Here is a 48265-nt window from a genome sequence, read left to right on the forward strand (position 1 = left end):
CGCCAAAATCGTGCAACGCTTGGTGCATGGACTTGGAGGTATCGCCCGCGCTCACGATTCCCGCGTCGGAACTCGGCTGGCGGTTCTCGCGATCGTCCGGGCCGGGCGGCCAGCACGTCAACACTTCGGACAGCCGGGCCGAGCTCTCGTGGAACGTGGCCGGCTCGGCGGCGCTATCGGAGGGCCAGCGGCTGATGCTGCTCGCCCGCCTCGGACCACGCCTGATCGCAGGGGTGGTCACCGTGACCGCCTCGGAGCGGCGTTCCCAGCTGCGGAACCGCGAAATCGCCCTGGCCAAGCTCGCCGGCCTCGTGGCGGAGGGTCTTGCCCCCGAAGCTGCACCCCGCCGGCCTACCAAGCCCACCCGGGGCTCGAACCGCCGGCGCCTCGCCGCCAAGGAACAGCGGKCGGCGACGAAGCGGCAACGGCARCGGCCTATCGCCGAGTAGCGCCGCCCAGCAATTATCGTCACGGCACCACCAGGGCTTCGCTCCTCAGTGGCCCAGCCGGGCAGCGAAGCGGGCGATGGCGTCTTCCGGGGTTGGCACGGGACCGAAAACCTCTGCCTGGCGGCTCGTATTYGCCACGTAGCGTCCGGTATCGAACCAGGCCGCCATGGCTCCCATGTCGCTCATGAGCGKGGCGGACTTTCCCGCAACCTTGCCCACGGTGCGAAGCACTCCGGCGGGCATGGMCAGGACCCTGATCTTCTTGTCCGCCACTTTGGACGCCAGGGCGGCGCCTTCCCGCATGCTGATCGGGCGAGTCCAGCCGATATCGATGCGTTCCCCATCGGCGACGTGCGCGTCGACGGCCGCGGCGAGGTAGGCCGCAAGGTCGCTGGCCAGCACGAACGTCAGCGGGACGCTTTTRGAGCCGAGCCAGATGATGCGGCCCTTCTCGAACGGGTCACCGCCCATCAGGGCGACCTGGTCGAAAAATGCTCCCGGCCKCAGSGCGACGAAGGGGACCCCAAGTTCTTCGAGTTTGTCCTCGGTGAGCTTCTTGTGCCAGAAATGCGGCACGCCGGGTGTCTGGTCACTGGTRAGGATGCTGGTKAGMACGAAGCGTGGCACCCCGGCTTTGCTGGCGGCGAGGGCGAGATTGGTGTTGCCACGCGTGTCGATCTCRTGGGCGTTCTTGTTCTTCCCSGTGTAGCCGGCCGCCGTCGTGATGACCGCGGCGGTKCCGGTCATGGCGGAGACGAGCGAATCGAGGTCGAGCATGTCGCCGCGGGCTATCTCGACGCCCTTGGCCTGGAGTTTTCCTGCGTCCGAGGCCGGGCGGACGAGCGCGCGCACTTTCTTACCGTTGGCGAGAAGCCGGTCGACCACCTGGCCGCCGAGATGTCCCGTTGCGCCGACYACCAGGACAGGTTCCTGYWCAGACATTGGTGCTCCTAGCTGTTCTCTTCGCGGAAAGACCCAGTTAAGAGCAGGGTAGTCCGTGCCGTCGAAGAAGCTAGGGGGCAGCCTTTAGTCGGTGAGCACGGCGGGGCCGGCCACGCCGGTCCCGCCGTGCGAAGACAGTCCTAGTACTCGATCGGCTCGGACCGGCCCGTKYGCAGGGAGCGTGTGGCGGCCTCCGCGATGGCCTGKGCCTTGAGCCCGTCATCGAGCGACGGCGYCRGGGCAGTTCCGCCCGCYACCGCGGCAACGAAGTGGTCCAGGGCCGCCGCGTAGGTGGGCTGGACGCGCTCGAACCACCCGGGGTGCAGACCGTCGTCCACCACCTGSCCGGCGCTGTAGCGTGACACGGCTCCGGTGCGGCGGCGGCCGGCCTCGACCAGGCCGGYGGAACCCATGACCTCGATCCGCTCGTCGTAGCCGTAGCCCGTRCGCCGGGCGCTGTCGATCTGGACCAGCGCCCCGGTGGGCAGCCGCAGCGTGACCGCGGASGTGTCGACGTCGTCGTACTCGGYCAGGCGGGGATCGGCCAGGGCGGACCCCACCGCGAAGACTTCCACCGGGTCCAGTCCGGTGAGCCAGCGGGCGAGGTCGAAGAAGTGCACGGTCTGGTCCCGCATCTGGCCGCCGGAGGTGGCGATGTAGGACAGCGGCGGGATGGACGGYCCSCGGGTGGTGAGCTGGAGGAGTTCGACGTCGCCGATCCCGCCKGCGTCGATGATCCGCTTGAGTTCGGCATAGTCGCGGTCGAAGCGGCGGTTGAAGTCGACCATGACCGGCACGGCGCGCCCGGCGGCGTGGGCGGCCGCCTCCCGGGCCCGGTCAAGGTCCAGRTCAATCGGCTTTTCGCACAGCACGGCCAGGCCGGCGTCGGCGGCGCGGACCAGGTGCTGGGCGTGGGTGTCCGTTGAGGAGGCGATGAACACCGCGTCAATGTGTTCGGGATCGAACACCTCGTCCAGRTCCGCGGCGGCGCGGGCTCCGTGCGTGTAGGCCAGGGCYTTGGCCCGGTTCTGGTCGATGTCATAGACCMGGGARAAGTCGACGCCRGGATGGGCGGCGAGGTTGGCGGCGTGGACGGAGCCGATGAAACCGGCCCCCAGGAGGGCGAAGCGCAGCATGTCAGTGTCCTGTCTCGTGGAGTTCGTARAGGGCCGACTTCGGCGTGRTCCAGCCGGCGTCGTTGGTGTGCGATGCGGCCACCGCTTCGACGAACTGGACGCCGATCAGGCCGTCGCGGCCGGTGGGGAAGCTCAGTTCGCGGGYCGGGAKTYTTGTGCCGTCGCGGCGGGCGCGGAGCACCTCGGCGAGGTCGACGTAGAAGTTGGCGAAGGCCTCGAGGAAGCCCTCGGGGTGGCCCAGGCCCACCCGGGTGAGGCGKGTGGCGTCCTCGGAGAGCGTGCTGAGCCCCTGGGTGAGGATGGTGGTGGTGCCGTCGAGGTCCTGCAGCGTGAGGTGGTGCGGGTCCTCGTGCTGCCACTCGAGGCTGCCCTTTTCGCCGAAGACCCGGATGCGCAGGCCGTGGTTGTGTCCGGTGGCGGCCATGCTGGCCCACAGCCGTGCCGGCACGCCGCCSGTGAGGTCCATTTCCACCGTGGCGTGGTCGAAGACGCGGCGYYSSGGCACGAGGGTTTTCAGCCGTGCGGAGAGCCGCTCGGCGTCGAGCCCGGTGATGTAGCGCAGCAGGTGRTAGGCGTGGGTGCCRAGGTCGCCCACCACGCTGGGGAAGCCGGCGACGTCGGGRTCSGTGCGCCAGGASGCCTGCTTGTGCCCSAGCAGTTCCAGCGGYGTCGYGGCCCAGCCGGAGGCGTGTTCGACGTCGACAAACGTGACCGCGCCGAGCCRGCCGTCGCGCACCAGCCGGGCCGCGTGCCGGACCATGGCGTAGGCGGAGTAGCAGTGCGGGACGGCGAGCACGGCGTCGTGCTCAGCGGCGATCCGCACCAGTTCCGCGGCKGTGGCGGAATCYTGCGTCAGGGGTTTTTCGCAGACCACCGAGATCCCGGCTTCCAGRAAGGCGCGGGCGATCTCAAAGTGGCTGTCGTTGGGGGTGGCGACGGCCACGACGTCGACGCCGTCCSCGCGGGCKGCCTCGGCCYGCGCCATCTCGCCGTAGCTGGCGTAGGCRCGGTCWTCCGGGATGCCKAGTTCCGCGGCGAGGGCGGCCGAGCGGCCGCGGTCCCGGCCGAACACGCCGGCCAGGAGGTCGAACTGCCCGTCCAGCCGCATCGCGTACCGATGCGTCTTGCCGATGTCGGCGCCCGCGCCGCCGCCGACCATCCCGGCGATGAGCCGCCCGGACTGTGGTGCACTCATAACTATTCCTCACTGCTGGACATCTGCTTGGATGACTACTTGGACAAAYACTTGGACCGGTCCATAATGGACGGTGTSGGGATCMCTCGTCAACCCCTTATGCTGGGACGGCATCCACAGGAGGAGCGTCATGAACCACCCGCCGGCCCCCGGCCCACCGCCCCGCCGGCCCACAATCCGCGACGTCGCCGAGCGCGCCGGAGTGTCCAAGTCCCTCGTKTCCCTGGTGCTKGGCGGGTCCTCCAACGTCGGCGCCGGTCGCCGYCAGGCYGTCCTGGACGCGATGGCCGAACTCGACTACAAGCCCAACCAGCTGGCCCGCGGGCTGTCCAGCCCGCACAGCGGCACCGTCGGCGTGCTGCTGAACGACCTCCGGAATCCCTGGTTTGTCGAACTCCTCGAGGGCCTGAGCGCGACGCTGCACGCGGCCGGCGTCTCCCCCGTCCTCGTCGATTCCTACACCGACCACCGGGTGGGCCGCCGYTCCGTGGACACCCTGCTCGAGCAGCGCATCGACGGCCTCGTCGTCGTCGGCACCACCCCGGAAGAGGCGGCCCTGGAGGCMGCCATCGCCAGYGTGCCGGTGGTCCTGGCCGGYACCCGGGAGCCCGCGCTGCCCGGCGCGGACATCGTGGTGGACGACGACGTCTCCGGCGCCCGCCAGGCCGCCGAGCACCTCATTGSCCTTGGCCACCGGCGCGTCGCCCACCTTCAGGGTCCCGGCGAGATCGGCCGGCTGCGGCGCGAAGGCTACGAGGATGCGATGCGGAACGCCGGGCTTGCCCCATGGGTGGTGGCCGGCGGCATGAGCGAGGAAAGYGGGTACGACGCCGCGCGCCGCCTGCTCGCGGGACCGCAGCGGCCCACCGCGATCTTTGCCTTCAACGACCTCGCCTGCATCGGCGCGCTCTCGGCCGCCGCCGACCAGGGCCTGTCCGTGCCGGGCGATCTCTCACTGGTCGGCTACGACAACACGTATCTCGCCCGGATCCGCCACCTGTCCCTGACCTCAGTGGACAACGGCAACTTCGCCGTGGGCCTGCAGGCGGGCAGGTTCATCCTGGAACGGCGGGARCACCGGGATCTTCCGCAGCGCCTKCACCTCGTTCCGACGCAGCTGGTGGTGCGCGGCTCCAGCGGGCACGCCCCGGMCGGCGCYTAGCYGGMCGKCGCYTAACCCGTACCGTTCCAAAKCCGCCGCCACCAGGACTGCTTCGGTGCCGGCTCGGGCGRGGCAGCGGCGGCCGCGGCAGCCCGGCGCCCCCGCCAGCGGTCCAGTTCGACGTCGACGTCGCGCGTCTTGGTGACCACGGGCGGCCCGCCCTGGAGCTGCCGCCGGGCGTCGATGACCCGGGCGTTGAAGTCCGCCACGATCTCGCGCACCTGCTTTTCGCTGAACTGGGCGTCGAGCCGGGCATCCAGCTCGGCGTCCTCGGTGCGGAGCAGGATCGCTTTCGGGCCCAGGCCGGAGATGTTCTCCCGCTGGATCAGGCCCTTGACCCACCAGTCSGGGTCATACGCCTCGCCCAGGCCCGGAATGGGTTTGCCGGCGTACTTGAGGTTGTCGAACTTGCCCTGTGCCATGGCGTCGCGGATCAGGTAYTCGGCCTTGGCGGCRTCGTCGATCCGGGCGCGCTTTTGCCGGAGTTCCTCCTCKGCGGCATGGACCGCGTCATTCTCCTGGGTGGTGCTGCCCGAGGCCCGCACCGCCCGGAGTTCCGCGGCACGCTCCACCCGGCGCCGGAACGCACTGCTGGAACCACTCACGCCGCTGCTCATCAGCCACCACCGTCCTCGCCCGGAATCGCGGATCTGCCTTTCCAGTATGAGGAACGGCCCGGTGGTGGCAAAAGGCCTGCCCGGATTTCGTTCAGGGTTCCGCACTGGGTCCGGCGCCCAGGCTGGGCAGATCCTTACATTCCCGTAACTCGGTGTTAACCCACCCGTGCGAAGCTGGTGGCTTCGGATAAAACTAAGCATCCTTCCCATCCCTTCTGCACAGCAGGTCCCGAGGAGTTGCAGCCGTGAACAGCCAAAACCAGAGTGCGTCCGGAAGCCCCCAACCCACCAGCCGYRAGGAAGMGCCCCAGGATCAGGGCAGCACGCACGTCACGCATGTCCGCGAAGACGTGGCCATGGCGGGATGGTGCGGCAATGTCCACCTGCCCACCGGGCGCACMTGCACGTTGCCCGTSCGCCACCCTGGCTCGTGCAATTTCGTCGGGCCCGAGGAYGCGGAAAACGCCGCACTGCGCTAGGCMGCAGSGCACCGCAGCCGCAGGTTTGCGCAAGKATTCCGGCGGACCCCCGGCGTCTGGACGAGATGGCACTTCGCGGCAATGTTTGTCACGAACATTGCCGCGAAGTGCCCACTCGCGAAGTGTCCACTCGCGGGAGGCCCTGGCCGCCGGGTCGACTGGCCTGTTCAGTCCCCTTCGATGCAGAGGACGAAGCCGGGGAACACGTGCCGGCCGGGGCGGCCGCCCACCTCGTCGATRGCCCGGCGGATCTCCCGGAGTTGGTCCACTGTCATCTGCAGTGGTGGTTCCTCGGGMTGGTARGTGGTGAAGATCGGATAGTCGACGCCGGGCTCCCKCGACATTTCGATGTGGCAGCCCAGGACGTGCGTGACKGGGYGCATGCCACAGAACCGGATCAGCCGGTCGATGGWGCGGCTRAACGCGGACCAGTCCTGGATGTACAGCCGGCCGGGATAGACCGTGTCTCCRGTGAGCAGGAAMCCGGTGTGGGGATCGTAGAACGTGACCGCCGCGTTGTGGTGCCCCGGGCTGGGCCAGCATTCCAGGACGCGTCCGCCCAGATCCACGTGCGCCGTCTGAACGGCGGCGCCGCCGCCGTCGTCGCCGTCGGTGTCGGTGTCGCCGCTACTGCTGCCGTCGTCGTAGTCGCTGCCATCTGAGTCGCCGGAAAACCCGAAGAATTCCCATGCGCTCTCCCGGCCTGCGTCCACCAGAACGGTGTCGGGCCGGCCGGCGAACTGGGCGTCACCGGCAACATGGTCCYCGTGCGGRTGCGTATGGAGGACCAGGAGCCGGTATYCGTCGCGGGGATGAGCGGCCAGCCACCGGTCCACCAGGCCGTCGACAACGCTGCGCAGGGGGAAGAAGACCGCGGACGCGGTGGCGCCGGTGTCGATGAGCACGGCCCGGTCGTTGCCGAACAGCAGGAACATGAACGGCGCCTCGTAGTTGACGGCCATGTTCTGGCGCAGGATGAACGTGTGCTCGTCGCAGGCATGGACTTGGATGTCCGGGTCGGTGTTGTGCTTTGCGGACTCTGATCCGTGGATCCACGCCACGTCCAGATCGGCGRARCGTGGGCTTCCCGTCGTGAAGTCGATCAGCTCCGRGGGCGTSTCCATGCGTTCTCCTGTGTGCGGCGGCATYAGYGGGGGTGCGGCGGATGYCGGGTTCCGCAACGACGCACCAACACTCCATGATGACCGGTCCCGACGTCGGCGGGGCGCGCCACGCGCCGTACCCYGCCTAGGCCGCCATGCTCCGGGCGCGGTCCGGATCCGGAACGGCGGGCTTCAACCTCSGCGTCAGCAWKATGGCKGCCAGGGCCACGACGGCGAGCCCGGCGCAGGCCGCGAAGACTCCCTGGTATCCGAGCGTTGTCATCGATCCGAAGGCGATGATGGGGCCRGACACGATCGCKCCGACGCGCCGGGTGTTCACAAACAGGCCCGAGGCCAGCCCCGGCCGSGGAATGATCTGCTGGAACAGGGTCAGGCCTATCCCGGCGACAATCGCAAAGAACCACGCATTGAGGATCTGGAGGGCGATGAGGCCGATGGGGTCCGCGACGAAGGCCATGGCGGCGTAGTACGCAATCCCGGCWACACAGCCTGAGGTGATCAGCGCGTGGCTGGAGAAACGGGCGCTCAGCCTGCCAATCAGGAGCAGTGCGGGRATCTCCAGGGCCGCAGAGACGCCGAGGGCAACGCCGGCCCAGAGGACGTCGAGCCCGAGCCGGCCAGTCACGAAGAGCCCCATGATCGACACCGCGGCGCTGTTGCTTGCCTGCAGGGCGATGAAGGCGAGGACGACGGCGGCGACGCCCGCCCGGGACAGCGCCGGACCRTCGTCGTGGCTGGTCGCGGTTGGCGGGGCGCCGTCCGCCGRCGGTCTCMGGCGGAGCATGGCGGCCGTCGTGCCRATGTTGAGSAGGGCCACRGCGGCGAGGGCGAGCAGGATGGCCCGGTTKCCGAGCGTGCCCATGATRAGCGTCGCCAGCGGCGGCCCGGCMACCCAGGCGACCGAGACCACGGCACGGGTCTTCATGACGTCCGATTGGGGTGCACCTGAATGCTTGAGGTGCGCGAAGAGCAGCGACACACCGACTCCCGCCGGGCCTCCTAGGGCGACCAARCCGACGACGGCGACCGGCAGCGAGGTGGTTCCGGCGAGCACGCCGGCGAGGGCGAGGGTCAGGGCGGCGCAGACCAGGAGGGGCCGCAGATAGTTGTTCACGCGGTCGGCATAGGCCGGCACCAGCAGGGCCGCGACGAATCCGCCGGCGTTATACACGGCAAGAACCCACCCCACGTCTGCCGGGGTTGCGTCATAGAGCGCCACCAGCAGGAGCGCCAGCGCGGGGTTGAGGARRGCGAAYTGCAGCCCCCAGAGCAGGGCSGCCGACGATACCAGCAGGCGCGGCCGCCGCMSGGCCSGCGTTGYTTCCCTGGGWTGGCCGGCCGCGCTGGGAGCGCCCGTTCGCCGCTGACGCGTGTGCATGTAGTGGTCTCCTGTCAGGTCGCCGGTGCCGGAGGCGGTKCCCGTGCCGGTCCCGAAGTGCTAAATGCCCGCCCTCGGAGTCGCCGCACCGCAGGGGGCGGGCGCCGCCGCACCGCAGGCGTGGCGTCGGCGCCGGAGTGGGCGTGGGCGTCGGCCCACTGGCCACGCCCACGTCCTCTAGGCTAAGCGCGACCGCGACGGCCCGGGAGTGACTGCCAGTACCCCCTGTTGACCGGYACCGCCAAAACCCCATCGATTGSTCCATARGTGCCGTTCTGACCGGCCAAAACGGCACCTATGGAGCAATCGATGGRKTGGTGCTGGCGACTGTYCCGCCGCGGCGGCATAGGATGTGCTCACATCAGGTCGAGGTTGGGGGAACCACGATGGCACTCGGAAACAARCGYCGCCGCCTGTGGGCGGCGGTGCTCGCGCTGGGCCTGCTCACTGCGTGCGCTCCGTTCTCGCCTGCCGGTGGTCCCTTCGCACGGTCCATGCCGGCGTCGCCCGGGCCGGCCGCCGGTATTGAAGCCAGCCGGGACGCCGCGGCCCCGGACGGCGGCAGCCCACCGTCGGCTCCCGCGAAAGCGGCCCGCCTGTTCTCCCAGGCCGAGGTGGAGTCCCTGGCCGGCACCGACGCCGAGCCGGTGTTCGTCGCGGTGACGGCGGATCGTGATGCGGTGCTCGCGCTGGCGTTCTCCTCCGTGAGGAAACTGCCGGACTGTTCCCCCGCCAGACTGACGATGGAGAACGGTACGTTCACGGCGACCTACCAGCGGGCCTCGGCGTTTACCGAGGCTGACCAAAGCTACGCAGTGATCGCCACCATCTTCCTCAAGGGTCGACCCCCTGCCCACTTCCTCCGCGTGGCGGCCAAGAACGGGACGTTGTTTGTCCAGGCGACGATGCCCCTGGCCGACCCTGCCAACTACCGCGCCGAGGCGGACTTCCTCACCGTCTACATCAACCAGGTGGTCCGCGGCGAGCAGCAACTCCTGGACGGGGCCAGCCCCAGTCCCGGCCCCGGCCCGGAGCCCTGGCAGGAACCGCCCGGGGATATCGAAAGCTCCTGACCCCGGCAAAGACCCCATCGATTGCTCCGCAGACGCCCTTTTGAGGAGTCATWACGGMACTTATGGAGCAATGGATGGGGTTTCGTCCGYCRYCAGRGCCGCGGCGAACACGGTGACGTCGGCGGCCGCRGCGCTGTTGTCGAACTCAAGGCGCTGCTCGCCGCCACGTAGCGSGCACTTGAGGGCYGGCGYGCCTTGGTCCGCAGACCTAAAACGGKCCGCGTAACTTAGGAGCTTTTCCATATTTTTGGCGGTGGGCGCTGGATAGCATGGGGTGTCCGGACAGTGGAGTCCGGGCGGGTGCCGATGTCAGAAGGAAGCCCATGGCCGCAGCTACAGTGGATGACATCCTCGCGGATCTCCCGCTCGGTTTCGCCAGCCTCATTCTCCGGCCGGACCGCACGGACGCGGCGATCGAACGCTTCTTGATCGTTGACGCCGACGACGAGACCTCCGACGGCGGGTCGGCTTTCGTCCTGCTGATTGGCGTCCGCGGACGCTCTGCCTTGCCGGCAGTGCGCCGGCTCCTGAAAAACCCTCCCCTGGTCCTGGCCGTCAAGGGCAGCCAGGAGGAACTGGCCGAGGCCGAAGAGCTGCTGCGCGCCGCCGGGACCGGGCTGCTGCTGGTGGACCAGGCAGCTGACTGGGACCGGCTGCTGTCCATCGCCAAGGACCGGATCCAGCCGCGCAGCTACCAGAGCGAAGTCCTGACCCTGCTCGAAGAAGACCTCTTCGCCATCGCCCAGACCACTGCCCGGCTGACCTCCAGCCACGTGGTGATCGAGGACGCCGCCAACAAGGTCCTGGCGTACTCCACRGTCACCAACGCCATTGACGAGCTCCGCAAGGCCTCGATCCTGGCCCGGCGSGGTCCGCGSAARTACGAACTCCTGCTCAAGGACCTCGGCGCCTACCGCGAGCTGCATCGCACGCGCCTGCCGGTCCGGGTCCCCGCCCGGCCCCAGGACGGACTGCGGGAGCGGGTCGCCATCAGCYTGTTCGCCGGCGARCGCATCATGGGYTACATCTGGCTCCAGGAAACCGGTGCCGGYTTCGGCGACGACGTCGACTACGTGCTCACCGGCTCRGCCGCRCGGGCGTCCGCCGAGCTGATCCGGTACCGGAACCAGCAGTCCGTGCACATGCGCGAGGACCGGATCGTGCGGCTGTTGTCGGGTCCGGCGGAAGCAGCGGCGAGCGCGCACAGCGAGAAGATCCCCGCAGACCGTCCCGCGGCCCTGATCCTGATTGGCTTGTCGGCCGCAGAAGCCCAGATGGACGATGCCGCACTCAAACACGGCGAGCTGGCCAACCTCGCTTCCATCCATGCGGCCGCCTACAAGCCCTCGGCCATCGTGGGACAGTTTCACGGCGACACCGCAATRRTCCTTCCAGGGCTCCAGTCCGCCAACGCAGGGGCCGGGCTKCGAAGCCTGGCCGAGGCAATCGTCAAAGACGCCGGCAAGCACCTCGGCATCAGTCCCTACGCCGCCGTYGGACCCACGGTTCCCGATCTGGTCTCGATCCATTCCGTGACCGGAATATCCGARGCACTGCTGGGYTGCATGCGCCGCTCCGCCGGGGCCTCGGTGGCCACMGTGGACGACTTCGAAGCCGAGATCCTCTTCCACGACGCCGTGGAGAACTTTACGACGGCGTCCTTCCGGCACCGCAGCCTCTGGGCCCTGCTCCGCGACGACGCGGAACTGGCCGAGACCCTCCGCGCATTCTTTGACGCCTCCCTRGACGTGGCCGAGTGCGCCAAGCGGATGCAGCTGCATAAGAACACCGTCTACTACAGGATCGGCAAGGCCAGCCGGATCACCGGACTGGACTTCGGCAATCCCCGTCACTCACTGGTCGCGCACCTGCATGTTCAGGAGTGGACCGACTCCCCCCGAACCACGAAACCCGCCCCCATCAAGGAACTGGAAGCCCGATGACCCATCGAAACCCACCGAGCACCCTCACCCCGACGTCGGAAAGCCAGACAGACGGCTGCGAGGACGGCTGCTTCTTCTGCACCGGACCGGAAACCGACTAGGCAGCCCGGCCCAGCCCCGGGTCCGGGCCCGGTCGCCCCTCTCAAATACCCTCCGCCGCACCGGCGGAACTGCCCCATCCCAACCACCAGAAACAGTAGTGATGACAACGGAGTCCACAGCCACCATGACCGTAACTGACACGCAGCCGTTCGACGGCGACCTCCTCAACCCAGGCACTAACCTCGACTCCGTACCGCCAGCCCAGGCAGCTTCAGCTGCCGCCCCGGGAACCCTTGCCCTCGGCAGGACCCTCAAGTCCGCGGGCCACGTGATTGTCGATTCGCTCGTGGCGCACGGGGTTGAGCGCACCTTCGTTGTGCCGGGGGAAAGYTTCCTGGACGTCCTCGACGGGCTGCACGGCTCTGAGATCGAGACCGTGGYCTGCCGGCACGAGGGCGGCGCCGCCTACATGGCCGAGGCCGACGGCAAGCTGAACCAGCGCCCCGGCGTCGCCATGGTCACCCGCGGCCCCGGTGCGGCGAACGCGCACGTGGGCCTGCACACCGCATGGCAGGATTCCACGCCCATGCTGCTCTTTGTCGGGCTGATTCCGTTCGCGCACCGTGACCGCGAGGCGTTCCAGGAGTTCGACATCAAGGCGTGGTTCGATACCGGAGCCAAGCGCGTGATGGTCCTGGACCATCCCGAGCGGGCCTCCGAAATCGTGGCGGAGGCAATGTTYGCGGCCATGAGCGGCCGTCCCGGCCCGGTGGTGGTGGGCCTGCCGGAGGACATCATCCGGGTCCAGATTGATCCGGCCCTGCACCCGGCCATCCCGGTGGCGGCGGGCGGCATGAGCAGCACCGATGCCGGCGCCCTGGCCGAAGCCCTGGCGCAGTCCAAGAAGCCGCTCTTTGTCACCGGCGGGAACGACTGGACCCAGGAAGCGGCCTCGGAGCTCACCGKGTGGCTCGAAAAGCACCACATCCCGGCCGCSGCGGAATGGCGCACGCAGGGGACCGTSTCCTTCGACTCCCCCAGCTACGTGGGGCCGATCGGCTACGGCCGGCCCCGCCCCACCTATGACCTCCTGGAGGAAACCGACCTGCTCGTYTTCGTCGGGACGGTCCCGGGGGACGTGATCACGGACGGCTTTCTCTGCCGGCAGGACTGGAACAAGAAGAACTTCCTGGTCACCATCGATCCCTCGCTGCGCGGCCGCTCCGGCCCGGTCTCCCGCCAGATCCTGGCCAAGCCGGAGGCCTTCGTCCGGGATCTGGTCAACATCGACCTCCCGGTCAAGGAGGAATGGAAGGCGTGGACGGCMCGGATGCGCGCCGAGCAGCAGTCCTTCGCCAGCCTGCCGCCGTCGGCCCCCGGCAACGGGCCCGCGAAGATGGACACCCTGATGGCGAACCTGGTTCCGCTGCTGCCGGAGGACGCGCTSGTGACCTTCGGGGCCGGTGAACACACCAACTGGGCGCACCGGTACTTCCCCACCCGGCGCTACGCCTCGATGATCAGTGCCCGGAACGGCTCCATGGGTTACTCGGTGCCCTCGGCCATTGCCGCCTCGCTGGCCAGCCCGGARCGCCGGGTGGTCACCATCGCCGGYGACGGGGAATTCCTGATGAACGGCCAGGAGCTCGCCACGGCCGCSCAGTACGGGGCGACGCCGCTGATCATCGTGATGGACAACCAGGAATACGGCACCATCCGCACCCACCAGGAGCGGCACTACCCGGACCGGGTATCGGGCACGCAGCTGAAGAACCCCGACTTCGGCCTGATGGCACAGGCCTTCGGCGGCTTCGGCATCACCGTCACCCAGGACCAGGACGTGCCGGCCGCCCTCGAGGCAGCGTTGGCCGCCATTGACCGGGACCGGGTGTTCGCCCTGATCCACCTCGTCGTCGAACAGCGGGTCAAGGCCTACTAGGGGCGCGGCCCGCCCCGAAGYCGCCGGAAACCTGCGGRRTCGCCGGAACATGACGGCGAACCKGCGCGCTTCCGGCGACTTCGACGACGGYGGGAGCCKCCCGCCGTCGTCGTCYGCCGTCCTTCGCCRGCCGTCCTCAGGCGGCGGCGCGCGGGCGGCSGTCYTCARSCGGCGGCGCTCCCCGGCAAGGTCCGGGCGGAACCTACTCGCCCGTCTGGCCGTCCACTGCTTCGCGGAGGAGGTCGGCGTGGCCGTTGTGCCGGGCGTACTCCTCGATCATGTGGCACACGATCCAGCGCAGGCTCGGCGCCGAGCCATCTGGCCACGGGCGCYTAGCCAGCTGGTCSAGGCCGCCCTCCGCCAGTGCCTCCGCGACACTGGCCCGGGACCGGTCCACGGCGTCCTGCCACAGGGTGCGCAGCTGGTCCGGGGTGTCCTCCGCCGCGGAGTCCCACTCCCAGTCCGGGGTGGCCTTCCAGTCCACGGTGTCGAACGGCGCCTCSCGATCCCGTGCGTGCAGGGAACGGGAAAACCACTCGCTCTCCACATAGGCCATGTGCTTCAGCAGTCCGCCCAGCGTCATCGATGAGGCAGCCGTGGTCGCYCCGAGSCCGGCCGCGTCCAGCCCGGCGCTCTTCCACGCCAGCGTKGCCCGCTGAAAGTCCAGGAAACCCAGGAGGGTCGCGGCTTCGTCGGCTGCAAGGGGAGGCTCGGGGCGGCCCTGATCGTCCACAATTGTCATGCGCGTGAGTCTAGCGRCGCGGCCTCCGTCGGCCTCGTGGCGCGCCGAGSTAGTCCACTCGTCGGCCCGTCCCCTGCCCGCCCCGCCCGCCCCRCCTSCCCCRGCCTCGAACTCGCCGGAAACTCTCCGCGTCGCCGGAAAAGTACGGCGAACCCGCACGCTTCCGGCGACTTCGACGRCGGCGGCCGGCSACTTCGACGACGGCGGYGGGCCACGSCGGCGGCCGCKGGCGTGATCTCCGCGCAGGGAGGCTAGCCTGGCGTGACGGCACCCGCYACAGCCGTCMGCCCGGAAGGCCGCGGCAMCCGCACGGACCGACGGGCGCGCCGGCGGATGACGTACTCGGCCACCGCAAGGTTGATCACCCAGGCCGCSCCCAGRAGCAYTGCCCGGGTCGGCTCGTCGGGCGGGCCCACCAGCAGYATCCACGGCAGGCCCGTCAGCGCCTGCGTCCCGGCGGCTACGCCGATCGCRTAGCCYCGGGTCATCCACGCGCCRTGCCGSACRAAGTCSCGGCGCACAATCGCGGCGATTCCCAGGACGATGMYCGCCGCCATSGCCGAGCCGAAGACCAGCCGCAGGACGAAAAGCGCRGGCCCGTCSCCGKGCGGCARCGGATAAAAGAGGGTCATCCACAACCCGGACAAGGCGGCCAGCAGGCCCGCCGGCGCCAGGATGCTGCCGGCGATGCGGTGCCAGCCGCGGCGGCCCCGCAGCGAGGGGAGGAACTGGAACGCCCCGAGCARGCTGTAGGTGGTGACGCTGAGAATGTGCGTCACCACCGGCASGGGCGAGGCGAAGAACCGGGCGTTCTGGGGCGTGACGACGGCGCCGCCGGTCAGTTCCGTCAGCCGCGCCGCGCCAGCGATCACCGGGATGAGGCTGAGCAGGRTCARTCCGGCSGGCACGGGCCACTGGGGGCGGCGGCGGACGCGGGGCACAGGGGCGCTGCTGGCTTGTGTTGTCACGGSGTGGTCCTTGGCTGGAATGGCTGTCGGCGGTAGTGCAYGGGCCGAGGTGTACGGCGTACACCTGATGCGGCCACGTTAGGTGTACGGCGTACACTTGTCAATAGGGAACCGTTAGGGAAGGGTGGCCGGATGACYCAGCAAGCGGAGCGCACGCGCCGGATCCCGTTGAGCCGTGACCGCGTCCTGACTGCCGCCGTCGCRCTGGCCGATGAGGTGGGGATCGASGCGCTGAGCATGCGMCGGCTGGCCCAGGAACTCGGCGTCGTGCCAATGGCGCTCTACAAGCACGTGGCCAACAAAGAGGAACTCCTCGACGGCATGGTGGACTCCCTTGTCAGTGAGATCGATCCTCCTGTCCGCGACGCCGGTTGGAAGAACGCCGTGCGCCTGCGGGTRATCTCGGCGCGGCGGGCGCTCCTGGCACACCCGTGGGGCCGGCAGGTCCTGGAATCGCGCACGAACAAGACGCCGGCGGTCCTTGGCTACATGGACTCGTTCATCGGMATGTTCCTGGCCGGAGGCTTCTCCGTGGACCTGACCCATCACGTCATGCATGCCCTCGGCAGCCGCATGTGGGGGTTCACCCAGGAGCTGTTCGACGACTCCGCCGGCCAGAGCRTGGACGGGCCGGCGGCATTGGCGCCGGAAGCGCAGGCCGCCATATTCCAGGAGATGGCCGAGCGGTATCCGAACATCCTGAAGGTCGCCACCGCCTCCGMGCAYAAGGACTCCGTGGTGGGACAGGGGTGCGATGACCAGTTCGAATTCGAGTTCGCGCTYGACCTGCTCCTGGACGGCTTTGAGCGGCTTCACCGGCAGCACTGGACCTCTGCTCCGGAAYAGACGTCGACGCCGGCACCGGCCTAAGTGCCGACTACTCTTCCAGGAASCGCAGCAGGTACGGGATGGCGGTCCGCATGGCCCGCAGGTCGCCGCCACTCGCGGCCAGTTCGCCRAGGTAGTCKCCRTGGCTGCCGGGCACGATCATCAGGCGCGCCCCCGGAATGACGCGGGACATGCGCACGGCGTGTTCGGCACCCATGACGTCGCGGTCGGYGCTCAGCACCAGYGTGCGGGCCGTGATGCGGCGCAGGTCATCATCCGCCCAGCCGGGGAAGGTCAGGATCCGTTGGCGGTCGAGCTCGAACATCCGCTCGAGGTGTCCGGGCTCCGGATTCAGCCGGCGGTCCGCGTCCTTGTACACCTCCGGCATCTGATCGAGGGTGGCCGTCGCCATGCCCTCCCAGAACTCGTCGGCGACAGCGTCGCGGCTGACGAAGGTGGACGCGGCGATGAGGCACCGCACGGAATCCGGATACTTCATGGCCAGCGCCAGCGCGGTGTGGCCCCCGGCGCTGAAGCCGAGCACATCCACGGACTCCACRTTGAGCTCATCCAGCACRGMCTTGACGTCCTCGGCCGAGTTTTCGGCGGTCAGCGGGCGRCCGGTGGCGSCGGTGCGKCCGTGGCCTTCCTCGTCGACGGCGATCACTTGGCGGCTCTCGGCCAGCAGCGCGGGGATGAGGCCGGCGAAGCTGGTCTCAATAGTCGAGCCTCCGCCGGGGATCAGCAGCAGCGGGGGCCGGTCGGCCAGCGCGGGGCCATGGACCTCGTAGTACATGCGGAGGTCGCCGTTCGCCGCGTATCCGTGCGTGAATGCCACAGGGCATGTTACCGCCGCACGGACCGGGCTGAACAGGGCTTCGCGGACGACGGCGGGAGATTCCCGCCGTCGTCCGCTTGCGTCGCWGCTCAGGCGTTGACGGWCTCGGCGAGGATCGCGTCCACCTGGCCCAGCGCTTCCCTCATGCCTTCTTCCATGCCCATGGCGAGGATCTTCTCCATCTGTTCCTCGGACTCGAACGTGGACARGATGGTCATTCGGGTACGGTCGCCGAYTGGCTCCAGCGTGACGACGGCGTGACCGGCGCCCATGTCGGYCACGGGATCGCCGTTGTCATCCGCGAAGCCGTCGTCGAACTCCAGGCGGTGCGGCGCGTCAATGGCGGTGAACCGCCACCAGCCGCGGGGYTTCTCCCCCTCTGGCCCCGTCATGAAGTAGCTGGCCGCGCCRCCGGGGACAAACTCGTGCGTCTCGAAMGTRGCCGGCCACGTGGGCGGTCCCCACCAGCGTTCGAGCAGTCGCGGGTCTTCCCAGACCTGCCAGACGCGCTCCACGCCGGCGTCGAACTCGGCGACCACGGTGAGGCTCAGCGCCTCAAGATTCTTGACTGAATTGGTAACCGTCATGACGAACCCTTCCCATCCTTCATCTGTGCTGGTTGTGCCTTGCTGGTTTGCTTGTTGASYGTTTTCGTATTGACTGGTGCTGTTGTGGCCGTCTCGGCGAGGAGGGCGGCGATCCGGTCGGCSCGCTGCCGCCAGATGACTTCGTACTCGTCGAGCAGCCGGCGGGCCCTTTGCAGTCCGTCGTGGTTGGCCCGCACAATCTGCTCCCTCCCCCGCTTCTCCTTGGAGACAAGGGAAGCGCGTTCCAGGACCGCCACGTGTTTCTGGACGGCCGCGAAGCTCATGGCGTAGAGGGCAGCCAGTCCGGAGACCGAGTACTCGCCCACTGTCACCCGCCGCACGATGTCCCGGCGGGTGGTGTCGGCGAAGGCTTGGAACAGGCGGTCAAGTTCTTCGTCGCTGAGCTGGTCTCGGAGCTGATCTACAACCATTTGGTTGTAGGATAGTCCGGCCGCTTCAGGGGTGTCAATGGTTTGGCGGGCCTCAGGCCGCCGACTTCGCGGGAACCCGCCAGCTCGCCGGAGGTGTACGGCGAGCCCGCAGGTGTCCGGCGATTTCGCGCAACGCGGCCGCCGCACACCACCCCTGAGACCGTCGGGGTGCCCGAAGGGCCCTGACACTGCGTGGCCTGGAGCCCCTGTGCCAACAATGCCGCGAGCGTAGAGTGAGCCCATGAAGCGCGTGGTTATCGACCGCTTCGGCGGCCCCGAGGTCCTAACAGTGGTGGAGGTCGACGATCCACGGCCCGGTCCGGGCGACGTCCGCGTCAGGGTCCTGGCGTCGGGTGTCTCGTTCACCGACTCACAGCTTCGCGCCGGCACGTATCTCGGCGGACCGAAGCCGCATTTCACGCCCGGCTACGAGCTCGTGGGCATCGTTGATGAGATCGGGCCCGGTTGCTCGCGCGTWAGGGTGGGAGACCGCATCGGCGCGCTGACTGTGTGGGGCGCCAACGCCGAGCGCGTCTGCGTGCCGGAGGCATACGCGGTGGAGGTGCCTGAGGACCTCGACCCGGCCGAGGTCGTGAGCCTCGTGTTCCCCTACATGACCGCYTACCAGCTGCTTCACCGCACRGCCAAGTCGAAGCCCGGGGAGAGCGTTCTGGTTCACGGCGCGGCCGGCCGGGTAGGCACCGCGATCCTCGAGTTGGGGGCGCTGGCCGGCCTCCGCCTCTACGGGAGCGCCGCGGGCCGGGATCGCGCCGCGGTGGAGGAGCTGGGTGCCGTGGCGATCGATTACCAGAACGAGGACTTCCTGGCCCGTGTCCGCGCGCTCACCGTCGACGGCGTGGACATCGCGCTCGACGGAATCGGTGGCCCGCTGTCGCTGCGCTCCTTCCGCGCACTCCGGCCCGGCGGACGGCTCGTCGTGTTCGGCCGCTACGCCACCATCGCGCAGGGGCGCAAGAACTGGCCSGGMGTCATCGCCTGGTACGCCGCGACCGGGACCGTCGCACTCTGGGGCTGGCTGTCGCCCSGCAGAAAGGTGCTKTCCTACCGGATYCAGAAATTGCGCMTCCATCACCAGGACTGGTTCCAGGCCGACTTCCTCGCGCTGCTCGAGATGCTCCGCCGCGGCGAGATTCACCCCGTGGTGGCCGAGCGTCTRCCGCTTTCCGAGGTTCGTCGCGCCCACGAGCTGCTGGGGAGCACCGCGACAAAGGGGAAGATCGTGCTCGTACCCTGAGSCCGGCATGGTCCCCGCCGCAGCATTACGAAGCGCAGCCCACCGCCGAGTTCGCCGGAAGCCTGCGAACTCGCCGGAAGSTTACGGCGACCYCGCGGGTTTCCGGCGGCTTCGSGAGTTTCCGGCGGCTTCGCGCGCGGCAGCGATCGGGATAGTTTTAGGGGATGACGGCAAGCTACAGGTACGACGTCGAGGTCCTGCACCTCCTCGTGTCGCCGGCGCACGCCTACTTCGGCCGGGCACGCGATGGCGCCGCGCAAGTACCCACCGCCGACGCGGACCGGGTGGAACTGGTGGCCGGCAAGGGCATCGTCGGAGACCGGTTCTTCGGCAAGGCCGCACACATGGACGCCGCCGTCACCCTCCTCTCGATCGAAGCCCTCGAGGCGATGGCCGCGGAACTGGGAGCCGGGCCCTTTGACCCGCTCCTGACCCGGCGCAACGTTGTCCTCAGGGGTGCACACCTCGCTCCGCTGCTTGGCCATGACTTCGCGCTCGAGTCGAGGGGGAACGTGGTCCGGCTGCGGGCCGGACGGCCCGCCCATCCCTGCGCCTGGATGGACCGGATGCTGGCCCCGGGCGCGCACGCCGCGATGCGGGGCCGGGGAGGCGTTCGCTGCCAGCCGCTCTCGGACGGCCTTCTCAGCCGCGGGCCGGCCGTGCTGGTCAGCCCCGTTCCCCTGGACCCCACGCAGGCCGGAATTCCCACGCTGCTGCGCCCGTCGCGGCTGCCATAGCGGACACCCGCTGCCGTGGCAGCCGGCCGCGGCCGTATGCCCTATTCCCGTCCTGCGTACTCCCGCCCTATTGCCGCTCAGCGATTGCTTTCACGCTCTTCACCAGGCTGTCCCACATGCCCTTCGAGTGCTCGGCCTCCTCGGCACTGGCGTTGTTGTCCTGTGAGAGTGTGAATTCGGTCGTGCCGGGCCGTTCCTCGAGCGTCCAGGTAAGCGTGTGGTAGTTCTCGGGCGCATCCTCCTGGCCGCTCAGCGGGCTGAAGTGCGTGACAACGAGCCGCCGTCGGGGTTCAAACTCCAGGACGCTGCCTCGGTCCTCGTAGGCCTTGCCGTCCCAAACGCCGCGCCACGCGATGGGTCCGCCGACCGTCCAGTCAGTCACGACGTCGGTGCCGAACATGAACTCCTTGATGGCGACAGGGTCCGTGAGCACGGACCATACCCGGCTCGCGGGCGCCTCGATGGTGATGGTCGACGTCGCCACATATTTATCAGTCATAGCTTTCCCTTTTCACTCGGAATCGGCTTCACCCGGAATCGGCTTCACTCGGAATCGGTCAGCGCCGGCAGCGCCCGGCACCGAGACTACTCCGCCAGCCGGAGCGGCCGTAAGCCTGTCCCCACCACGGCGCATCCGCCGATCCCCCCGGACGCACGGTCGCTAGGCCGGGTAGATGGCGATGGCCGTGGCCTTGATGACGAAGTAGACGGTCATTCCCGGGGTGAGGCCGAGGTCCGCTGACGCGGCCGGGGTGATGTCCGCGGAGAGGCCGCCGGCATGGACGCGGATCTGGTCGCCGTGCGGTTCAAGGTCCGTGATTGCCACCGCGAATGAGTTCCGCGGGCTGCCGTGCTCTTCGGTGAGGAAGACAGATACTGCCGAGGGCGGAAAGACCGCGACGCCGTCCTGCCCGGGGTCGATGCTGCCGTCCTGGTGGCCCGCGACCACCATCCCTGCCGCAGTGGTGACGCCGGCGGCGCTGACGGTGCCGGCCACGAGGTTCAGCCCGGCCAGGCCGGCGGCGAACCGGCTGCGGGGTCTTTCGAGGACGTCGCGGGTGGGTCCCGCCTCGCTGATCCGGCCGTCCTCGAGGACGATCACCCTGTCGGCCAGCATCAGGGCGTCCAGGATGTCGTGGGTGATGATGATCGCCCGGCGGCCGGCGAGGACCCGTTTGAGCAGCCGGCGGAGCAGCGGGGCCGCGTGAATGTCGAGGGCTGCCATCGGTTCATCGAGCAGCAGCAGGTCCGGGTCGGCGGCGAGGGCGCGCGCCACGGCAACGCGCTGGGCCTGTCCGCCGGAGAGCTGCCCGGGACGCCGCGCGGCGAGGTCCCCGGCGTCGACTTCGGCGAGCCAGTGCATGGCCGTCTCCCGGGCCGCGGCGTTGGACGCGCCGGCACTGCGGGGCCCGAACGCGACATTGTCCAGGGCACTGAGGTGCGGGAAAAGGAGGGCCTCCTGGGCCAGGAGCGCCGTGCCCCGGGTGTGGGGTGCCCGCCAAATGTTCTTCTCCGCCGCCAAATCGAAGAGGACCCTGTCCCCGAGCACGGCCCGGCCGGCGTCGGGGCGCAGCAGCCCGGAGATGATCGAGAGCAGTGTCGACTTGCCGGCACCGTTCGGGCCGAGGATGGCGATGGTTTCGGCCGGTCCGAGGCTGAGCGAGACCTCGAAGCCCCGTGCCGCGAGGGTTGCGTCGAGCTGAAAGGTCACTGGAATGCCCCTTCCGGTGCTGCGCCGACGCGCGGCCGCCGGTAGGAGAGTCCGACGACGGCCACCGCCACTGCGACCAGCAGGAGGGACAGCGCGACGGCGGCATCGGCGTCGGTTTCGCGTTGCAAGTAGATCTCCAGCGGAAGCGTGCGGGTGACGCCTTGCAGGCTTCCGGCGAAGGTCAGGGTGGCACCGAATTCGCCCAGGCTGCGGGCGAAGGACAGGACAGCGCCGGAGGCGAGGCCGGGCAGCACGAGCGGGATGGTGACGCGGCGCAGCACGGTGCTGGGGCGCGCCCCGAGGGTTGCGGCGACGGCCTCGTATTTGTTGCCGGCGGTTCGCAGGGCGCCTTCGAGGCTGACGACAAGGAACGGCATGGCCACGAACGTCTGGGCGAGGATGACGGCGGTGGTGGAGAACGCGATCTGGATGCCGGCCAGTTCGAGGCTCCGGCCCAGGAGACCCTGCCGTCCGAACGTGTACAGCAGGGCGATGCCTCCCACCACTGGCGGCAGCACCAGGGGCAGCAGGACGAAGGCCCGGAGCAGCCGCTGGCCCGGGAACGGGCTCCGGGCCAGGACGAGTGCCAGGGGCACGCCGAGGACGATGCAGAGGGCGGTGCTGGCCGKGGAGGTGCGCAGGCTCAGGCCCAGGGCAGTGAGCGAGGATTCGGACGTGATCAGCGGGATGAACTGCGGCCAGTTGACCTTGGCCACCATGGCCACCAGCGGCAGCAGGACGAAGAGTGCTCCTGCCGCCGCGATGGCGTAGATCCAAGGCGGGATCCCGGTGTAGCCGGTGCCGCTGCGTGGGTTCATGCCGTCCTTTAGGGGGCGCCGAATCCGGCGTCGCTCAGGACTTGCTGGCCCTCGCTGCCGGTGACCGTGGCGATGAAGGCGGCGGCCAGCTCCTTGTTCTTGCTCGTGCCGACGGTGGCGATCGGGTAGGTGTTCACGGCCTGGTCCGACTCGGGGAAGGGGATGCCCTTGACCTTGTCGCCGGCGGTCTTGACGTCGGTGACGTAGACCAGGCCGGCGTCGGCCTCACCGGAGGTGACCTTGCCCAGGACATCAGTGACGGAGGATTCCTCGCTGACCGGCGCCAGGGTGGTACCTGTGGCTTTTTCGACGGTGGCGGTCGCGGCGCCGCAGGGAACCTGGGGTGCGCAGACAACCACCCTAACGCCCGGCTTGGCGAGGTCGGCGAAGGAGCTGATCGACGCCGGGTTGGACGGCGGGACTGCGATCTCCAGGACGTTCGTGGCGAAGTTGACCGGGGCGCCGTCGATCAGTTTTGCGTCGGTCAGCTTGGTCATGTTCTTGGTGTCGGCAGAGGCGAAGACGTCCGCCGGGGCACCCTGGGAGATCTGCGTGACCAGGTCCGAGGAGCCGGCGAAGTTCAGCGTGATCTTGGTGCCCGGGTTCTTCGCCTCGAAGTCGCTGGCCAGCTTGGTGAAGGTTGACTTCAGGGAGGCCGCGGCGAACACGGTCGCAGTGCCGGACAGTGACGGCGCCGCGGAGGCGCTCGCGGCGGCCGGGCTGCTTCCCGTGGCTGCGGGGGTTCCGGAGGCGCAGCCGGCCAGGGCTGCAGTCAGGGCGCCGGCGGCGAACAGTGCGGTGACGTGCTTGCGGGCGATGATCATATGATGCTCTTTCCGTGGGGCGTTTCGATGATGACGGTGGTGGCTTTGACCACGGCTGTCGCGACGGATCCGAGCTCCAGGCCCAGTTCCCGAACCGCTTCGCTGCTCATCAGGGACACGACGCGGAAGGGCCCGCACTGCAGCTCAACCTGGGCCATGACCTTGTCGGCGGTGATTCCCGTGACGAGGCCGACGAACCGGTTGCGGGCGGAGCGGCCCACCTTGGTGGGGTCCTCGGGAAGCTGGGCCTGGTCGCGGGCGAGGTGCGCAAGTTCCAGGCCATCCACGGCCAGACGGCCGGAGTCATCCTTGACCGGGGTCAGGATCCCGCTCTCGGTCCAGCGCCGGACGGTGTCGTCGCTGACCCCGAGAAAACGTGCTGCTTCTGATACGCGAATTTTCGGCATGACACCATAATCTCCTATTTGCGGAAGATATGGGCATTCTGATCCGCAAATCAGTAAGAAATCATCGCGTTGCGGATTGTTCGCGTCGCGAAGAGAGCCACCCGGCCTCCAACGAAGCACCCAGCAGGGCGCCGCATTGCGGCGTCCCGCTGGGACGCTGGAGGCGCTTCGCCTAGGCCAGGACCTTGTCGAGCTTGGTGAACGAGGTGCCCCAGCCCTCGCGCGTCATGTCCAAGAATTCGGCGCTGTCGAATGGTCCTTGCGTGAGATGCAGCCGGGTCCGTCCGCCCAGGTCCTCGAACTCCAGCCGCATCTCGAGCTGGACAACGGTGCCGGCGTCGGGCTCCGCGCGCTGGGTGGCCACCAGGAGCGACGGCGGGTCGAAGACGGAGATCACGGCGTCGATCGGTCCTTCCTTGGCGGCGCCGCCCTCCTCCCAGACCATGACCAGCTGCCACGCGCCTCCGACGCGGGGCTCAACGACAATCCGGTCCCTGGGCGAGTCCACTCCCACGGGGCCGAACCAGGCGGCGAGCTGGTCTGGATCCGTGAAGGCCTTGAAGACCAGCTCGCGGGGAGCATCGAAGTCCCTGGTCATCGAGAGAATGTGGGACTCATGGGTGTTCTGTTGGGTGCTCATTGCCTGGCTCCTGATTCTTGGGAACTTGCTGGATTTTTCGCAGATGCGCGTCGAGGCGGCTGAAGCTGGCATCCCAAAAGCGCCGGTACTCTTCCATATATTCGGCAACCTCGCGCAGCGGCGCGGCCTCCAGCTTCGAGGAGCGCCACTGCGCATTGCGGCTCCGGGTGATCAGGCCCGCGGCCTCCAGGACCTTGAGGTGGCGCGAGATCGCGGGGAGGCTGATCTCGAAGGGCTCGGCCAGCTCATTGACGGTGGCTTCGCCCTCCGCCAGCCGGGCCAGGATGGCCCTGCGGGTGGGGTCGGCGAGCGCCGAGAAGATGAGGCTGAGCCGATCGGTTGACACCGGGATGCTTCCTTCGTATTTAAYAATTCTGCTAATTAACTGATGTGTTAAATATGCGCCTGCGTGCGGTCCGGCGTCAAGGGTTTTGTGATTTCTGTTCCCATGCCCGCTCCCTCGATTTCGGCGCCCGTCCGGACCATAATCGGAGCTATCCAGACAACGCTTTGCCGAGAGGAGCCGGCCGTGGCAACCACGATCTTTCGGGCAGGGATGAGATATGCGGCCGCCGCCCTCACGCTGGGCGTGGTCCTGCTGACCACAGGATGCTCCTACGACAATTCGGCGGAAACCGCGAAGATCACACCGGCGACCAACGGGATCAACACCGTGGTCGGTTCGATAAAGCTGGCGGACATGCTCATCCTCTCCCACGCAGCGGACCAGCCCGGGCGGATCATCGGAACGGTGTTCAACGCCTCCTCAAAGGACGCTACCGTCACCATTTCGGGCGCCTCAGGGGCTCCGGTATCGATTCCGGTCAAGGCCAACGGCCATACCTCCCTGGCCCAACCACCGGCCATGACGCTGGACCCCTCGGGCGGAGCCCCCGGCTCCATGGTCACGGTGCGTGTGAGCGAAGACGCCACGGGCACGTCGGCCGATGTACAACTTCCGGTCCTGAACGCGACGCTGCCCGAATACGAGTCCTACATGCCCGCGGCGCCCGCATCCGGCACCTCCTCCCCCACGCAATCCGGGAGCACGGCTTCGGCGGGCACGGCTGGCCCCAGCCCCAGCCCAACCACCACCAGCCCAACCACCGCCAGCCCCTCCCCCAGCCCCACTCCGTAGTCCCGGCGAACGCCGGGACCGCTAGGGAAGAGCGGTTCCGGCGTGCGCCGGGGACCGCTAGGGAAGAGCGGCGACGACGTCGATCTCGACCAGGAAGTCACCCAGGAACGATCCCACGGTGGTTCGCGCCGGGTAGGGGGTTTCGACGAACCCTGCGTAGATGGCGTTGAACCCGGCGAAGTCCCGGCCCGGGTGGTTCAGGTGCACGGTGGCCTTGACCACGTGGGAGAAGTCCAGGCCGTGCGCGCCGAGGACGGCGGCCAGATTCTTCATGGTCTGTTCGGTCTGCTCTTCAATGGTGGTGCCGACGGTTTCGCCGGTGGCGGGATCATGCGGGGTTTGGCCGGCAGTGTAGAGGAAGCCGTTGGCGGCGATGGCCTGGGAATAGGGCCCCGCCGGGCTGGGCGCGAGGTCGGTGCTGATCTGCTGTCGCGACATTGGATGTTGTCCTTTCATGCGGGCGGCCTGATGGCCGGCCCGAGTGGGTGATGGCAAGTTGGTGATGCTCGGTTGCCGGTGGTCGGCTGCTGGTGGTTCTAGAGAACCTTTGACAGGAAGGCCTGGGTGCGTTCGTGCTGCGGGTTGTCCAGGACCTCGGACGGGTGTCCGCTTTCAACTACGACTCCCTGGTCCATGAAGACCACCTGGTCGCTGACCTGGCGGGCGAACGCGAGTTCGTGGGTGACCACCACCATGGTCATTCCCGCCTCGGCCAGGGACTTCATGACGTCCAGCACCTCTCCGACGAGCTCCGGGTCCAACGCCGACGTGGGCTCATCGAAGAGCATGAGCTTGGGTTTCATGGCCAGCGCCCGGGCAATGGCAATCCGCTGTTGCTGCCCGCCGGAGAGCTCCTGGGGGTAGGAGTGCCCCCGGTTGCCGAGTCCGACGCGTTCCAGCAGGGCCTGTGCCTCGGCTGTGACTTCGTTTCGGGGACGGCCGAGTACATGGACGGGCGCTTCGACGATGTTCTCCAGCACCGTCATGTGCGGGAACAGGTTGAAGCGTTGGAAGACCATGCCTGCGGTCAGCCGTGACCGCGCCGTCTGCCGTTCTTTCATTTCGTAGAGGCGTCCGTTGCGCTCGGCGTAGCCGACCATCTGTTCGTCCACGTACAGGCGTCCGGCGTCGACCTTTTCCAGGTGGTTGATGCACCGCAGGAACGTCGTCTTTCCGGAACCGGACGGGCCGATCAGGCAGGTCACCGAGCCGCGTTCGATCCTCAAATCGATGCCCTTGAGGATTTCGGTCGAGCCGAAGCTCTTGCGGACTCCCTGGGCTTCCACCATGGCGGTGTTCATGATGCTGTCCTTGTCGTTGAACTTGTCTTTGAACGGGTCTTTGACCGGCGTGCCCGTCGCGGCGCTGCGTCGAAGCCGCGCCCGTAGCGCCGTTCAAGTTTGGTTTGGAAGAAGCTCAGGACGGTAGTCATGAGCAGGTACCAGAGGCTGGCGACGATGAGCAGCGGGATGGTCTGGTAGTTGTTGGAGTAGATGATCTGGGCCGAGTACAGCAGGTCCGAGATCGCCAGCACGCTGACCAGGGCCGTGCCCTTGAGCATGGAGATGACCTGGTTGCCGGTGGGCGGAAGGACCACGCGCATCGCCTGGGGAAGGATGACCCGGCGCATGAGCTGGCTGCCGTTCATGCCCAGTGCCCGGGCGGCGTCGTACTGGCCCTTGTCCACCGATCCGATGCCGCCACGGATAATCTCGGCCATGTATGCGGCCTCGTTCAGGGACAGCCCCAGCAGCGCGGCGCCCAGCGGGGTGATGAGCGCATTGGCCGATCCCAGGACCAGCGAGGGGCCGCCGAGCGGAAGGCCGAAGGCGATCACCGGATACAAGGCGGCAATGTTGTACCAAAAGATCAGCTGCACCAGCAGGGGCGTGCCCCGGAAGAACCAGATGTAGCCCCGGCTGATGGTGTTCACGATCGGGTTGGCCGAGAGCCGCATGACCGCCAGGACCGTGCCCAGGGCGACGCCGACACTCATGGAGACCACGGTCAGGAGGATGGTCAGCCCGGCCCCGGCGATGACCTGCGGGGCGAAGAGATAGGAGACGACGACGTCCCAGTGGTACCGCTGGTTCACCGCCACGTCCCATACGGCGCTGAGTGCGACCAGGATGAGGACGACGGCGGTTGCCAGCCGGAGCGGGTGCCGGAGCGGCACCACGGGGATGGAGTCCGGCGACGCCGGCGTGTCCTGGCGGGTTGCCGGGAGGGCGTGTTGTTGCTGCATGGTCGTCACCTCCTATTGGGCGAAATTGACGCGGGCGTCGGTGATGGCGCTGGACTCAAGTCCGTACTTGCCGAGCACCTTGAGGTAGGAGTCACTCTTGATGACTTCGGAGAGTGCGGCGGAGACGGATTTCACCAGGCCGGAGTCCTTGGGAATGCCCACACCGACCGGTGTGAAGTCATATTTTGAGGCGATCTCGATCTGGGGATTCTGTGTGGCAGCGAAGTTCAGAATCGGCGAATCCGCCAGCACGGCGTCCAGCCGTCCGCTGGACAGGGCGGAGATGGCCTGCCGCGTGTCCTGGAATTCGCTTCTCTGGATGGTGTCCTTGCCGGTCGCGGTGCAGGCCTTGTCGTAGTCAGGGACGTTGACCGTGAGCTGGTAGGACCCGGTCAGGAGCCCGACCTTGCGTCCGCACAGGGCGTGTTGGTCGGTGATCCCCTGCGGGTTCCCCTTTGCCACGGCAATGGAGTTGCCCATCTGCATGTAGTCAACGAAGTCCAGGACCTCCATGCGCTTTTCCGTGGGGGTCATCGACGACACGGTCATGTCATACCGGCCTGCGGCCATCCCGGGGATGATGGAGTCGAAATTGGCCACCTGGATCTCTACCTTCACACCCAGGGCCTGGCCGAGGAGGCGTGCGATGTCCGGGTTGGTCCCCGTCATTTCCTGGGTCCCTTCGCGGTAGAACTGTGTCGGCGGCTCGTTGGTGGGAATGGCCACGCGCAGGACCTTTGTTGACTTGATCGAGTCCGGTAGCAGCTGCGCGGCGGCGTCGTTGACCGCCAGGGCCGGGACTCCGGTGCCTGTTCCGGCGGAGTCTCCCGACGGCGTCGGCGTCTGTGAGGTGGCGGTGCTGGGGGCGCAGGCGGTGGCCGCCAGCAGGAGTGCCGCCGCAGCCAGGACGGCGGGGACGCCGCGTGGAATGAGCTTCAGGGAAGCCGGTGCTGTGGGGGTTTTCATCAGGGGGTCCTCGTATCGGAGTAGGCCAGCTGGGCCGCGGACGTTGGGTTCGGGGAGATTTCGGCGGGAAGGGCGCGTGTGAAGGCCTCGTTGCGGTGCCGGATCAGGTCACGGCCCTCCTCGCGCAGCTCCTGGATCGTGGATACGCCAAGCAGCATCATGGTGCGCGTCATTTCGGCGGCCATCAGCTTCAGGACGTGGGCAACGCCGGCCTGGCTGGCGGCGGCGAGACCGTAGAGGTACGGGCGGCCGATTGCGCAGGCGTCGGCACCGAGCGCGAGGGCCTTGACGACGTCGGAGCCGCGGCGGATGCCGCCGTCGACGATGATTTCAAGCCGGCCGGCCGTCGCCTCGACGATGTCGGGCAGTACGTCCAGGGCCGAGGCCATGTGGTCCAGTTGCCTGCCGCCGTGGTTGCTGACCTGGATGGCGTCGATGCCGATCCCGGCAGCCAGGACGGCGTCCCTGGGGTTGACGACGCCCTTGAGGATGATGGGACCGTTCCACCGCTCCCTGAGGTCACGGATGTCGTCCCAGTCCGTGGGTTCGTAGGATCCCGCCAGCAGCGTCCGCCACATGTCCGGGGTGCTGGAGAGCGGGCCTTCCGGAATTTCGGCGTCCAGGTTCGGGAAGGCAATCGCATCGTTGGCCAGGAATCCCAGGGCCCACCGGGGGTGCAGCGCCCCTTCAATGACGGTCTTGGGCTTGATGGACGGCGGAGCGGTGAATCCGTTGCGGTAGTCGCGTTCCCTGTGCCCAATGGCCCGGCAGTCGACGTTGACCACCAGTGCCTCGTAGCCCGCGTTCGAGACCCGGTCCAGGACAGCCTGCAGGAGGCCTTTGTCCGCCGTGGGCTCGAGGTTGAACCAGCGCCGCAGTCCGGGGGCGGCGGCGCTGACGTGCTCCATGGTGGTGGTGCTCAGGTGTGCCAGCCCGTAGGGAACGCCGGCGTCCAGGGCGGCGCGGGCGACGGCGGTCTCGCCGTCGGGGTGGAACAACCGGGTTCCGCCGGTTGGGGACAGGGTCAGCGGCATCGCTACCTTGCCGCCCAGGAGGGTTGAGCTGAGGTCCAGGTGCTCCACCGAACCCCACTTCGGGAGGAAGGCCCAGTCATCAAAGGACGCCTGGTTGCGCCGCAGGGAGACCTCGTCCTCGCCGCCGCCCTCGATGTAGTCGAACACGCTCCCGGGCAGGCGCTTGGCGGCCAGTTTCCGCATGTCCTCAACGCTGTAGCAACGCCGCTGCAGCCGTTCCGCCACTGACCGGGCGGGCCCCTGGACCGCCGCCAGTGACTTGATGTCCTTGATTCTCATTTCGCGTCCTTTATGTCTTGCGTGGATCTCCTGCGTGGAAACCTCGATCAACTTCGTCCCTCAATGGTGACGAAGATCTCACCTCACCTATATGTAGATTCCTCCAAAAGAATTGATTTTTGCCTGTGATATCTTCCATATATGGACCCGCAAGAACAGCCTGTTGTTGAGCTCGACCAGAATGCCGCGCTGGTCAGGTTGTCGGACTGCATCCAGCTCATGCAGGCCGGCCTGGTGCATGCCAATCCCGCCCCGGACAACCTCGCGCATCCCGTCTCGGACGTCCTGATGTATGACCCCATGGACGAATGGACGAGCATCGAGGACCGGATCATCCTGGCCGTCGGGCTAAGCTGCGGTTCGCCGGATTTTGACCAGCTGCTGCACCGGGCGTCGAACAGCAACGCGGCCGCCGTGATCGTCAAGGCCCATGGGGCGTCCCTGGAGCAGCTGCGATCCGCCGCGGTCCGCCACAGCCTCGCGGTCCTCGTCGCACCTGACACCGCGGATTGGACGCGGCTCGTGGCACTGGCCAGGGCATCGGTCATGGGGGCCGCCGTGGACTCCGTCTCGGGGGTCCGGCTCGGGGATCTCTACGCGTTCGCCAACGCCGCCGCATCCATCACCAGCGGCGCCGCCAGCATCGTTGACCCGCTGGGACGGGTGCTGGGCTATTCGACCCTGCCGGGCCAGCCCATCGACGAATTGCGCCGCGTCACCACACTCTCCCTGCAGGAAATCAAGCCGCCGGCCTTCGATGCCGATTTCAAGATCGTCTACGCGTCCCCGGGCGCGGTGCTGATCCCGGAGGCAGACGGCGAGATGGCCAGGTTGGCACTTGCCGTGCGGGCCGGCGGTGAACTGCTTGGTTCGATCTGGATCCTCGACCCCGGCGAGAGCAAACGGGCGGCTTCCCTGGAGGCGCTCACCAGGATGGCGCCACTGGCAGGGCTGCACATGCTCCATGCCCGTTCGGCATCCGATTTTGGCGAACGCCGCAATGGGGATCTGATCCGCACGCTTTTGGACGACACCGTCCACGCGTCCTTTGCCGCCGCCCAGCTGGGGCTCGATGCGGGACCGGGACTGGCGGTCGCGGCTTTTTCCATCAACCGCCCCGAATCCGGCGGCCTCGAATCGGTGCGCGAAATTCATCGGCTGCTGCACCTGGTCACGACGGTGTGCAACATTCAGTTCAGCGCGAGCCACAGTGCCCTCATCGGCTCGGTTGTCTATGCCCTCCTGCCCTGCGGGGGAACCAGCCCGAGGATGGCGCACCGGCGCGTGGCCCAGGAGATCGCGGCGTACGCACACACGATTAGCTCCTACCCGATCATCGCCGCAGTGGGAGGCATTGCGCCCAAGCTCGGGGACCTGCCTCGATCCAGGTCTGAAGCACTGCAAACGCAGCAATATCTGGTCCATCGGCATCCTGCAACGCCGGGCGGCAGCGGCGCAGGAGCCTCCGCTGCCGGCCTGTTCGAGGACCACCGGATTCCGCTGAGCCTTTTGAAAGTCGGCGCTTTCATCGCCGACAACGGGCTTGCGGACCTCGACGAGATCACGAAAATCCAGGCCCACGACGCCGACCAGCAAACGGACTATCTGGAGACCCTCCGCGCCTACCTGACCTCGAACGGAAACATCTCCGCCATGGCGGCACGCCTGCACGTGCACAACAACACCGTCCGCTACCGCGTGGGACGCCTGGCCAAGGACTTTGACCTGGACCTGGACGACCCGCAGCAACGCCTCTGGCTCTGGCTGCGCCTGACAACCATGGATCTGGCTCCTACGGCTGCACCGGCGGCGCCGTAGTTTCAAGGGGTAAGAAATCGCCAGAACCACGAGCAGGCAGGACCCAGCGGGCGCCGGATCCTGCCTGCTTTCGCTCTGGCAGTGATGCTGACTACGAGAAGCGTCCCGGCCGGAAGGTGGCCAGCATCGGGTGCTTGGCGCCGGTCATGATCTCGCCCGCGAGAAGTTCGCCCGCGATGAGGCCCAGCGTGGCTCCCGAGTGGGTGAAGGCCACGAAGCAGCCGCGCAGCTGGCCGAGTTCGCCGAGGACCGGCTCACCGTCGCCCGGGATGGGCTTGTAGCCGATCTTCCAGGAGGCCGGCTTGAGCTCGGGGCATCCGGCGAGGAGCTTGGATGCTTCACCGGCGAGTTCCTGGACCACATCGTCGGGGATGCCGAACGAGCCGTCGGCGTGTTCGGTGATGTGCTCCTCGTACCAGTCGTGGTCCAGGGCGAGCGTGTTCCCGGGGTTGGGCCGGACGGCGGCCCGCGGGGTGTTCAGCACGGCCTTCAGCTCGTGTTCCACAGGTTTGGTCAGCACCAGCATGGAGACCGGCGACGCGTTGGGGATCTTGACGCCGAGGGGCGCGACGACGGCGGGCGTTGCGGCGCCGCACGCGACCAGGACCGCGTCCGCGCCATACGTTTCGCCGGTGGCCGTCTCGACGCCGGTAGCCCGGCCGCTGTCGACCGTGACGGACGCCTTGCCGGCGTTGAGCGCCAGTTCGCCACCCAACGCGTGGAATTCCTCCATCAGGAAGTCCACGAGGTCGGGCAGGCTGACCCAGCCCTCGCCGGGGTTGAAGATGGCGTTCTCCGGCACGGCGTCCGGGTCGATGCCGGGAGCGGCTGAGGAAATCTCTTCGGGCGCCAGGAGCTTGGAGTCGTAGCCGATGGATTTCTCGTAGCCGTGGCGGGCTGCAGTGACTTCCCGCCGTCCGGCCGGGTTCCACATGAGGCCGCCGCCGAACTGCAGCCATTCCCGGGCGGGGTCAGCGGCAAAGAGCGTACGGTAGCGGTCCACGCCGGCAACCCGGAGTTGGTGGTAGGGGGTGGAGCGTTCTCCGGCGGAATTCAGCCACGACAGCGAGCGGCCGCTGGCCTCGCTGGCCAGGCCGCGCTCGGTCAGGAGGACCACCGAGGCGCCTGCGCGGAGCAGGTGGACGGCTGTGGAGACTCCGAGGATGCCGCCGCCGATGATGGCGACGCGTTTGGTTGAGGCGGTGGAGGACATGGATCTGCCTAATCTTTCGTGGTGGATGCTTCGGGGCGCGCGCCGGGCTGGGCGCCGGGGCGCTGAAGGAGCGCTGTGCGGCTATGCCAGGGCGTGGATTTTTTCGATGACCGTCAGGACTTCAAGTGATTCTGCGGGGTCGACCGGGAGCGGGCCTTGGCCCCGGAGGGCTGCCGCGAGCCGGGTGTAAAACGCGGGATAGGCGCCGGGTTCCGGCGCGATTGGCTGCAGGTCTCCGTCGACACCCAAGGTCCCCCAATGAGTTTGGGGGTCGGTTCCGTAAGCGGGGTCCGACGGCGTCATGCCGGCGGCGAGGGCCGGCTCCTGGCTGTCCAGGCCCCACTTCGTGTAGCCGGCTGCGGAGCCCAGGACGTGGAAACGCGGACCGACCTGGGCCGCCATGCCGTTCATCCACAGCCGGGACCGGACCCCGGATTCATGGCGCAGTGACACGAAGGCCTCGGTGTCGGCTCCGTCCGGGTCCGGACCGTGGTTGGCGGTCTCTCCGTAGCTTGCCGCCACCGGGCCGAAGAGCTGGATGGCCTGGTCGATCAGATGGGCGCCAAGGTCGTTGAGGATTCCGCCGCCCGCGGAGACCGCGGCGGTGTCGCGCCAGTTCCCGAAGCCCTCCGGCCGCCACCACTCAAAGCGGGATTCGAAGGTGCGGACCTCACGCAGCGCCCCGTCCGTGATGAGCTTTTGGAGCGTCAGGAAGTCCGCGTCCCATCGGCGGTTCTGGAAAACCGTGAGCTGCACGCCGGCGTCGGACGCCCGGGACATGAGCTCTTTGCCGTGGGCCGACGTCGTGACGAACGGTTTATCCACCACCACGTGCAGGCCGTGGGCGATGGCCGTCGCGGCGAGATCGAAGTGCGTAAGCGGGGGCGTGCCGAGGACCACGAGATCCAGCTCTCCGGCCAAGGCGAACATGGCCTCCGGGGTCGGGACGACCCGGGCGTGCGGGTAGCGCCGCACCGCCTCGGCGGCGCGGTGCGGATCTGCCGTGACGATGACGTCCAGCGAGTAGCCGGGCTGCGCCGAGATCAGCGGTGAGTGGAACACCTTGCCCGAAATGCCGAAGCCGACGACGGCTGTGCGGATGGGTGCCGCTGCACTATCTCCTTTCAGAGTCCCCATCACAGCACTTCCGAGAGGAAGCGCTGGAGGCGTTCGCTTTGGGGGTTGTCGAAGAGGTCGGCCGGCGTGCCGGACTCGACAACCTCGCCTTCGTCCATGAAGACCACCTGATCGGCGACCTTGCGGGCGAAGCCCATCTCGTGCGTGACCACCAGCATGGTCATGCCGCGGCGGCTCAGGCCTGCCATGAGGTTCAGGACGCCCTTGACCAACTCCGGGTCCAGCGCGCTGGTGGCCTCGTCGAAGAGCATGACCTCTGGTTCCATGGCCAGCGCCCGGGCGATGGCGACGCGCTGCTGCTGTCCCCCGGAGAGGTCTCGCGGCCGGTGGTCGGCACGCTCAGCGAGGCCAACCTCAGCGAGGCGGCGGCGGGCGCGTTCCCGGGCCTCGGCCTTGGACATCCCCTTGACGCTCCAAAGAGCCAAGGCCACGTTCTCGAGGGCAGTATGGTCCGGAAAGAGGTTGAAGTGCTGGAAGACCATGCCGATGCGGCTGCGCAGGACATCCGGTTTGACCTCCAGGGCACTCTCGCCGGCGAGGAGCACGTCCCCGCTCTTGGGCTCGTGCAGGCGGTTTACCCCGCGAAGAAGTGTGGACTTGCCGGAGCCGGAAGGCCCGATAATGCAGGTGGTGGTGCCCGGGGCGACAGTGAGACTGACGTTGCGGAGCACGTCGATGTCGCCGTAGGCCATGGTCAGGTTGTTCAGTTCCAGGCTGGACCCGTGGAAGGTCTCGATGTCCGGGACTGTGCTTTTAGTGTTGGTGCTTGCGAGGTTCACGTGTTGCTCCCGGTGGTCAGCGGCGAGGCCGCGTCGAGTTCTTTGACTTCTTTCAGCCCGCTGCTGGGAGCGGCGGGACGTCGCCGGCCGGTCCGGAAGCGGTTGTCGAAGTAGTTGACCAGGTGGGTCAGGGGAACCGTGATCACCAGGTAGAAGATGCCGGCCATGACCAGGGGCGAGAGGTTGCCGGAGAGTACCGCGGCGTCCTGGCCAACCCGGAAGAGTTCCCGTTCGCTGACCAGCAGGCCCAGGAAGTAGACCAGCGAGGAGTCTTTGACGATCGCGATGAACTGGTTCACCAGCGCCGGCAGGACCCGGCGGACGCCTTGCGGGACGACCACCAGGGCCATGGATTTTGCGTAGCTCATGCCCAGCGCGCGGCACGCCTCGCCCTGGCCCTTGTCCACGCTCTGGATGCCTGCGCGGAAGATTTCGCCGATGTAGGCGCTGGCAATCAGGCTCAGCGCAATGATCCCCAGCGGGTAGGGCGAGGGGCCGAAGATGGACTGGCTGAAGCGGGCGAATCCCTGACCGATCAGCAGGATGGTCAGGATGGCCGGGAGCCCGCGGAAGAGGTCTGTGTAGATCCGGGCCGGGACCCGGAGCCATCTGGAGGGGGAGATCCCCATGACCGCGACGATCATGCCGAGGACTACGCCGATAATCGTTGCTGCAATGGAAATGATGAGCGTGTTGAGGAGGCCGACCCCCAGCAGTTGGGGCATGACCTCGGCCATTGCGCCGAAGTCGAAGAAGGTGCGGGTGATGGTGCTTAACCAGTCCATGGTTACTCTCAGACGTAGGTAGCTTGTGGATCCCGGGCGGGCCGCGGAATGCGGCCCGCCCGGTCAGGCGGTGGCCTGGTCAGGTGCCGGGCGTGTGTGCCTTGCGGTGTGTATCGGGCGTTTACTTGTGTGGGCCGTCTATTTGCTGGGCGTAGGCGTTGCCGTCTGCTCGGCCTTCGGCAGGTACTGCTCGGGCATCGGCGAGCCCGGGAACCACTTCTCGTAGAGCTTCTTCCACGTGCCGTCTTCCATGGCTGCTGCCAGCCCCTTGTTGAGGGCGTCCTTGAAGGCGGTTTTGCCCTTGGCCACGGCGAAGCCGGCGGGAGCGTCGAAGGACGGGATGTCAGCGGCGCTGACCAGTCCGTACTGTTCCTGGTAGGCCTTGGCGGCCTCGTAGTCCAGGAAGTGCGCGTCAACGGATCCGCTGTTCACCGCGGAGATTGCGGTGTTGTTGTCCGGGAAACGCACCAGGTTCGCGGACGTGAAGTTCTTGACGGCGTATGCCTCCTGCAGCGTTCCCTGCACGACGCCGAGGCGCTTTCCAGCGAGGCCGTCGGCGCCGGTGATGCCTGAAGTTTTCGTGGTGATGACGGTCAGGTAGCCGGCCAGGTAGCCATCAGAGAAGTCGACGGTCTGCTTGCGCTTGTCGGTGATGCCGATCGCTGCGACACCGGCGTCGAATTGGCCGTTGGAGACGGCCGCGAGCAGCCCGGAGAAGTCCTGTCCTGTGAAGACAACCTTGTCCACTCCGGCGCGGTGGGCGACGTCTTTGAAGAGTTCGACGTCGAAGCCGGTGAAGTTACCCTGGGCGTCGGCGAAGGTGTAGGGCTTTGAGTCACCCAGGCTGKCTACCCGAATGGTGCCGGCCTCAATCAGGCCGTAGGGGTTGTCCGCCGGGGCGGACTGGGCGGAGGGGGATCCTCCGCAGCCGGACAGTGCCAGGACCGCGGCAACAGCGGCGGCGACGAGCACCCCCGGGCGCAATTTCTTTCCTGTGTTCACAGCTTATTTCCAATCGTGGGAGTGACGGGCGGGCTAGGCGGGTGGTGAGCCCCCGCAGTGCGGGACTGTCGATGCGAGGTCTTGCTGAGTCCGGTCTCAGTCCCTAGGATTGAGACCGGACTCACATCGATTGCTAGAAATGTAATCGAAGCCACATGGGGCGTCAAGGGGTCCACTACGAAAGGCCGTAATGAATAGTGATGCTTCCCGGCGCCGCGATGTTACTGTCGCCGACGTCGCTCGAGCCGCCAAGGTTTCCAAGGCCCAGGCCGCCCGCGCCCTGGGCAACTATGGTGCCGTAAGCGACGACGTGCGTGAGCGTGTGCTGGCCGCTGCCGAAGAGCTGGAATACCGCCCCAACGAGCTCGCCCGCAGCATGAACACGGGAAAGTCGCACACCATCGGGGTGGTGGTCGGGGACATCGAAAACCCACATTTTGGCCTCGCCACGCGGGGCATCACGGACACCGCCAAGCGCAGTGGTTATCACGTCATCCTGATCAACACAGATGAGGACACCGAGGCGGAAATCGACGCCGTGCGGGTGCTCCTGGACAAGCGCGTGGACGGCCTGATCGTGGCACCGGCGTCATCGGTGGAAACGCAACATTTACGGCGTGTTCACGATTCCGCCCGCCCGCTGGTACTTCTGGACCGCAAGGCCCCGGGGCTCGACGTCGACACCGTGGCCGTCGACATGGAGGACATCTCGCACGAATCCACGAGCTACCTGATCGCGTCCGGCCACCGGAGGATCGCCTTCGTCTCCACTCTCAAGACAGCCGGGCCGTACAACGACGGCATGGAGCTGGACTCGTCGCAGATATCGGACCGGCTCGCGGGTATGACGCGAGCGTTCGACGAGGCGGGGTTGGACCTGCCCGTCGACCTGATCCGCCTCAACGCCGGCGACGACGAGTCGATCAAGAAAATCGCTCGCGAGCTGGTGCAGCGTCCGGACCGGGCGACGGCGATCATCGCCTCCGACGGGCTGATCGGACTCAGCGTCGTCGAGGCGATCCACGAGCTCGGCCTGTCGATTCCTGATGATGTTTCTTTCCTCATGTATGACGACTTCCCCTGGACGCGCCTGACCACTCCCCCGCTCACGGTCATCGCGCAGCCCGTGTATGACATGGGCGTGGCGGCTGCGTCGGCCCTGATCCGGCAGATCGAGGGCCGCAAGGCACCTGCGGCCACGCCGACGTTCACGGCCGAACTGATCCGCCGCGGCTCGGTAGCGGTCCCACGGGCGGTCAGGGCCGGCGACTGAGCCGCCCGCGGGTGGCCCTGCGAGCCTCCCCAGCATGCAGGCCCGGGCCACAGGACAGGGCTTAGTTCTCTGGCGCGGAGCCGTGTCGAAGGCTTGAGTGGACCGTAGGTCTAGCGCAAACATGCGGCGGAGGGAGCGTGGTCCCTGTGGGCGGACTGGTCCGGCTGCCGGAATCGGACAACCCTCGCCCGGGTCCGGCGGAAGCGGGCATAGATCCGTCATGGAGCTGACCGTCGTCGTCCTCATCACCGCCGCCCTGTTCGCGTGGGCGCTGGTCTCGGTGCGGCTGCAGCAGGCGGATCTGACCGCACCAATCGTGTTCACCGCCCTCGGCGCGGCCATGGCCTGGTTCGGGCTGATCGACGGGTCCTCGCCCCCGGCGGGTATCACCCCGGTTGTCGAGATCACCCTGGTGTGGGTGCTCTTCTCCGATGCCGCCCGCCTGCCGCTGCAGCAATTGCGCCGCGACGTGGGCCGCTACATGCGGCTGCTGGGAATCGGCCTGCCCCTGACGATTGTGCTCGGCTGGGCCCTGGCCGCCTGGTTCTTTCCCCACTTCGGGTTCTGGCTGGCCCTCCTGGTCGGCGCCGCCCTGGCCCCAACGGACGCCGCACTCGGAATCCCCGTGGTGACGAATCCGGCGGTGCCGTCGCGGATCCGGCAGCTGATCACGGTCGAGAGCGGCCTCAACGACGGCATCGCCACCCCGGTGGTCATGCTCGCGATCGCCGGTGCGGCTGCCGCGGCGGGCCTGGAGAGCGCCGCCGGCCCCGGCAGTGCGCTCGTCGAACTGCTGCTCGGCGCCGGCGTCGGCGCACTGATCGGCGCCGGAGGCGGGTGGCTGCTGCAACTGGCCCGCCGGCGTGGAACAGGCGCGGAGGACTTCGCCGGCATCGGGGTCCTGGCCCTGAGCCTGCTCGCCTACAGCGCCGCCCTCGCCGTGGGCGGCAACGGATTCGTCGCCGCGTTCTGCGGCGGACTGGCGTTCGGCACATGCGCCGGCCAACGGGCCCCGGCCGAGCTGGTCTTCGTCGAGCAGATGGGCGGCCTGGTGTCGCTGCTGGTGTGGCTTGCCTTCGGAGCCATCACCATTCCGATCATGGTGGCGCACTCCGTCCCCCTGACCATCGCGTATGCTGTGCTCAGCCTCACGCTGGTGCGCATGGCGCCGGTGGCCCTGGCCCTGATTGGCGCCGGCCTCGGCCGGTCCACCGTCCTGTTCGTCGGGTGGTTCGGTCCGCGCGGCCTGGCGTCACTCGTGTTCGCGCTGCTGGCGCTGGAAGCCCTTGGATCCATTGCCGATGAGGCCGTCGCCGTCATTGCGGCCACTGTGCTGCTCAGCGTCCTGGCCCATGGCATCAGCGCCGCGCCGCTGGCCGCACGCTACGGACGGGCCGCCGCCGCAGCCGGACCGGAGCCTGGCGGGCCAGTGCCGGTCACTCCCGCTCCCGCACGGGGCCTGAGCCGCAAGCACACACCCACTCCGCCCCAGGGCCTGTGATGAGTCTCACGCACAATTTTCGCCATCTGGCTTGAGCCGCCCGCTCGGCGCTGTGCACTATGGAAAGGCAACGCGGGGAACGTGATTTCCCGCCGACGCAGCCCCGACGTTCCCTCCGACGCCCCGCGTCCGCAGTGAACCCGGGGCACCCATCCTGGTGGACGCAATGAGGCCAAACCGGTGAGCTCGCAGAGCTGCCCAAGGTCTCAGGCGTTCCTGGTTTGGCCCCACGGCGGCTCCGCATCGGTGCGGCAGCCGGACATCCGGATTCATGAATGGAAGCACTGAACAATGACGTTTGAAACTGCCACCTCTGTAACCCACAAGCTCTGGGACCGCTCCACCATGCACCACGAGCTCGACGCCCTGGTGCACGAGCTCTCCGAGCGCCACAACACCTCCAAGAACAACATCGCGGTCCACGCCAGCGGACCTGGCACCTTCACGTTGAGCCTGAACCACGGTGCAGCGAACCTCGAGGCAGTTTCCTCCTAGCAACCACAACGACGACGGCGGGAGCCTCCTCCCGCCGTCGTCGTTGCCTCCGGTCCCACTATCAGCCGGCGGAGATCAGCCGGCAAAGATCAACCGGCGGAGATCAGCCGGCAGTTGCGGTGCCGCTCATTTCGGTCTTGACCCGGTACATGTCCAGATCGGCGGCCAAAAGCAGGGCCTTGGCCAGTTCCTTGTGCTCTGCCGGACCGGCGGCGGCCCGGACTGCGGTATCAGCCTGGCCAACGGACATGCCCAGCCGGAGTTCACTCCCCGCGATGGGGACCGCGCCTGCCAGGCAGCCCCGGACACGGCCGGCAACCGTCTGGAGCTCTCCGGGGTGTTCCAGCCGGGGGATCAGGACAACGAACTCGTCTCCGCTGTAGCGCGTGACGGTGTCTGCCCCGCGCACGGCCCCGGACAGCATACGGGCCACGTGTTCCAGGACCTGGTCTCCGGCCGCGTGGCCCAGGGTATCGTTCACCTGCTTGAACTTGTTGACATCGCAAAACAGCACACCGACGCGGTGCCGTTCTTCACCGGCGCGGGCCAGCGCCCTGAGCAGGTCTTCCTCCAAGTGCCGCCGGTTCGGCAGCCCTGTCAGCGGGTCATGGAGCGCCCGATGGCGAGCCTCCTGCAAGAGCTTTGCGCGGTCCGCCTCGGCGTCCTGAAGTTTCCGGTGCGCGCTGGCCAGCTCGCGCTCGTATCGCCGCCGCTCGGGGGCAGCGAAAAAGACCATCAGGTCTTTCGGTTCCGTCCCGTCCACGGTCCGGGTTATCGACAGCAGGACCGGCCTGCGCTCCCCGTCCGGTCCTAACAGCTCGATCGACAGTTCGCCGAGATGGCCGTCGCGTTCCAGCTTCGGCCCGGCATGCGTCCGGTACATCAGCCTGTCCCCGGCCGGCATCAGGTCCAACAGCCGGGTTCCGTCCAGACCGCCCGCAGGGACCCCGGCCCACGCGCACATGGTCGCGTTGCGGCCAGGATGGTGCCGTCGGCGCCGGACACGATGTAGCCGGCAGGTGCCTGGTGGAAGAGCTGGCCGTAATCGATAGCCGCCGTGGCCATCTGGGTCATGCCGGCTTCAGGTATTCGAGGATGGCGGCGGACGTTTCCTCCGGCGCGCTGCTTTGCGGGAAGTGGCCGGTGGCGGCGAGCCGCACCAGGGTGCTGTTGGCGAGCGCATTGTGCAGGTAGGTGCCGACGTGGTCCGGCGTGACGACGTCGTCCGTGCTCTGCAGGACCAGCACGGGGATGGTGACCTCGCCGAGCAGGTGCCGGACATCGGACAGGAACGCAACGCGGGCAAAGTCGCGGGCAACCCTGGGGCTGATCCGTCCGAAGCTGCCCTGGATTTCGTGGTCCAGTTCCGGCGCGTGCGGAGTGTTCATGTAGACCGGGGCCATCGACTCGGCCCAGACAACATAGTTGGCGTCCAGGGATTCGAAGACGTCCTCAATGTCCCGCCGGGTGAACCCTCCCGCGTAGCCGTCCTCGGGGTGGTCGAGATAGCTTGGCGACGCCGTGACCAGGACCAGGCGGGCGAACCGGCGCCCTTCGTCCCGGGCGGCCGCACTGACGGCCATCATGGATCCGACGCTGTGGCCGACGAGGGTCACGTCCTCCAGATCGAGTTCGGCGCAGACCTCCATCAGGTCATCAACGTAGGCGTCAAGGCCTGAATACGTGGCCGAATCGTAGGCGGACTGGTCGGAGCCGCCGGAGCCGACGTGGTCCAGCAGGACCACCCGGTAGCGATCGGTGAACCAGGGCAGAATCTTGTGCCACATGCTCTGGTCGGTGCCAAAACCGTGGGCGAACAACAGGACTGGGCCTTCTTCCGGCCCGTACATCTGCACGTTGTTTCTCACTGCTGCGCCAGTCATAAACGGGCAACCCGCCTTCCATTCAGACACGTAGACCCACCGATCGAGACCGACGGTGGAACTACAAATCCGAGCCTCGGGCCCAGGTAAATCCGTCAGGCGCATCCTGCTGCCGCCGTCCCGCGAAAGGCCCCCCTTACAAGGGAGTGTTTCAACAATTTGCATCCATCCTAGTCCGGGCGTCTCACCGGCCGGGATATGCGTCGTCGCAGGTCAGTCGCATTTTCCGACGAGAAGGGCGTCGGTCCTGGTTGGCGACAGTACTTTCTTGAACGTCAGCAGTTGAGGGTGGCGAACGCCTCGTCCAGCAGGTCCTGGACTGAGGTGGCGGCTTCCCGACGGGTCCATTCAGCCAGGGCGACGTCCAAGCAGGACAGCGCGGAATGGATCAGTGTCTGGGCGCGGAACCGCCGGGTGTCCTCGGGCCCGTCGAGCCGTTCGAAGATGACGGGTTCCAGCAGGGCGGCCCACGCAATGTGCTTTTCCAGGTTGCGGGCGCGGAGCGAGGCTGTGCTCATCATGACGCGCATGGTTCGCAGGCCCCGGGTGACCTCCTCCGGAGTCGCAATCTCGATGGGGTCGAACGCCCGGCGCAGGACGGTCCAAATCGGCTCGCCTGCCGGCCTTGCCATTGCGGCGTCCCGGACGCGCATGCCGATGGGCGCCGGGTCGCCAATAACCACGTCTTCCTTCGCGGGGAAATAACGGAAAAAGCTTCGGGCGGATATGCCGAGCGCCCCTGCTATGTCATCCACTGTGGTTGCGTCGAATCCGTTCTCGTCGAACATTTGCAGCGCCTGCTCGGCCACGTGGGCCCGCACTGATGCGCGCGTCAGGTCGCGGAGCCCGGATTTCGCCTCACTCTTCACATTTGTCACCCTTTCACCTTAGAGCAAATCCGACAGCGTCGGCATAACTTGTCAGTTACTGACAGAGAGGGCGTATGCTGACTAAACATCGATGGAAGGAATGCAGACATGCAGAAGCGAACCTTGGGCCAGCAGGGCCTTGAGACGTCGGCGCTCGGTTACGGCGCCATGGGCATCTCCCTCGCCTACGGGCCGGGTGATGAACAGGAGGGGATTGCGGCCATCCAGACGGCGCGCGACCTGGGTGTGACGTTCTTCGACACTGCCGAGCTCTACGGCTGGGGCGAGAACGAGAAGATCGTGGGACGGGCCGTGAAGGGTTTCCGCGACGACATCGTGATCGCGACGAAGTTCGGATTCACCCGGGACTACAGCCTGGACAGCCGCCCCGAACATATCCGCGAGGTTGTCGAGAACAGCCTGCGCTACCTGGGCGTGGACCACATCGACGTGCTCTACCAGCACCGCGTCGACCCGAACGTGCCGATCGAGGACGTCGCCGGCACCGTCAAGGAGTTCATTGACGCCGGCACGGTGAAGTACTTCGGCCTCAGCGAAGCCGGCCCGAACACGATCCGCCGCGCCCATGCCGTCCAGCCGGTCTCGGTACTGCAGACGGAGTACTCGCTGTTCGAACGCGACGTCGAGACGATCTTCCCCACCCTGGCCGAGCTGGGCATCGGTTTCGTGCCGTACTCGCCGCTCGGCCGCGGCTTCCTCACCGGCACAGCCAAGCCCGCCGGCGAGTATGACGAGACCGACATGCGCCGCACGGATCCTCGCTGGCAACCGGGCAACTTCGAGAAGAACGTCGAAGCGACACGGCTGCTGATCGAACTGGCCGAGTCCAAGGGCGGCACCGTCGCCCAACTGGCCCTCGCATGGCTGCTCGCGCAGGGGAAGGACATCGTCCCCATCCCCGGAACCCGCAGCCCGCAGCGAGTCGCAGAGAACGTCGGTGCCGCCGACTTCGCCCTGACCGCGGCGGACCTAGCCCGCATTGCCGAGATCCTGCCCACCGGCGGGTTCGGCGCCCGCTATGCCAGAAACACCCCCGTCTGGGAATAGACCCGCGTTCGGCAGGAATGCGACAAGGGAGGGCAGGCCGGGGAGTCACAAAGCGCCCGCTCGCGGGATTTCTGCCCGAAAGAGCGGCCGGGCGGATACCCGTGGGCGCAGGGCAGCCCCTCCTTTTGGCGCGGAAACCCTTGATTTTGCAGTCGCAGGGCGGACGGCAGTCGGTAATCCGCTCTTGCAATTCCACATTGTGAAATTGCATTTTCCTCTTGTGGAAAAATGTGAGCGGCGTTACTTTGGAAACAGACTCCGATTTCCGGAGCTGTTCCCGATTGATAGGTACAGATCAATGAAGATCCCAGACTCTGCGGCGCTGAAGGCGAGTTCGGCGCCGTCGAAGAAGAAGCCCCTGTATAGGTCGCTCTTCTTCCAAATTCTGATCGCCGTCGTGGCAGGAGTGCTCATAGGCCATTTCTGGCCGGACCTCGGTTCCCAGCTGAGGCCACTCGGTGACGGATTCATCCAGCTCATCAAAATGATCATCGCGCCGCTGATCTTCCTGGTGATCGTCACCGGAATTTCGGCCGTAGGCGACGTCAAAGCGGTCGGAAGGGTAGGAGTCAAGGCCCTTCTGTACTTCACGGCAGCCACGCTGTTTGCCCTGGTTTTCGGCCTCATCGTCGGCAACATCGTCCAGCCCGGTGCGGGCCTGAATATCGATCCCAGCACGCTGTCCCAGGAAGCCCTCAACGCCAAGACCGGCACCACCCCGCCGAAGGACGCGGCGGCCTTCATCCTGGACATTATTCCCGTCAGTGTTGTCGGAGCCTTCGCGAGCAACAGCCTGCTTCAGGTCCTGTTTTTCTCGGTGTTCTTCGGTGCGGCGATCGTCGTCATTGGCCGCGAACGCTGCATGCCGGTCATCAGCCTCATGGAGACTGTTCTTGAACTGATCTTCAAGATCATGTCGTGGATCATGAAGGTCGCACCGATCGGCGCGTTCGGCGCCATGGCGTTTATCATCGGCCAGTACGGGCTCGGAACCCTGGGCACCTACGCCAAGCTGATCGCCGCCTGCTACGGCGCCGCCGTCATCTTCATCGGATTCCTGTTCCTCCTGGYCTGGGGGTTCGCCCGGGTCCCGTTGTGGCACTTCCTGAGATACACCCGCGAAGAATTCCTGCTGGCCCTGGGCACCGCCTCCACCGAGGCCGTGATGCCGCGCATCATGACCAAACTGACCAATGCAGGCTGCTCCCGCGCCACCACCGGGCTGGTGGTCCCCACGGGCTACTCCTTCAACCTCGACGGCGCCGCGATCTATCTTTCGATCTCGTTGCTGTTCCTGGCCCAGGCTTTCGGACATCACCTCGACCTGGGGCAGCAGCTCGCGGCACTGGGTGTGTTGCTGTTGACGTCCAAGGGCATGGCCGGTGTGCCGGGTTCCTCATTCCTCGCACTGTCCGCCACGGCAGCAGCCCTGGGCATCTTCCCGGTTGCAGGCGTCGCGCTCCTGCTCGGTGCCGACCGCCTCATGGACTCCATGCGCGTTGTGGTGAACCTGCTGGGCAACTGCGTGGCCACCTTCGTGGTCTCCAAATGGGAAGGCCAGTTCGACCGCGACGTCATGGTCCGCGCCTTCCGGGGCGAGATCACCAACCACGATTCCGCCATCATGCTCGGGGTGGAGGATGACTTCGAGGACCAGGAACTCAAGCGGATCACTGAGGGCGGGCAGCCCTCACCGAAGTTCCGCGGCAGTCCGGCACCCGATGACATCCCTGAGTTCCAGATGAGCAGGCGCTCACCCGGTACCGGCCAGGCCGGACCGGCGGCGGAGCACAGCCCGGCCATCATCAACGAATAGCTGCAGCCTCACCCAGGTCCCCGTCCCGGTCCCGCCGGGGCGGGGACCTGCGCGTGGGGCCCCCGGCACCTGCCCTTGCGTCTGGTGGATGTGAGAGCCCGGGGGCCTGGACGCGGGCAACAACGGCACCCGACACAACGGCACCCGGTGAAGGACACATCTGGTASGTCCCGTCTCTTGCTGGCACACTGAGCCGATGACCGATCCCCGCCCGGCATCCGCGCCGCGATGTTCGTGGATTTCGACAACGTCTATACCGGCCTGATGGCCTTGGACCCGGCGGCCGCCAAGAGGTTCGCGGAGGATCCCAAGCATTGGACGGAGGCGTTGGCCGACGGCGGCGCGGGCGAGGAATCCCGGCGTTTTTTGATCCGCAACTGCTACCTGAACCCGGTGATCTACTCCAAGTACCGGCCCTACTGGACGCGTGCGGGCTTCCGCGTGATCGACTGCCCGTCCCTGACGCAGCGGGGCAAGTCCAGCACCGACATCAACCTGGTGCTGGACGCCATGGATGCCCTGTCCGGCGCGGCCCATGTTGAGGAATTCTTCGTCGCGTCGGCGGATGCGGACTTCACGTCGCTGGTCCAGCGGTTCCGGGCGGCGGACCGCATGACGACGGTGATCGCCGCCGGCGCCGTGGCGTTCGCGTACCGGGAAATGGCCGACAGCGTGGTGGAGTCCCACGACTTCGTGGCAATCCTCAACGGGACCTCCGCAGGCATTCCCCGCATGGTGCCCACTGCCGGCCTCGGCGCCCCACTCCGCACGGCGCCGGGCGCTCCCGGCTCCGCGACGACGGCCGCCGACGAGGTCAGGGCCCTGGTACAGGCCGCGCCCGGCCCCGTCACAGGTGCAGTCGCGGCACACCGGGCCCTGACCGCGGACCCGTCGCTGAAGACCGATTGGGGCGGGCACGGGAAGTTCGGGGCCTGGATCGCGCAGATCGGCCAGGGTGTTGAGTACTCGTCCACGCCGTCGCCTGGCTGGGTGTGGGACTCGAAGCGGTTCTCCCCGGAGCTGTCCTCGCTGGCATCCGAGGGCCGGCCTGCCATCGAGGAGCAGGTCACCCGTGTCACTGACGTACCGGCGCTGTCCGCCGAACAGTTCGGGCAGGTTTTCCTGTCGCTGGAGGCGAAGCTGCGCGAGCACGTGGCCAACCGCGGCGAACTGGCCCGCTCCGTCCGGGACGACTGTGTTGCGGCCGGGCAGCCGGTGTCCCGCTCTGCGGTCAACTTCGTGATCCAGGGCGTGGTGTATGCCGGCGGTTCGCTCTCCGACGAGATGACGGCCAGGGAACTCGCCGCCGCGTGGACCAGAAATGTCGAGGAGCTGTGTCGGCTGGCCCTCATGGAGTTCGACGACGCCGAGAAGCTCGCGCTCAGGCGCTGGGCCGGCGGCGGCCTGCTGGAGTCCGGCGCCGGCGACTCCCGGTCCGTGCCTTAGGCCTCGGTTCCCACCGCGGCCGATCGGCCGGCGAGCAGCCCCAGTTGCCGGACGATTCCGTCCACCAGCGCTTCCGGATCGTCGCGGATGTCCGCAACGATGTGGGCCTCATCCGGGCCCAGAGGTTCGAGCGTGGCCAGCTGGGAGGCGAGCAGGCTGCTGGGCATGTACTCGTGCGCCCGGCTGGCCATCCTGCCGGAAATGGTTGTTGCCTCACCGGAGAGGTGGATGAACACCAGGTCCGGGGCCAAGCTGCGCAGCAGGTCGCGGTACCGGCGCTTGAGCGCCGAGCAGGCGATGATCCGCGAGCCGGTTTCGTCGGCCGGAGTCGCCAGCGCGGCACCGATTTGGGCGAGCCAGGGAGCCCGGTCCTCATCGTCCAACGGGACGCCGCTGGCCATCTTTGCCTTGTTGGCGGGCGGGTGGAAGTCGTCGCCGTCGAAGAACGGGATGCCCAGCCGCTCCCCCAGCAGGGAACCGACGGTTGACTTTCCGCAGCCGGAGACGCCCATGACAACGAAGGGCGGATGGATTGTGGTCATGATGCTTCCCCGGGCCCGAAGCTCAGGAGTACTTTCCCGGATTCGGCGGAGTCGCGGGCCATGCCGAAGGCTTCCAGGGCCTGTTCCACGGGAAACTCGTGCGTGATGACGGGCTCGATCTGCAGGGAGCCGTCGGTGAGGGCGGCGATGACGTCATCGATTTCGTCGTTGAAGCGGAAGGAGCCCCTGAGTTCGAGTTCCCGGGTGATGGCCAGGGAGATCAGGACCGGCTGCGGGCCGGTGGGCAGCAGGCCGACCATCACCACGGTGCCCCCGCGGGTCGCACCCCGGATGGCCGAGGCCAGGCCGTGGTGGTTGCCGGAGGATTCGATCACGACGTCGGCCTCGACGGCGGCGATCGCCTCCGCGTCGTCCGCCTTGAGGACGGCGTCCGCTCCCACGGCCGCGGCGATGTCCAGCGGCCTGGCATGCATGTCCACGGCGACGATCCGGCCGGCGCCGGCCCGCTTGAGGACCGCCACGGCCAGGGCCCCGATGGGGCCGCTGCCGATCACCAGCGCGGTCTTGCCGGCCACGTCCCCGGCGCGGGCGACGGCGTGCCAGGCGACGGCCGCCGGCTCGATCAGCGCCGCGGTCCGCAGGTCAAGGCCCGCGGGCAGCGCCCGGAGCATCCGCGCCGGCAGGTTCACGTACCGGCTGAAGGCGCCGTCGGTGTGCGGGAACCGGGCCGCGCTGCCCAGGTAGGTGCAG

Annotated in this window: 50 protein-coding genes; 16 read left to right on the plus strand and 34 right to left on the minus strand. The window is 67.6% G+C overall.

The window, feature by feature from the left end; genetic code table 11:
• Window positions 1-26: 26 nt before the first annotated feature.
• Window positions 27-449 carry an alternative ribosome rescue aminoacyl-tRNA hydrolase ArfB gene (gene arfB, locus AC1DEY_RS19070; RefSeq protein ID WP_476869333.1) on the plus strand — a complete coding sequence of 141 codons (423 nt, stop codon included), beginning with the start codon at window positions 27-29 and terminating at the stop codon, window positions 447-449.
• A gap of 45 nt (window positions 450-494) precedes the next feature.
• Here the strand turns inward: arfB and AC1DEY_RS19075 are convergent, their stop codons facing one another.
• The 3 genes from AC1DEY_RS19075 to AC1DEY_RS19085 form a co-directional block, all read right to left on the minus strand.
• Entirely contained in the window at window positions 495-1391 is an 897-nt protein-coding gene (locus AC1DEY_RS19075; protein ID WP_476869334.1) for an SDR family oxidoreductase, read from the minus strand.
• A 140-nt stretch (window positions 1392-1531) separates the two neighbouring features.
• A complete protein-coding gene (locus tag AC1DEY_RS19080) occupies window positions 1532-2527 on the minus strand; it encodes a Gfo/Idh/MocA family oxidoreductase (protein ID WP_476869335.1) in 996 nt (331 codons plus the stop codon).
• A 1-nt stretch (window position 2528) separates the two neighbouring features.
• Window positions 2529-3722: a Gfo/Idh/MocA family protein gene (locus AC1DEY_RS19085; RefSeq protein ID WP_476869336.1), complete on the minus strand. Its 1194-nt coding sequence runs from the start codon at window positions 3720-3722 to the stop codon at window positions 2529-2531.
• A gap of 130 nt (window positions 3723-3852) precedes the next feature.
• Between AC1DEY_RS19085 and AC1DEY_RS19090 the strand changes: the two genes are divergently transcribed.
• Window positions 3853-4884, plus strand: coding sequence for a LacI family DNA-binding transcriptional regulator (locus AC1DEY_RS19090; protein WP_476869337.1), 1032 nt, complete (start codon window positions 3853-3855; stop codon window positions 4882-4884).
• A gap of 11 nt (window positions 4885-4895) precedes the next feature.
• Here the strand turns inward: AC1DEY_RS19090 and AC1DEY_RS19095 are convergent, their stop codons facing one another.
• The 3 genes from AC1DEY_RS19095 to AC1DEY_RS19105 form a co-directional block, all read right to left on the minus strand.
• Window positions 4896-5501, minus strand: a complete 606-nt coding sequence (locus AC1DEY_RS19095; RefSeq protein ID WP_476869376.1) for a DnaJ family domain-containing protein — start codon at window positions 5499-5501, stop codon at window positions 4896-4898.
• A 646-nt stretch (window positions 5502-6147) separates the two neighbouring features.
• Window positions 6148-7104 carry an MBL fold metallo-hydrolase gene (locus tag AC1DEY_RS19100; protein WP_476869338.1) on the minus strand — a complete coding sequence of 319 codons (957 nt, stop codon included), beginning with the start codon at window positions 7102-7104 and terminating at the stop codon, window positions 6148-6150.
• A gap of 124 nt (window positions 7105-7228) precedes the next feature.
• Window positions 7229-8398 (minus strand): MFS transporter, encoded by a 1170-nt coding sequence (locus tag AC1DEY_RS19105; protein ID WP_476869377.1) that lies wholly within the window; start codon window positions 8396-8398, stop codon window positions 7229-7231.
• Window positions 8399-8868: 470 nt separating this feature from the next.
• Between AC1DEY_RS19105 and AC1DEY_RS19110 the strand changes: the two genes are divergently transcribed.
• The 3 genes from AC1DEY_RS19110 to AC1DEY_RS19120 all read left to right on the plus strand — a co-directional run bounded on the left by AC1DEY_RS19110 (window position 8869) and on the right by AC1DEY_RS19120 (window position 13479).
• Window positions 8869-9555, plus strand: a complete 687-nt coding sequence (locus AC1DEY_RS19110) for a hypothetical protein (protein WP_476869339.1) — start codon at window positions 8869-8871, stop codon at window positions 9553-9555.
• A gap of 323 nt (window positions 9556-9878) precedes the next feature.
• A complete protein-coding gene (locus AC1DEY_RS19115) occupies window positions 9879-11498 on the plus strand; it encodes a PucR family transcriptional regulator (protein ID WP_476869340.1) in 1620 nt (539 codons plus the stop codon).
• 226 nt (window positions 11499-11724) lie between these two features.
• Window positions 11725-13479 carry a thiamine pyrophosphate-dependent enzyme gene (locus tag AC1DEY_RS19120; RefSeq protein ID WP_476869341.1) on the plus strand — a complete coding sequence of 585 codons (1755 nt, stop codon included), beginning with the start codon at window positions 11725-11727 and terminating at the stop codon, window positions 13477-13479.
• 202 nt (window positions 13480-13681) lie between these two features.
• On the opposite strand, the gene AC1DEY_RS19125 is transcribed toward AC1DEY_RS19120, so the two are convergent.
• Both AC1DEY_RS19125 and AC1DEY_RS19130 read right to left on the minus strand, forming a co-directional pair.
• Window positions 13682-14221 carry a DinB family protein gene (locus tag AC1DEY_RS19125; RefSeq protein WP_476869342.1) on the minus strand — a complete coding sequence of 180 codons (540 nt, stop codon included), beginning with the start codon at window positions 14219-14221 and terminating at the stop codon, window positions 13682-13684.
• Between the two features lie 251 nt (window positions 14222-14472).
• Entirely contained in the window at window positions 14473-15189 is a 717-nt protein-coding gene (locus tag AC1DEY_RS19130; protein ID WP_476869343.1) for a DUF2306 domain-containing protein, read from the minus strand.
• 132 nt (window positions 15190-15321) lie between these two features.
• Between AC1DEY_RS19130 and AC1DEY_RS19135 the strand changes: the two genes are divergently transcribed.
• Window positions 15322-16059, plus strand: a complete 738-nt coding sequence (locus tag AC1DEY_RS19135) for a TetR/AcrR family transcriptional regulator (RefSeq protein ID WP_476869344.1) — start codon at window positions 15322-15324, stop codon at window positions 16057-16059.
• A 7-nt stretch (window positions 16060-16066) separates the two neighbouring features.
• Here the strand turns inward: AC1DEY_RS19135 and AC1DEY_RS19140 are convergent, their stop codons facing one another.
• The 3 genes from AC1DEY_RS19140 to AC1DEY_RS19150 all read right to left on the minus strand — a co-directional run bounded on the left by AC1DEY_RS19140 (window position 16067) and on the right by AC1DEY_RS19150 (window position 17873).
• The gene (locus AC1DEY_RS19140; protein ID WP_476869345.1) at window positions 16067-16855 is read right to left on the minus strand and encodes an alpha/beta fold hydrolase; all 789 of its coding nucleotides are present in this window, start codon (window positions 16853-16855) and stop codon (window positions 16067-16069) included.
• Window positions 16856-16944: 89 nt separating this feature from the next.
• The gene (locus AC1DEY_RS19145) at window positions 16945-17442 is read right to left on the minus strand and encodes an SRPBCC family protein (RefSeq protein ID WP_476869346.1); all 498 of its coding nucleotides are present in this window, start codon (window positions 17440-17442) and stop codon (window positions 16945-16947) included.
• A complete protein-coding gene (locus AC1DEY_RS19150) occupies window positions 17439-17873 on the minus strand; it encodes an ArsR/SmtB family transcription factor (RefSeq protein ID WP_476869347.1) in 435 nt (144 codons plus the stop codon). The genes AC1DEY_RS19145 and AC1DEY_RS19150 overlap by 4 nt, the downstream gene beginning before the upstream one ends.
• A gap of 241 nt (window positions 17874-18114) precedes the next feature.
• Here AC1DEY_RS19150 and AC1DEY_RS19155 point away from each other — a divergent pair, with 241 nt between their 5' ends.
• Complete coding sequence (locus tag AC1DEY_RS19155; RefSeq protein ID WP_476869348.1) at window positions 18115-19128, plus strand: medium chain dehydrogenase/reductase family protein; 1014 nt, start codon at window positions 18115-18117, stop codon at window positions 19126-19128.
• 164 nt (window positions 19129-19292) lie between these two features.
• Window positions 19293-19865 carry an MOSC domain-containing protein gene (locus tag AC1DEY_RS19160; RefSeq protein WP_476869349.1) on the plus strand — a complete coding sequence of 191 codons (573 nt, stop codon included), beginning with the start codon at window positions 19293-19295 and terminating at the stop codon, window positions 19863-19865.
• Between the two features lie 67 nt (window positions 19866-19932).
• Here AC1DEY_RS19160 and AC1DEY_RS19165 read toward each other — a convergent pair whose 3' ends face one another.
• The 7 genes from AC1DEY_RS19165 to AC1DEY_RS19195 all read right to left on the minus strand — a co-directional run bounded on the left by AC1DEY_RS19165 (window position 19933) and on the right by AC1DEY_RS19195 (window position 24611).
• Window positions 19933-20364: an SRPBCC domain-containing protein gene (locus AC1DEY_RS19165; protein WP_476869350.1), complete on the minus strand. Its 432-nt coding sequence runs from the start codon at window positions 20362-20364 to the stop codon at window positions 19933-19935.
• A 162-nt stretch (window positions 20365-20526) separates the two neighbouring features.
• Window positions 20527-21576, minus strand: coding sequence for a sulfate/molybdate ABC transporter ATP-binding protein (locus AC1DEY_RS19170; RefSeq protein WP_476869351.1), 1050 nt, complete (start codon window positions 21574-21576; stop codon window positions 20527-20529).
• The gene (locus AC1DEY_RS19175; protein ID WP_476869352.1) at window positions 21573-22394 is read right to left on the minus strand and encodes an ABC transporter permease; all 822 of its coding nucleotides are present in this window, start codon (window positions 22392-22394) and stop codon (window positions 21573-21575) included. Before AC1DEY_RS19175 ends, AC1DEY_RS19170 begins: the two co-directional genes overlap by 4 nt.
• A gap of 8 nt (window positions 22395-22402) precedes the next feature.
• Window positions 22403-23218 carry a molybdate ABC transporter substrate-binding protein gene (modA, locus tag AC1DEY_RS19180; RefSeq protein WP_476869353.1) on the minus strand — a complete coding sequence of 272 codons (816 nt, stop codon included), beginning with the start codon at window positions 23216-23218 and terminating at the stop codon, window positions 22403-22405.
• The gene (locus tag AC1DEY_RS19185) at window positions 23215-23625 is read right to left on the minus strand and encodes a TOBE domain-containing protein (RefSeq protein WP_390203796.1); all 411 of its coding nucleotides are present in this window, start codon (window positions 23623-23625) and stop codon (window positions 23215-23217) included. The genes modA and AC1DEY_RS19185 overlap by 4 nt, the downstream gene beginning before the upstream one ends.
• Window positions 23626-23797: 172 nt before the next feature.
• Window positions 23798-24265: an SRPBCC family protein gene (locus AC1DEY_RS19190; protein WP_476869354.1), complete on the minus strand. Its 468-nt coding sequence runs from the start codon at window positions 24263-24265 to the stop codon at window positions 23798-23800.
• Complete coding sequence (locus AC1DEY_RS19195) at window positions 24240-24611, minus strand: ArsR/SmtB family transcription factor (RefSeq protein WP_476869355.1); 372 nt, start codon at window positions 24609-24611, stop codon at window positions 24240-24242. The genes AC1DEY_RS19190 and AC1DEY_RS19195 overlap by 26 nt, the downstream gene beginning before the upstream one ends.
• 183 nt (window positions 24612-24794) lie before the next feature.
• On the opposite strand from AC1DEY_RS19195, the gene AC1DEY_RS19200 reads away from it, so the two are divergent.
• Complete coding sequence (locus AC1DEY_RS19200; RefSeq protein WP_476869356.1) at window positions 24795-25403, plus strand: hypothetical protein; 609 nt, start codon at window positions 24795-24797, stop codon at window positions 25401-25403.
• Between the two features lie 57 nt (window positions 25404-25460).
• Here the strand turns inward: AC1DEY_RS19200 and AC1DEY_RS19205 are convergent, their stop codons facing one another.
• From AC1DEY_RS19205 to AC1DEY_RS19225, 5 genes are all read right to left on the minus strand, one after another.
• Window positions 25461-25841 carry a RidA family protein gene (locus AC1DEY_RS19205; protein WP_476869357.1) on the minus strand — a complete coding sequence of 127 codons (381 nt, stop codon included), beginning with the start codon at window positions 25839-25841 and terminating at the stop codon, window positions 25461-25463.
• A 98-nt stretch (window positions 25842-25939) separates the two neighbouring features.
• On the minus strand, window positions 25940-26704 hold the full coding sequence (locus AC1DEY_RS19210) for an amino acid ABC transporter ATP-binding protein (protein ID WP_476869358.1): 765 nt from the start codon (window positions 26702-26704) through the stop codon (window positions 25940-25942).
• A complete protein-coding gene (locus AC1DEY_RS19215) occupies window positions 26701-27648 on the minus strand; it encodes an amino acid ABC transporter permease (protein WP_441411242.1) in 948 nt (315 codons plus the stop codon). The genes AC1DEY_RS19210 and AC1DEY_RS19215 overlap by 4 nt, the downstream gene beginning before the upstream one ends.
• A 12-nt stretch (window positions 27649-27660) precedes the next feature.
• Window positions 27661-28614 carry an ABC transporter substrate-binding protein gene (locus AC1DEY_RS19220; protein WP_476869359.1) on the minus strand — a complete coding sequence of 318 codons (954 nt, stop codon included), beginning with the start codon at window positions 28612-28614 and terminating at the stop codon, window positions 27661-27663.
• A complete protein-coding gene (locus AC1DEY_RS19225) occupies window positions 28614-29927 on the minus strand; it encodes an alpha-hydroxy acid oxidase (protein ID WP_476869360.1) in 1314 nt (437 codons plus the stop codon). The genes AC1DEY_RS19220 and AC1DEY_RS19225 overlap by 1 nt, the downstream gene beginning before the upstream one ends.
• Before the next feature lie 141 nt (window positions 29928-30068).
• On the opposite strand from AC1DEY_RS19225, the gene AC1DEY_RS19230 reads away from it, so the two are divergent.
• Window positions 30069-31745 carry a PucR family transcriptional regulator gene (locus AC1DEY_RS19230; RefSeq protein WP_476869361.1) on the plus strand — a complete coding sequence of 559 codons (1677 nt, stop codon included), beginning with the start codon at window positions 30069-30071 and terminating at the stop codon, window positions 31743-31745.
• Window positions 31746-31836: 91 nt separating this feature from the next.
• On the opposite strand, the gene AC1DEY_RS19235 is transcribed toward AC1DEY_RS19230, so the two are convergent.
• From AC1DEY_RS19235 to AC1DEY_RS19255, 5 genes are all read right to left on the minus strand, one after another.
• Window positions 31837-32958 (minus strand): NAD(P)/FAD-dependent oxidoreductase, encoded by a 1122-nt coding sequence (locus tag AC1DEY_RS19235; RefSeq protein ID WP_476869362.1) that lies wholly within the window; start codon window positions 32956-32958, stop codon window positions 31837-31839.
• A gap of 81 nt (window positions 32959-33039) precedes the next feature.
• Window positions 33040-34095, minus strand: coding sequence for a Gfo/Idh/MocA family protein (locus tag AC1DEY_RS19240; protein WP_476869363.1), 1056 nt, complete (start codon window positions 34093-34095; stop codon window positions 33040-33042).
• Complete coding sequence (locus AC1DEY_RS19245) at window positions 34095-34874, minus strand: amino acid ABC transporter ATP-binding protein (protein ID WP_476869364.1); 780 nt, start codon at window positions 34872-34874, stop codon at window positions 34095-34097. The genes AC1DEY_RS19240 and AC1DEY_RS19245 overlap by 1 nt, the downstream gene beginning before the upstream one ends.
• Complete coding sequence (locus AC1DEY_RS19250) at window positions 34871-35659, minus strand: amino acid ABC transporter permease (protein WP_476869365.1); 789 nt, start codon at window positions 35657-35659, stop codon at window positions 34871-34873. The genes AC1DEY_RS19245 and AC1DEY_RS19250 overlap by 4 nt, the downstream gene beginning before the upstream one ends.
• A 138-nt stretch (window positions 35660-35797) precedes the next feature.
• Window positions 35798-36661, minus strand: coding sequence for an ABC transporter substrate-binding protein (locus tag AC1DEY_RS19255; protein WP_476869366.1), 864 nt, complete (start codon window positions 36659-36661; stop codon window positions 35798-35800).
• Between the two features lie 190 nt (window positions 36662-36851).
• Between AC1DEY_RS19255 and AC1DEY_RS19260 the strand changes: the two genes are divergently transcribed.
• From AC1DEY_RS19260 to AC1DEY_RS19270, 3 genes are all read left to right on the plus strand, one after another.
• Entirely contained in the window at window positions 36852-37934 is a 1083-nt protein-coding gene (locus AC1DEY_RS19260; protein ID WP_476869367.1) for a LacI family DNA-binding transcriptional regulator, read from the plus strand.
• 220 nt (window positions 37935-38154) lie between these two features.
• Complete coding sequence (locus AC1DEY_RS19265; RefSeq protein ID WP_476869368.1) at window positions 38155-39435, plus strand: cation:proton antiporter; 1281 nt, start codon at window positions 38155-38157, stop codon at window positions 39433-39435.
• 291 nt (window positions 39436-39726) lie between these two features.
• The gene (locus AC1DEY_RS19270; RefSeq protein ID WP_390203813.1) at window positions 39727-39930 is read left to right on the plus strand and encodes a hypothetical protein; all 204 of its coding nucleotides are present in this window, start codon (window positions 39727-39729) and stop codon (window positions 39928-39930) included.
• 103 nt (window positions 39931-40033) lie between these two features.
• On the opposite strand, the gene AC1DEY_RS19275 is transcribed toward AC1DEY_RS19270, so the two are convergent.
• From AC1DEY_RS19275 to AC1DEY_RS19290, 4 genes are all read right to left on the minus strand, one after another.
• The gene (locus tag AC1DEY_RS19275; RefSeq protein ID WP_476869378.1) at window positions 40034-40834 is read right to left on the minus strand and encodes a diguanylate cyclase; all 801 of its coding nucleotides are present in this window, start codon (window positions 40832-40834) and stop codon (window positions 40034-40036) included.
• Complete coding sequence (locus tag AC1DEY_RS19280; protein ID WP_476869369.1) at window positions 40834-41004, minus strand: hypothetical protein; 171 nt, start codon at window positions 41002-41004, stop codon at window positions 40834-40836. Before AC1DEY_RS19280 ends, AC1DEY_RS19275 begins: the two co-directional genes overlap by 1 nt.
• Complete coding sequence (locus tag AC1DEY_RS19285) at window positions 41001-41813, minus strand: alpha/beta fold hydrolase (RefSeq protein ID WP_441411253.1); 813 nt, start codon at window positions 41811-41813, stop codon at window positions 41001-41003. Before AC1DEY_RS19285 ends, AC1DEY_RS19280 begins: the two co-directional genes overlap by 4 nt.
• 275 nt (window positions 41814-42088) lie before the next feature.
• On the minus strand, window positions 42089-42691 hold the full coding sequence (locus tag AC1DEY_RS19290; RefSeq protein ID WP_476869370.1) for a TetR family transcriptional regulator: 603 nt from the start codon (window positions 42689-42691) through the stop codon (window positions 42089-42091).
• Window positions 42692-42790: 99 nt separating this feature from the next.
• Between AC1DEY_RS19290 and AC1DEY_RS19295 the strand changes: the two genes are divergently transcribed.
• The 3 genes from AC1DEY_RS19295 (at window position 42791) to AC1DEY_RS19305 (ending at window position 47012) form a co-directional block, all read left to right on the plus strand.
• The gene (locus AC1DEY_RS19295) at window positions 42791-43750 is read left to right on the plus strand and encodes an aldo/keto reductase (RefSeq protein WP_476869371.1); all 960 of its coding nucleotides are present in this window, start codon (window positions 42791-42793) and stop codon (window positions 43748-43750) included.
• 298 nt (window positions 43751-44048) lie between these two features.
• Window positions 44049-45566 (plus strand): cation:dicarboxylate symporter family transporter, encoded by a 1518-nt coding sequence (locus tag AC1DEY_RS19300; protein ID WP_476869372.1) that lies wholly within the window; start codon window positions 44049-44051, stop codon window positions 45564-45566.
• Window positions 45567-45794: 228 nt separating this feature from the next.
• Window positions 45795-47012 (plus strand): NYN domain-containing protein, encoded by a 1218-nt coding sequence (locus AC1DEY_RS19305; protein WP_476869373.1) that lies wholly within the window; start codon window positions 45795-45797, stop codon window positions 47010-47012.
• Here AC1DEY_RS19305 and AC1DEY_RS19310 read toward each other — a convergent pair.
• Both AC1DEY_RS19310 and AC1DEY_RS19315 read right to left on the minus strand, forming a co-directional pair.
• Complete coding sequence (locus AC1DEY_RS19310; RefSeq protein ID WP_476869374.1) at window positions 47009-47554, minus strand: gluconokinase; 546 nt, start codon at window positions 47552-47554, stop codon at window positions 47009-47011. The genes AC1DEY_RS19305 and AC1DEY_RS19310 overlap by 4 nt on opposite strands.
• Window positions 47551-48265: zinc-binding dehydrogenase (locus AC1DEY_RS19315; RefSeq protein WP_476869375.1), on the minus strand; the 715-nt coding region annotated here is incomplete at its 5' end. The genes AC1DEY_RS19310 and AC1DEY_RS19315, both read right to left, overlap by 4 nt.

The sequence above is a fragment of the Arthrobacter sp. 05T47 genome (genome assembly GCF_056395825.1).

Coding starts and splice junctions, on each gene's coding strand:
- AC1DEY_RS19160 (WP_476869349.1), top strand. CDS start 19,293: ATGACGGCAAGCTACAGGTACGACGTCGAGGTCCTGCACCTCCTCGTG.
- AC1DEY_RS19165 (WP_476869350.1), bottom strand. CDS start 20,364: ATGACTGATAAATATGTGGCGACGTCGACCATCACCATCGAGGCGCCC.
- modA (WP_476869353.1), bottom strand. CDS start 23,218: ATGATCATCGCCCGCAAGCACGTCACCGCACTGTTCGCCGCCGGCGCC.
- AC1DEY_RS19185 (WP_390203796.1), bottom strand. CDS start 23,625: ATGCCGAAAATTCGCGTATCAGAAGCAGCACGTTTTCTCGGGGTCAGC.
- AC1DEY_RS19190 (WP_476869354.1), bottom strand. CDS start 24,265: ATGAGCACCCAACAGAACACCCATGAGTCCCACATTCTCTCGATGACC.
- AC1DEY_RS19205 (WP_476869357.1), bottom strand. CDS start 25,841: ATGTCGCGACAGCAGATCAGCACCGACCTCGCGCCCAGCCCGGCGGGG.
- AC1DEY_RS19210 (WP_476869358.1), bottom strand. CDS start 26,704: ATGAACACCGCCATGGTGGAAGCCCAGGGAGTCCGCAAGAGCTTCGGC.
- AC1DEY_RS19215 (WP_441411242.1), bottom strand. CDS start 27,648: ATGCAGCAACAACACGCCCTCCCGGCAACCCGCCAGGACACGCCGGCG.
- AC1DEY_RS19220 (WP_476869359.1), bottom strand. CDS start 28,614: ATGAAAACCCCCACAGCACCGGCTTCCCTGAAGCTCATTCCACGCGGC.
- AC1DEY_RS19225 (WP_476869360.1), bottom strand. CDS start 29,927: ATGAGAATCAAGGACATCAAGTCACTGGCGGCGGTCCAGGGGCCCGCC.
- AC1DEY_RS19230 (WP_476869361.1), top strand. CDS start 30,069: ATGGACCCGCAAGAACAGCCTGTTGTTGAGCTCGACCAGAATGCCGCG.
- AC1DEY_RS19235 (WP_476869362.1), bottom strand. CDS start 32,958: ATGTCCTCCACCGCCTCAACCAAACGCGTCGCCATCATCGGCGGCGGC.
- AC1DEY_RS19240 (WP_476869363.1), bottom strand. CDS start 34,095: ATGGGGACTCTGAAAGGAGATAGTGCAGCGGCACCCATCCGCACAGCC.
- AC1DEY_RS19250 (WP_476869365.1), bottom strand. CDS start 35,659: ATGGACTGGTTAAGCACCATCACCCGCACCTTCTTCGACTTCGGCGCA.
- AC1DEY_RS19260 (WP_476869367.1), top strand. CDS start 36,852: ATGAATAGTGATGCTTCCCGGCGCCGCGATGTTACTGTCGCCGACGTC.
- AC1DEY_RS19265 (WP_476869368.1), top strand. CDS start 38,155: ATGGAGCTGACCGTCGTCGTCCTCATCACCGCCGCCCTGTTCGCGTGG.
- AC1DEY_RS19270 (WP_390203813.1), top strand. CDS start 39,727: ATGACGTTTGAAACTGCCACCTCTGTAACCCACAAGCTCTGGGACCGC.
- AC1DEY_RS19275 (WP_476869378.1), bottom strand. CDS start 40,834: ATGCCGGCCGGGGACAGGCTGATGTACCGGACGCATGCCGGGCCGAAG.
- AC1DEY_RS19280 (WP_476869369.1), bottom strand. CDS start 41,004: ATGACCCAGATGGCCACGGCGGCTATCGATTACGGCCAGCTCTTCCAC.
- AC1DEY_RS19285 (WP_441411253.1), bottom strand. CDS start 41,813: ATGACTGGCGCAGCAGTGAGAAACAACGTGCAGATGTACGGGCCGGAA.
- AC1DEY_RS19295 (WP_476869371.1), top strand. CDS start 42,791: ATGCAGAAGCGAACCTTGGGCCAGCAGGGCCTTGAGACGTCGGCGCTC.
- AC1DEY_RS19305 (WP_476869373.1), top strand. CDS start 45,795: ATGTTCGTGGATTTCGACAACGTCTATACCGGCCTGATGGCCTTGGAC.
- AC1DEY_RS19310 (WP_476869374.1), bottom strand. CDS start 47,554: ATGACCACAATCCATCCGCCCTTCGTTGTCATGGGCGTCTCCGGCTGC.